At 70.2% G+C, this 50129-nt stretch carries 45 protein-coding genes and 2 pseudogenes (1 of these 47 cut by a window edge); 24 read left to right on the top strand and 23 right to left on the bottom strand.

All coding sequences use genetic code 11. The annotated features are described in order from the left end of the window. The 3 genes and pseudogenes from SSMG_RS21020 to SSMG_RS21010 form a co-directional block, all read left to right on the top strand. A pseudogene (locus SSMG_RS21020) lies at window positions 1–1082 on the top strand (hypothetical protein); the annotation flags it as partial. Window positions 1083–1089: 7 nt separating this feature from the next. Continuing rightward, window positions 1090–1575, top strand: a complete 486-nt coding sequence (locus tag SSMG_RS43640) for a type VII secretion target (RefSeq protein ID WP_009079233.1) — start codon at window positions 1090–1092, stop codon at window positions 1573–1575. A 125-nt stretch (window positions 1576–1700) separates the two neighbouring features. Beyond that, entirely contained in the window at window positions 1701–2273 is a 573-nt protein-coding gene (locus SSMG_RS21010) for a YbaB/EbfC family nucleoid-associated protein (RefSeq protein WP_009079232.1), read from the top strand. Window positions 2274–2515: 242 nt separating this feature from the next. Here SSMG_RS21010 and SSMG_RS21005 read toward each other — a convergent pair whose 3' ends face one another. After that, window positions 2516–2857, bottom strand: a complete 342-nt coding sequence (locus SSMG_RS21005) for an MmcQ/YjbR family DNA-binding protein (protein WP_009079230.1) — start codon at window positions 2855–2857, stop codon at window positions 2516–2518. 89 nt (window positions 2858–2946) lie between these two features. Between SSMG_RS21005 and ligD the strand changes: the two genes are divergently transcribed. Beyond that, on the top strand, window positions 2947–3936 hold the full coding sequence (gene ligD / locus SSMG_RS21000) for a non-homologous end-joining DNA ligase (RefSeq protein WP_009079228.1): 990 nt from the start codon (window positions 2947–2949) through the stop codon (window positions 3934–3936). Between the two features lie 12 nt (window positions 3937–3948). Here the strand turns inward: ligD and SSMG_RS20995 are convergent, their stop codons facing one another. After that, on the bottom strand, window positions 3949–4524 hold the full coding sequence (locus SSMG_RS20995; RefSeq protein ID WP_037714365.1) for a TetR/AcrR family transcriptional regulator: 576 nt from the start codon (window positions 4522–4524) through the stop codon (window positions 3949–3951). Between the two features lie 147 nt (window positions 4525–4671). Between SSMG_RS20995 and SSMG_RS20990 the strand changes: the two genes are divergently transcribed. Continuing rightward, window positions 4672–5574 carry a hypothetical protein gene (locus SSMG_RS20990; protein ID WP_009079225.1) on the top strand — a complete coding sequence of 301 codons (903 nt, stop codon included), beginning with the start codon at window positions 4672–4674 and terminating at the stop codon, window positions 5572–5574. A gap of 14 nt (window positions 5575–5588) precedes the next feature. Beyond that, window positions 5589–6458, top strand: a complete 870-nt coding sequence (locus SSMG_RS20985) for an LLM class flavin-dependent oxidoreductase (RefSeq protein ID WP_037714363.1) — start codon at window positions 5589–5591, stop codon at window positions 6456–6458. 8 nt (window positions 6459–6466) lie between these two features. Here SSMG_RS20985 and SSMG_RS20980 read toward each other — a convergent pair whose 3' ends face one another. Next, window positions 6467–6979 (bottom strand): DinB family protein, encoded by a 513-nt coding sequence (locus tag SSMG_RS20980; RefSeq protein ID WP_037717632.1) that lies wholly within the window; start codon window positions 6977–6979, stop codon window positions 6467–6469. Window positions 6980–7167: 188 nt separating this feature from the next. On the opposite strand from SSMG_RS20980, the gene SSMG_RS20975 reads away from it, so the two are divergent. Further along, window positions 7168–8463, top strand: coding sequence for an MFS transporter (locus SSMG_RS20975; protein WP_286156967.1), 1296 nt, complete (start codon window positions 7168–7170; stop codon window positions 8461–8463). On the opposite strand, the gene SSMG_RS20970 is transcribed toward SSMG_RS20975, so the two are convergent. Further along, window positions 8450–9640, bottom strand: coding sequence for an SGNH/GDSL hydrolase family protein (locus tag SSMG_RS20970; protein ID WP_009079218.1), 1191 nt, complete (start codon window positions 9638–9640; stop codon window positions 8450–8452). The genes SSMG_RS20975 and SSMG_RS20970 overlap by 14 nt on opposite strands. A 138-nt stretch (window positions 9641–9778) precedes the next feature. On the opposite strand from SSMG_RS20970, the gene SSMG_RS20965 reads away from it, so the two are divergent. Further along, entirely contained in the window at window positions 9779–11329 is a 1551-nt protein-coding gene (locus SSMG_RS20965; RefSeq protein ID WP_037714361.1) for a protease pro-enzyme activation domain-containing protein, read from the top strand. A 400-nt stretch (window positions 11330–11729) separates the two neighbouring features. On the opposite strand, the gene SSMG_RS20960 is transcribed toward SSMG_RS20965, so the two are convergent. From SSMG_RS20960 to SSMG_RS20950, 3 genes are all read right to left on the bottom strand, one after another. Continuing rightward, window positions 11730–12143 (bottom strand): VOC family protein, encoded by a 414-nt coding sequence (locus SSMG_RS20960; RefSeq protein ID WP_009079215.1) that lies wholly within the window; start codon window positions 12141–12143, stop codon window positions 11730–11732. Window positions 12144–12243: 100 nt separating this feature from the next. Further along, on the bottom strand, window positions 12244–13029 hold the full coding sequence (locus SSMG_RS20955) for a SigB/SigF/SigG family RNA polymerase sigma factor (RefSeq protein ID WP_037714359.1): 786 nt from the start codon (window positions 13027–13029) through the stop codon (window positions 12244–12246). Then, complete coding sequence (locus tag SSMG_RS20950; protein ID WP_050788238.1) at window positions 13026–13478, bottom strand: ATP-binding protein; 453 nt, start codon at window positions 13476–13478, stop codon at window positions 13026–13028. The genes SSMG_RS20955 and SSMG_RS20950 overlap by 4 nt, the downstream gene beginning before the upstream one ends. Window positions 13479–13664: 186 nt before the next feature. Here SSMG_RS20950 and SSMG_RS20945 point away from each other — a divergent pair, with 186 nt between their 5' ends. Then, window positions 13665–14210 carry a bifunctional nuclease family protein gene (locus tag SSMG_RS20945; RefSeq protein ID WP_009079209.1) on the top strand — a complete coding sequence of 182 codons (546 nt, stop codon included), beginning with the start codon at window positions 13665–13667 and terminating at the stop codon, window positions 14208–14210. A gap of 61 nt (window positions 14211–14271) precedes the next feature. On the opposite strand, the gene SSMG_RS20940 is transcribed toward SSMG_RS20945, so the two are convergent. Together SSMG_RS20940 and SSMG_RS20935 are read right to left on the bottom strand one after the other, a co-directional pair. Further along, on the bottom strand, window positions 14272–14664 hold the full coding sequence (locus SSMG_RS20940) for an STAS domain-containing protein (protein WP_199785947.1): 393 nt from the start codon (window positions 14662–14664) through the stop codon (window positions 14272–14274). 1267 nt (window positions 14665–15931) lie between these two features. Then, window positions 15932–16759: an LLM class flavin-dependent oxidoreductase gene (locus SSMG_RS20935; RefSeq protein WP_037714356.1), complete on the bottom strand. Its 828-nt coding sequence runs from the start codon at window positions 16757–16759 to the stop codon at window positions 15932–15934. A 133-nt stretch (window positions 16760–16892) separates the two neighbouring features. On the opposite strand from SSMG_RS20935, the gene SSMG_RS20930 reads away from it, so the two are divergent. Beyond that, the gene (locus SSMG_RS20930; protein WP_037714354.1) at window positions 16893–17393 is read left to right on the top strand and encodes a PadR family transcriptional regulator; all 501 of its coding nucleotides are present in this window, start codon (window positions 16893–16895) and stop codon (window positions 17391–17393) included. A gap of 19 nt (window positions 17394–17412) precedes the next feature. Continuing rightward, on the top strand, window positions 17413–18603 hold the full coding sequence (locus tag SSMG_RS20925) for a cytochrome P450 (RefSeq protein WP_009079201.1): 1191 nt from the start codon (window positions 17413–17415) through the stop codon (window positions 18601–18603). 2 nt (window positions 18604–18605) lie between these two features. Here the strand turns inward: SSMG_RS20925 and SSMG_RS20920 are convergent, their stop codons facing one another. The 3 genes from SSMG_RS20920 to SSMG_RS20910 form a co-directional block, all read right to left on the bottom strand. Continuing rightward, window positions 18606–21008 carry a glycoside hydrolase family 2 protein gene (locus SSMG_RS20920; RefSeq protein WP_009079199.1) on the bottom strand — a complete coding sequence of 801 codons (2403 nt, stop codon included), beginning with the start codon at window positions 21006–21008 and terminating at the stop codon, window positions 18606–18608. Window positions 21009–21109: 101 nt separating this feature from the next. Beyond that, complete coding sequence (locus SSMG_RS20915) at window positions 21110–21955, bottom strand: LLM class flavin-dependent oxidoreductase (RefSeq protein WP_009079198.1); 846 nt, start codon at window positions 21953–21955, stop codon at window positions 21110–21112. Window positions 21956–22086: 131 nt separating this feature from the next. Then, window positions 22087–22989 (bottom strand): NAD-dependent protein deacetylase, encoded by a 903-nt coding sequence (locus SSMG_RS20910; RefSeq protein ID WP_009079196.1) that lies wholly within the window; start codon window positions 22987–22989, stop codon window positions 22087–22089. Between the two features lie 73 nt (window positions 22990–23062). On the opposite strand from SSMG_RS20910, the gene SSMG_RS20905 reads away from it, so the two are divergent. Beyond that, a complete protein-coding gene (locus SSMG_RS20905; protein WP_037714351.1) occupies window positions 23063–23251 on the top strand; it encodes a hypothetical protein in 189 nt (62 codons plus the stop codon). Between the two features lie 128 nt (window positions 23252–23379). On the opposite strand, the gene SSMG_RS20900 is transcribed toward SSMG_RS20905, so the two are convergent. Continuing rightward, window positions 23380–24810 (bottom strand): hypothetical protein, encoded by a 1431-nt coding sequence (locus tag SSMG_RS20900; protein ID WP_009079193.1) that lies wholly within the window; start codon window positions 24808–24810, stop codon window positions 23380–23382. A 14-nt stretch (window positions 24811–24824) separates the two neighbouring features. Here SSMG_RS20900 and SSMG_RS20895 point away from each other — a divergent pair, with 14 nt between their 5' ends. From SSMG_RS20895 to SSMG_RS20880, 4 genes are all read left to right on the top strand, one after another. After that, a complete protein-coding gene (locus tag SSMG_RS20895) occupies window positions 24825–25583 on the top strand; it encodes a nucleotidyltransferase domain-containing protein (protein WP_037714349.1) in 759 nt (252 codons plus the stop codon). A 153-nt stretch (window positions 25584–25736) separates the two neighbouring features. Next, window positions 25737–26978, top strand: coding sequence for an acetyl-CoA carboxylase biotin carboxylase subunit family protein (locus SSMG_RS20890; RefSeq protein ID WP_009079190.1), 1242 nt, complete (start codon window positions 25737–25739; stop codon window positions 26976–26978). Window positions 26979–27015: 37 nt separating this feature from the next. Further along, complete coding sequence (locus SSMG_RS20885) at window positions 27016–29040, top strand: hypothetical protein (protein WP_009079189.1); 2025 nt, start codon at window positions 27016–27018, stop codon at window positions 29038–29040. 433 nt (window positions 29041–29473) lie between these two features. After that, complete coding sequence (locus SSMG_RS20880; RefSeq protein WP_009079184.1) at window positions 29474–29704, top strand: DUF6461 domain-containing protein; 231 nt, start codon at window positions 29474–29476, stop codon at window positions 29702–29704. Between the two features lie 406 nt (window positions 29705–30110). Here the strand turns inward: SSMG_RS20880 and pqqB are convergent, their stop codons facing one another. The 5 genes from pqqB to pqqA all read right to left on the bottom strand — a co-directional run bounded on the left by pqqB (window position 30111) and on the right by pqqA (window position 33195). Continuing rightward, window positions 30111–30980, bottom strand: a complete 870-nt coding sequence (pqqB, locus tag SSMG_RS20875; protein WP_009079182.1) for a pyrroloquinoline quinone biosynthesis protein PqqB — start codon at window positions 30978–30980, stop codon at window positions 30111–30113. Further along, window positions 30977–32050: a pyrroloquinoline quinone biosynthesis protein PqqE gene (gene pqqE / locus SSMG_RS20870; RefSeq protein WP_009079180.1), complete on the bottom strand. Its 1074-nt coding sequence runs from the start codon at window positions 32048–32050 to the stop codon at window positions 30977–30979. Before pqqE ends, pqqB begins: the two co-directional genes overlap by 4 nt. Further along, the gene (pqqD, locus tag SSMG_RS20865; RefSeq protein ID WP_009079179.1) at window positions 32041–32313 is read right to left on the bottom strand and encodes a pyrroloquinoline quinone biosynthesis peptide chaperone PqqD; all 273 of its coding nucleotides are present in this window, start codon (window positions 32311–32313) and stop codon (window positions 32041–32043) included. The genes pqqE and pqqD overlap by 10 nt, the downstream gene beginning before the upstream one ends. A 4-nt stretch (window positions 32314–32317) precedes the next feature. Next, on the bottom strand, window positions 32318–33016 hold the full coding sequence (gene pqqC, locus SSMG_RS20860; protein WP_037714346.1) for a pyrroloquinoline-quinone synthase PqqC: 699 nt from the start codon (window positions 33014–33016) through the stop codon (window positions 32318–32320). An 83-nt stretch (window positions 33017–33099) separates the two neighbouring features. Further along, complete coding sequence (pqqA, locus tag SSMG_RS20855) at window positions 33100–33195, bottom strand: pyrroloquinoline quinone precursor peptide PqqA (RefSeq protein ID WP_037358081.1); 96 nt, start codon at window positions 33193–33195, stop codon at window positions 33100–33102. 296 nt (window positions 33196–33491) lie between these two features. Between pqqA and SSMG_RS20850 the strand changes: the two genes are divergently transcribed. From SSMG_RS20850 to SSMG_RS20825, 8 genes are all read left to right on the top strand, one after another. Continuing rightward, the gene (locus SSMG_RS20850) at window positions 33492–36248 is read left to right on the top strand and encodes a sugar-binding domain-containing protein (protein WP_009079175.1); all 2757 of its coding nucleotides are present in this window, start codon (window positions 33492–33494) and stop codon (window positions 36246–36248) included. A 1606-nt stretch (window positions 36249–37854) separates the two neighbouring features. Then, the gene (locus SSMG_RS20845; protein WP_009079173.1) at window positions 37855–38064 is read left to right on the top strand and encodes a hypothetical protein; all 210 of its coding nucleotides are present in this window, start codon (window positions 37855–37857) and stop codon (window positions 38062–38064) included. 52 nt (window positions 38065–38116) lie between these two features. Next, complete coding sequence (locus tag SSMG_RS45465; RefSeq protein ID WP_158688057.1) at window positions 38117–38284, top strand: hypothetical protein; 168 nt, start codon at window positions 38117–38119, stop codon at window positions 38282–38284. Between the two features lie 632 nt (window positions 38285–38916). After that, window positions 38917–39042 (top strand): hypothetical protein, encoded by a 126-nt coding sequence (locus tag SSMG_RS47055; RefSeq protein ID WP_255409761.1) that lies wholly within the window; start codon window positions 38917–38919, stop codon window positions 39040–39042. Next, window positions 39039–39908, top strand: coding sequence for an IclR family transcriptional regulator (locus SSMG_RS46265; RefSeq protein WP_286156966.1), 870 nt, complete (start codon window positions 39039–39041; stop codon window positions 39906–39908). Before SSMG_RS47055 ends, SSMG_RS46265 begins: the two co-directional genes overlap by 4 nt. Before the next feature lie 95 nt (window positions 39909–40003). After that, the gene (locus tag SSMG_RS20835; protein WP_009079169.1) at window positions 40004–41620 is read left to right on the top strand and encodes a thiamine pyrophosphate-dependent enzyme; all 1617 of its coding nucleotides are present in this window, start codon (window positions 40004–40006) and stop codon (window positions 41618–41620) included. Continuing rightward, on the top strand, window positions 41617–43077 hold the full coding sequence (locus tag SSMG_RS20830; protein ID WP_009079167.1) for an aldehyde dehydrogenase family protein: 1461 nt from the start codon (window positions 41617–41619) through the stop codon (window positions 43075–43077). The genes SSMG_RS20835 and SSMG_RS20830 overlap by 4 nt, the downstream gene beginning before the upstream one ends. 61 nt (window positions 43078–43138) lie before the next feature. Continuing rightward, the gene (locus SSMG_RS20825; RefSeq protein ID WP_009079165.1) at window positions 43139–44395 is read left to right on the top strand and encodes an aromatic acid/H+ symport family MFS transporter; all 1257 of its coding nucleotides are present in this window, start codon (window positions 43139–43141) and stop codon (window positions 44393–44395) included. Window position 44396: 1 nt separating this feature from the next. Here SSMG_RS20825 and SSMG_RS20820 read toward each other — a convergent pair whose 3' ends face one another. The 5 genes and pseudogenes from SSMG_RS20820 to mgtA form a co-directional block, all read right to left on the bottom strand. After that, window positions 44397–45557, bottom strand: a complete 1161-nt coding sequence (locus tag SSMG_RS20820) for a nitrate/sulfonate/bicarbonate ABC transporter ATP-binding protein (protein WP_286157059.1) — start codon at window positions 45555–45557, stop codon at window positions 44397–44399. Window positions 45558–45689: 132 nt separating this feature from the next. Then, window positions 45690–47423, bottom strand: coding sequence for an ABC transporter permease subunit (locus tag SSMG_RS20815; RefSeq protein WP_009079160.1), 1734 nt, complete (start codon window positions 47421–47423; stop codon window positions 45690–45692). 3 nt (window positions 47424–47426) lie between these two features. Further along, on the bottom strand, window positions 47427–48146 hold the full coding sequence (locus SSMG_RS20810; protein WP_009079158.1) for an MgtC/SapB family protein: 720 nt from the start codon (window positions 48144–48146) through the stop codon (window positions 47427–47429). Between the two features lie 66 nt (window positions 48147–48212). Beyond that, the gene (locus SSMG_RS47695) at window positions 48213–48728 is read right to left on the bottom strand and encodes a cation transporting ATPase C-terminal domain-containing protein (protein ID WP_353611800.1); all 516 of its coding nucleotides are present in this window, start codon (window positions 48726–48728) and stop codon (window positions 48213–48215) included. Between the two features lie 13 nt (window positions 48729–48741). Next, a pseudogene (gene mgtA / locus SSMG_RS20805) lies at window positions 48742–50129 on the bottom strand (magnesium-translocating P-type ATPase); its annotated part runs 652 nt beyond the window's last position; the annotation flags it as partial.

Raw genomic sequence — 50129 nt, 5'->3', positions numbered from 1 at the left:
GCAAGCCGATCGGGCCGCCCGGGACCACGGTCGGCCCGAACGGCCAGCTCGTCGGGCCGGACGGGCGTCCGCTCGGCCCCGACGGCAAGCCGATCGGCCCGCCGGGGACGACCGTGGGCCCGGACGGGCAGCCGATCGGTCCCGACGGACGGCCGATCGGACCGGACGGAAAGCCCTACGGACCGGGCGGCAGCGGCGGACCGGGCAGCGTCCCCGGCGGTCCCGGCGGGCAGCACCCCGACCGCAAGTTCGACCCGGCGTCGCTGAAGATCCCGGAGGGCGGCCCCGGCGGCGGTCCGGGCGGCGGCGGTCCCGGCGGTTCGTTCCCGACCGTTCCGGGGCCGAACGACCCGGGCTCGACGAGGGCACAGGGCTTCACCCCGCCGAACCTCCCGCCCATTCCGGGCGGCGGCAATCCCGGCGGCACGAACTTCACCCCGCCGAACATCCCGCCGATCCCCGGCGGCGGCAATCCCGGCGGCGGCGGTCCGAACTTCACCCCGCCGCCCATCCCGAACATCCCCACCGGCAGGGACGGCGACCCGTACAAGCCGAACCCGTACAAGCCGCAGCCGTTCAAGCCCTCGATCCCCGAGGGCCCCGGCGGGATCAAGCCGTTCGAGCCGAAACCGTTCACCCCCGGCAAGATCGGCCCGGACGGCAAGCCGCTGTTCCCGGGCGGCGGCACCGGGCCGAGCGGGGAGAAGCTCGGCGGCATCGGCAAGCTCGGCGGCGTCAACGGCGAGAGCATCAGCAGCAGGCTCGGCGGCGGCGGTGCGGGCGGCCTCGGCGGCGCCAAGGGCGGCCCGGGCTCCGGCGGCGCGTTCAGCGGCGCGGGCGGCTCCGGCCCGGCCGAGGAAGGCGTGGCCGGACGCGGCGGGTCGGGCGCGGGCGGCGCGAAGGGGGCCGCGGGCGCTCCCGGCATGGGAGCCATGGGCGGCGGCAAGGGCGGCAAGGGCCCGGAGGACAAGGAACACAAGGTCGCGAGCTTCGTCGAGGCGGACGATCCGTCGTTCTTCGCGCCGGACGAGGTCGTCGCCCCGCCGGTGATCGGCGACTGGAAGAACAAGGACTGGAAGTGAGGCGGCGATGAGCGGAAGCGCGCAGGGGTTCCGCGTAGAACCCGACGACCTCGTGGCGCACGCGAGCCACCTGGACGGCCTGGTGGACCGCCTGAACACCGCGGTGCAGGCGGCCGACTACGCCATGTCCGACGACGCGTACGGGCTGCTGTGCGCGTTCCTCCCGCCGATCATCAACCCGACCGGGGAGAAAGCGAAGGAAGCGATCGGCGGGGCGATCGAGGGCGTCCAGGCGACCGCGGACAACGTGCGGACCGCCGCGAAGTCCTACCAGGAGGGCGACGAGGGCCAGTCGAAGCCGTTCAGGAAGGTGGCGACCGAAGGTCCGCTCAGCGCGGAAAGCGGCGCGGAACTGAAGGACCGGTTCCGGGTCGGCGGCGTGCGGACTCCGGCCGGGCAGAACCTGCCGTCCGGCCGGGACGCCGTGCCCGCGGAAGCCCGGTACGACAGCGCGGAGCCCTTGCGCCCGAAGGAACGGGCCGACGAGACGTAGCGAGGAGCCGCCCTCGCGGCGCGGCGGCGGGCGGGTACCGTCGGAGGAACGACGGTGCCGGTCGCGGCGAGGACTGGACCCGCCCGCAGCGGCGCGGGCGACGGGATTCGAGGAGAACGAAAAGCATGACCAGCGCGGGTGGGCTGGGCGACCTGATCAGGGACCCCGACGACGCAATCCGGCGAATGGACGAATGGGCGGCCGGGTTCGCCCGCAAGGCGGAGCGCTACGCGGCGGCCCAGCAGGAAACCGAGCGGCTGCGGCTGACCGCGACGAGCCCGGACGGGACCGTCAAGGTCACCGTCGGGGCCGACGGGGTCGTGTCCGACCTGGTGTTCAGTTCCCGCACGCGCACCGTCCCGCCGGAGGAGCTCTCCCGGATGGTGCTCGAGACGATGCGCAAGGCGCAGTCGGGCATCACCGCCCGCGTGGCCGAGGTGATGGGCCGCAGCCTCGGCGACGAGGACCCGGACACCCGCGCCGTCATGCTCGATTCGCTCCGCACCCGCTTCCCGGACCCCGACCCGGACCCGGCCGAACAGCAGGACAGCGCGGAAGAAACGCCGGAGCCGCCCGCGTCGCCGCCCCCGGCGAGCGGTGCGCCTCGTCCGCCCGCGCCCGGCGGACCCGCTTCGCCGCCGCAGGGCCGCCGTCCGGGCGGGATCGATCCGGACGAGCAGGACAACAACCCCTGGTGACTCTTGTGGTGCGCCCCGGCCTTCCCGGCCGGGGCGCACTGTCGTTTGTGGACTGTCCAGCGTGGACTCATGCGCGCGGGCTCGGTCCGATGTGGACTCCGTTCAGGAACGTTCCCACCGCCAGCACCCCGAACGCCGCCAGCACCTGCCCCGATCGCCGCGACCCCGGGGACCCCCTTCTCCGGAACCCGAAGAAGAAGATCGCCGGAACCGGCCGGGTCGTGACCCGATATGCCGGATTGTCAGAGCTGGGGGAGCGGAACCTCGGCCGCCAGGTCCTCCGGGGCCGACAGCCGCCACGCCTCGTAGACGAGTTCGGCCAGTTCGTCGGCCTCGATGCCGCTCAGCCGCACCACCACCCAGCCGAATCCGCCGGAGGTGAACTGTTCCTCGAAGACGTCCGGCCGTTCCGCGACGAGTGCCTGCTGCTCCGCGATGGTCTGCTTGAGCCCGACCGTGTCCGTGCGCGGCCAGTGGTAGCCGAAGCGCTTGCCGTGCACGCTGAACGACGTGTAGTCGCGGCCGCTGCCGCGTTCGACGTCGCGCAGCTTGCGGATGATCCGTTCGAAATCCTTGCTCGGCACCGGTCCTGGCCCCCTCCGTCGTGGACCCGGCCATCTTACGGCGGCGGATCCGGCGGGTTCGGCTTACGGTGGTGCGCGGAGGTGCCCGAATGTCCGAAGTGGCCGGCGGCATGCCGCCCGCGATCGAGCCGATGCTGGCCTCGCCCGACGGCGGCAGGCTGCGCGACGACCCGGCGTACGCGTATGAGTTCAAATGGGACGGTTACCGGGCGACCATGCGCGTCGCGCCGGACGGGAGCACGCTGCTGACCAGCCGCAACGACAACGACTTCACCGCCAGATTCCCGCAGCTGGCCGGCGCGCTCGGCGACGCGCTCGGGGGCCGCCCGGCGGTGCTGGACGGCGAGATCGTCGCCCTCGACGAGCACGGCCGTCCCGACTTCGGGCTCCTGCAGAACCGCACCTGGAAAGCGGTCGCGTACTTCGCCTTCGACCTCCTCAGCCTGGGCGGCGTGAGCCTGCTCGACGCGCCGTACGAGGAACGCCGCGGGCTGCTCGCCGAGATCGAGCCGCCGGACCGGCAGCTGGTCGCGATCACGCCCTGGTACCGGCACAGCGACCTCGCCGAAGACGGCATGACCCCGGCCGGGCTGCTCGACGTCGCGCGGACGATGATGCTCGAAGGCTTGATGGTGAAGGCCCGTACGTCGCGGTACCACCCGGGACGGCGCAGTCCGGAATGGCTCAAACACCCGCTCGTGCAGACGACCGAGGTCGTGCTCGGCGGCTGGCGGGCCGGCCAGGGCCGCCGCGAGGGCACGATCGGCGCGCTGCTGCTCGGCGCGCACGACCCGGAGTCGGGGGAGCTGCGGTATCTGGGCGACGTCGGCACCGGCTTCACCGACGCGATGCTCAAGGACCTTCAGGCACAGCTGGTTCCCTTGGAGCGCAAGACAAGCCCGTTCGCCGACCAGGTCCCGCGAGACCGGGCGCGCGGCGCGCACTGGCTGAACCCGGAGGTGGTCGGCGAGGTCGTGTACCGCCGCCTCACACCGGGTGACGGCCGCCTGCGGCACACGGCTTGGCGCGGGCTGCGCCCGGAACGGCGTCCGGACGAAGTCACCGTTCCGGCGCGGTAAAACGCTCCCGGATCAGTCGGCCACCCGGAGCCCGGTGATCAGCAGCCGGGCCAGGCGGCGCGCGTCGTAGCTGTCGTCGGCTTCCGCGCCGATGCACAGGTTCCCGACGCCGCGCATCAGGTGGATGGCCTCCAGGTCGACGTGGATTTCCCCGGCCTCGGCGGCGGCGTTGAGCAGCTGGGCGCACACCGGGACCAGCCGCTCGAGGAAGTACGCGTGCAGCGCCTCGAAGCCGCTGTGGTCGGACTGCATGATCCCGGCCAAGCCGTGCTTCGTGACCAGGAAGTCGACGAACAGGTCGATCCACTGCGCGAGCGCGGCGTGCGGGGAAGCGTTGTCCGCCAGCAGCTTCGGGCCCGCGTCGGCGCACGCTTCGACCTGGTGCCGGTACACCGCGATGATCAGGTCCGCGCGGGTGGGGAAGTGCCGGTAGATCGTGCCCACGCCGACGCCCGCCCTGGTCGCGATGTCGCGCACCGGCGCGTCCACCCCGGACGCGACGAACACCGCCGCCGCCGCGTCGAGCAGGGTCTTCTCGTTGCGCCGGGCGTCCGCCCGCTTGGTGCGGGACCCCGCGTTTTCACCCACGTGCCACTCCCTCCGCGTGCCGCCGGTAGACAAGCGGAACAACGTTCCGTATAGTTACCGGAGCAACGTTCCGTTTGCTCATGATGCCAGACCGGGCCGTCGGCCACCACACCCTCGCGCGCCCGGACGGCGAAAGAAGGTACTCCCATGTCTGCAGTACAGCCCGCGGCTGCGGTCGTCTCGGTCCAGCCGGTGCGGCTCGACGCGCCGGGCCGCGGCGAGGACCTGCCGGTCCGCGTGTCCGCCCCGGCGACCGGCCGGGACCTGCCGGTGATCGTGTTCTCCCACGGGTTCAGCCAGTCCCTCGACGGGTACCGCCCGCTCGCCGACTACTGGGCCGCGCACGGATTCGTTGTCGTGCAACCGACTCATCTCGATGCGCGGACCCGCGCGCTGCCCGCGGAAGACCCGCGCACGCCGGACATCTGGCGGTTGCGGGTCGAGGATCTGCGGCACGTCATCGACCGGCTCGACGCTGTCGAAGCGGCTTTGCCCGGGCTGAGCGGCCGAGTCGACCACAACCGGCTCGCCGTCTCGGGGCACTCCTGGGGCGCGCAGTCGGCGAGCATGCTGCTCGGCGCGCGCGTCGTCGAGGCGGACGGAAGCGTCGGCGAGGATCTCTCCGATCCGCGGGTGTCCGCCGGGGTGCTGTTCGCGATTCCCGGCATCGGCGGCGCGGACCTGTCGCCGTTCGCTGCCGAGAATTTCCCGTTCATGAGCCCGAATTTCGATGAGTTGAAGGCGCCCGCGCTGTTCGTCGCGGGGGACCAGGACAATTCGATGCTGTCCGTGCGCGGCCCGGACTGGTTCACCGACGCGTACCGGCTCAGCCCGGGGGAGAAGAGCCTGCTGACGCTCTTCGGCGCGGAACATTCGCTCGGCGGGCTCACCGGATACGACGCCAAGGAAACCACCGACGAAAGCCCGGAACGCGTCGCGCTGCAGCAGCGGCTCACCACGGCGTATCTCCGCAGTGCGCTCATTCCCGGCGACGACAGCTGGGCGGGCATCGAGGACAGCCCGCTCGGCCGCGTCGAATCGCACGGGTGAAAGGACTTCCCGCGATGACCACGCAACCGCGATTCGGCATCATGACCGCGCCGATGCAGACCAGCTACGCGGCGCTGCACCAAGTCTGGCGCGAGGCGGACGCGATCCCGGAGATCGAGCACGCCTGGCTGTTCGACCATCTCCTGCCGATCGCCGGAGAACCGGACGGGCCGATTTTCGAAGGCTGGACGCTGCTTTCCGCTCTCGCCGCGCAAACCGAACGGCTCCGGCTCGGGCTTTTGGTGACCAGCAACCGTTTCCGTCCGCCGGCGATGCTGGCGAAGATCGCCGCGACCGTCGACGTCGTCTCCGGCGGACGGCTCGATTTCGGGCTCGGCGTCGGCTCCCGGCCGAGTCACCCGCTGGCTCGCCGGGAGTACGAAGCGCACGGCCTGCCGTACCTGGAAACCGCCGACGCGGTGGACCGGTTCGCCGAAGCGTGCACTGTGATCCGGAAGCTGTGGACGGAGGACAAGCCGTTCGATTTCGCGGGGAAGCACGTCCGGCTCGCCGGCGCGTTCGGCAATCCGAAGCCGGTGCAGCGCCCGCATCCGCCGTTCGTCCTCGGCGGCCGGTCCCGCGCGACGCTGCGGGTGGTCGCCGAGCACGCCGACGTCTGGAACATTCCCGGCGGGGACCTCGCGGACGTCGTCGAGCGCGGCGCGATGCTGGACGAGTACTGCGCGGACCTCGGCCGCGACCCGGCGGAGATCGCGCGGTCGATCCACCTGCCGGTGTCCTACGACCAGCCCGCGCTCACGCGGACGGCGATCGGGGAGGCGCTGGAAGCCGGGTTCGGCCATGTGGTGCTGGGGCTTCCCGCGCCGTATCCGGCCGGGGTCGCGCGGTGGGTCGCGGACGAGCTGATCGCCAAGGCCGGGTAAGGGTTTCGTCAGCGGGCGGCGCGCTGGAGGCGGAGCTGCCCGATCTCCGCGACGTTCTTCATCAGCTCCGCGTTCGCCCACGCGAGCAAGTGCCCGATCGGCTGCCGGGGATCGTCTTCCGGCAGAACCGGGACGGCGGAAGCCAAGTCCGCGTCGGTGAGCCGGTCGAGCGCGGCAAGCCATTCCGCGCGCAAGCCGCGGAGCCAGGCGACAGCCGGTTCGCCGGGACCCGGCCACGCGGGGTTCCGCGGTTCCCGCCCGCGGAGCTGGTCGATCGCGCCGCTCCACCACCAGCCGAGGTGCCAGCTCAGCCAGCCGATCGTCGGTGCCGGAACCGGATCGGGCTCGCGGTCGGCCCAGTCCGGCGTCCAGGTTCCGTCTTCGGCGCGGTGCATCGTCCAGCACCGCGCGGCGGGCGCCCAGCCGAAATCGCCGGGTTCGAGACGCTCCAGGTGGTACTCGAACAGCGACCAGGCGAGGTCGAACTGCCAGCGCAGCAGAGACAGGGAGGAATCGGGCACCGGCCGACCTTCGCACACCGGACCGGCCCGGGGAACCGAGTTTCCGCGCGGCCGCCCGCCGTCGGTGCCGCCCGCGGTCGCGGACTCGACGCCGCCGGACGGGCGAAGCCCCCGCCTTCCGGTGGTCGACCGGGAGGGAGCCGTCGTGCCAAGATGACGCGCCTGAACGAGAAGGGGGCTCGGCAGTGGTGCTTGAGCAGGAAGCGAACCCGGCGGGGCGGATCCGGCGGGTGGCGCTCGCCAGCGCGATCGGGACGACGATCGAGTGGTACGACTACTTCGCCTACAGCACGGCGACCGCGCTGGTCTTCAACAAGTTGTTCTTCCCGTCGCTGTCCCCGGCGTCCGGCACGCTCGCCGCGTTCGCGACGCTCGGCGTCGGGTTCGTCGCGCGCCCGCTGGGCGGGATCGTCTGGGGCCACTTCGGCGACCGCGTGGGCCGCAAGGCGATGCTGGTCGCCTCGCTGGTGCTGATGGGGCTCGCGACCGCGGGCGTCGGGATGCTGCCGACGTACCACCAGGCCGGCGTCATCGCGCCGGTGCTGCTCGTCGTTCTCCGGGTGCTGCAAGGGATTTCGGCGGGCGGCGAATGGGGCGGGGCGGCGTTGATGGCCGTCGAGCACGCGCCGGCGGGCAAACGCGGCCGGTACGGCTCCTTCTCGCAGATCGGCGTCCCGGCCGGACTGATCCTGGCGCAGCTGGTGTTCTTCCTGGTGAACAGCTCGCTGTCGCCGGACGATTTCCGGTCGTGGGGCTGGCGGATCCCGTTCCTGGTCAGCCTCGTGCTGGTGGGGGTCGGGCTGGTGATCCGGTTGCGCGTGGAGGAAAGCCCGGTCTTCGCGAAGCTGCGCAGCACCGGCGCGCGCAGCAAGCTGCCGATCGTGGAGGTGCTGCGCGCGCGGCCGAAGCAGGTGCTCGCGGCGGCGGTCAGCTTCATCGCGAACACCGCGCTCGGCTACATCTTCTTCGCTTACCTGCTGTCGTACGGCACCGCGGTGCTCAAGCTGTCCAGCACGACGATGCTGGTCGTGGTGATCGTCGGCAGCGCCGTGTGGCTGGTCAGCATCGTCGCGGCGGCGATCTGGTCGGACTCGGTCGGGCGGAAACCGGTCTATCTCGCCGGTTCCGTGCTGCTGGTCGTGTGGTCGATCCCGTTCTTCCTGCTCGTGGACACCGCGCGGCCGTGGCTGCTGATCGTCGCGGTGGTGGTGCTCAACATCGGTCTCGGCGCGACGTACGGCCCGCAGTCGGCGCTGTTCTCGGAACTGTTCGAATCCCGGTACCGCTACAGCGGATCGTCCTTCGCCTACGCCGTGGGCGCGGTGCTGGGCGGCGGGTTCGCCCCGCTGATCGCGGCCTCGCTGCAGAAATCGACCGGGACGTCGTTGTCGGTCTCGCTCTACATGGTGGGCGTCGGCGTGCTCAGCCTGCTGGCCGTGCTGGCGTTCCCGCGCAAGCCGCTCGTGCCGGTCACAGCAGAGTGAGCGGCACCGCGTCGGCCATTCGCTGGTACCCGGCGTCGTTCGGGTGCAGGTGGTCGCCGGAGTCGTAGGCGGGGAGCATCGCGAGCGGATCGGCGGGATCGCGGACGGCGGCGTCGAAGTCGACCACTCCGTCGTAGATCCCGCTGGTCCGGATGAAAGCGTTCACCGCCTGGCGGGTCTGCTCGAGCGTCGGGTCGTAAACCTTCCAGCCCTTGAACGGCGTCAACGTGCCGCCGATGACGCGGATGCCCCGCGCCTTGGCCTGCGCGACGATCTGCCGCAGCGCGGAGACGAGCATCGCCGGATCGGTCTGGTGCGGGTTCTGCTGGATGTCGTTGATGCCCTCGAGCACGATCAGCGTGCGGACGTCGCCGCTGGTCAGCACGTCGTCGGCGAGCCGGGCGAGCGCGTTGCGCCCCGCGGTGCCGCCGTCGAGCAGCAGCCGGTTGCCGCTGATGCCGGCGTTGAGCACGCCGAGCTGCCCGTGCAGCCGGTCGCTCAGCTTGTCCGGCCAACGCCGGTTCGCGCCGGGCGTGGAGGCCGCGCCGTCGGTGATCGAATCGCCGAGCGTCACCACGGTTCCGCGTGCCGGTCCGCGGACGTCGACTTCGCTGACGTAGTGCCACACCGCGGTTTTTTCGGTGAACGACGCGCCGGATTCCTCGTTCGCGAAATCGCCGGCGCGGGTGAAGAACGACGTCTGCTGCGCGAGCGGATGGTAGGTGACCGGGCCGGACGGCGTCGGCACGTACGTGGTCACGAGGAGGTCCGCGTCGGCTGGAACGCGCAGCCACGCCGGGTCGCTCAGCACCTCGGCCCCGGGCGGAACGACCACAGTGGACTGTCCGCCGAAGGTCAGCGTGCGCATCGTGCCGCTCGCCGCGCGCGGACCGTCGGCGGCGACGGCGAGCGTGACGTGGCCGAAGGTGAGCGGTGCGGTGCCGAAGGCGTTGGAAAGCCTTACCCTGGCCTGATTTCCGCCCGCGCTGGTGTGCACGACGTTGCGGATCGAGTAGTTCGGATACCCCTGCGGCGTGTTCGCCACCGCGGCCGCGGGCGCCGCCGCCCACGTGCCGGCCCAGCCGTGCGCGGCCAGGTCGCCCTCGGCACTGCCCGACGCGGCGAGCGCACCGAGCGTGAGCACGGCAGCCGTGCCCAGAGTCAGGATCCGTTTCATGAAGACACTGTGCTCGCGCCCGCGCGGCACGGCATCCGCGGTCCCAGCCAGCGGGTCGACAGAAAACCGGACAGATTTTGCCTCCGGACGGGGGATGCGGCGGTGGTGGACCCGCCGGAAGGGGTTCACCATAGCGTGATGACTGATTCACAATGGGTATCGCTGTCCGGAAGCACCCGTTCCGCGCTGACCGACGCCGAGGTGCTCGGCCCGCTCGACGCGGACGCCACCGTCACCGCGACCGTCGTGCTGCGGCGGCGCGCCGAACTGGACGTGGCCGCGCTGAGCGAGCCGCTCGCCCCGGAGGATTTCGCCGACCGCTACGGGGCCGCCGCCGACGATCTCGATCTGGTGCGCACGGTCCTCACCGACGCCGGGCTCACCGTCACCGGCACGCACGCCGGATCGCGCCGCGTCGCGGTCCGGGGCTCGGCCAGGGCGATGACGGCCGTGTTCAAGACCGAACTGAACCTGGTCCGCCGCGGCGACTCCGGCGAATTCGCCGCGCGCAGCGGGGAACTGGAAGTGCCCGCCTCGCTCGCGGACGTCGTGGTCGCCGTGCTCGGCCTCGACGAACGGCCGCAGGCGCGGGCGATGTTCCGGCTGCACAAGAAAGCCGCCGGAAAGGGCTATTCGCCGGATCAGGTCGGGCAGCTGTACGGGTTCCCGGCCGACGCCGACGGCACCGGGCAGACCGTCGCGGTGATCGAACTCGGCGGCGGGTACAAACCGGAGGACCTCAAGAAGTACTTCGCCGGCTTGAAGATCGCCGAACCGAAGGTGACCGCGACCGGGGTCGACGGCGGCAAGAACGCGCCGACCGGCGACCCGAATTCGGCCGATGGCGAAGTGGCGCTGGACATCGAGGTGATCGGAGCGCTCGCGCCGGGAGCCGCGCAGGTCGTCTACTTCGCGCCGAACACCGACCAGGGCTTCCTGGACGCGGTGAGCACCGCGGTGCACGCGACGCCGACCCCGGTCGCGGTCAGCATCAGCTGGGGCCAGTCCGAGGACCAGTGGACGCCGCAGGCCCGCACCGCGATGGACCAGGCGTTCGCTGACGCGGCCGCTCTCGGGGTGACGGTGTGCTGCGCCTCCGGCGACAACGGCAGCGCCGACGGGCAGACCGACGGCGCGCAGCACGTCGATTTCCCCGCGTCGAGCCCGCACGCGCTCGCCTGCGGCGGCACAAAGCTTGACGGAACCCCACCGTCCACAGTGAACTCCGAAACGGTGTGGAACACCTCCGGCGGCGGAGCGACCGGCGGCGGCGTGAGCGACGCGTTCCCGGTGCCGGACTACCAGCAGGCCGCCGGTGTGCCCACCCGGTCCGGGGACGGCAAACCCGGCCGCGGCGTCCCGGACGTCGCGGGCAACGCGGACCCGGCGACCGGATACCAGGTCCTGGTCGACGGAAAGCAGATCGTCGTCGGCGGCACGAGCGCGGTTTCGCCGCTGTGGTCGGCGTTGCTGGCCAGGCTGGCGCAATCGGCCGGACGCGGATTCGGGCCGGTGCACAGCAAGCTGTACGCCGGGGTCGGCGCGGGCAAGGCGCAGCCGGGATTCCGCGACATCACCGAGGGGAGCAACGGCGCGTACTCAGCCGCGGCGGGCTGGGACGCGTGCACCGGGCTCGGTGCGCCCGACGGGGCGGCGCTGCGGAAGCTTCTCGGGGGTAAAGCGTCCTGAATGGACAGTCAGGAGGCGGTGTCGAACTCCTGCCGGATCCGCGCGCAGGCAGAGGCAACGGATTCAAAACCCGTCCGGCACGAGTTCGCTTCCAGCCGCCGGCAGTATTGGTTGTTGACACGTCCGCGCTCGCAACCTTTCGCCCCGCTCGTTCGCAGAGAACGGCGGAGCGAAAGGCGGGAGCGGACGGACGCGCGGAAAGATCGTGCCGGGCGGCGTGGAAGGACCGCGACCACCGCAGCGACCAGTACGGCAACGAGATGCCGAACTCGGTGTTCTTCGCCCCGGGCGGCATCGCGTTCCACACCGGGCCGCTCGACCGTCCGGCGCACGGCTGCCTCCACCTTCGACCGGCTACCGGTGGGGGCCGAGGTCGAGGTGGACAGCTGACAGGAACAGCTCAGCCCGGCTGGCCGATGTTGACCATCCAGGAGATGCCGAACCGGTCGGTGCACGCCCCGAATTCGTCGCCCCACATCTGCTTTTCGAGCGGAACCGCGACTGTTCCGCCGTCGGACAGCTTTTCCCAGCAGCGGCGCAGCAGGTCGCCGTCGTCGCCGCTGAGGCTGATCGAGATGTTCGTGCCCGGGTTGTGCTCCATCCCGGGCGGGACGTCCGACGCCATGAGCGTGAAGCCGTTGTCGCCTTCCAGCATCGCGTGCATGACGTGGTCCGCGTTGCCGGCCTCCGCGGGTGCGCCGGCCTCCCCGTAGGTGTTCAGCGCGAGGTTCCCGCCGAACAGTTCGTGGTAGTACTCCATCGCCTCGCGAGCGTTGCCCGCGAAGCTGATGTACGGGTTGAGTCTCGAAGCCATCGGACCCTCCTCAGTGCTGGACGGACTCGCATCGTCGCAGCTCTGAAGGGGTACGACAACGGGAGCGCGCCCGGTCGGGCGACCCCCGTCGCGGGTTTGCTCAGGGATCGCCGGTGAGCTTGTCGCGCAGCTGTTCGAGAGTCTGCGACAGCAGCCGGGACACGTGCATCTGCGAGATCCCGACCTGCTCGGCGATCTGGGTCTGCGTGAGGCCGCCGAAGAACCGCATCACGAGGATCGCGCGCTCCCGTTTGGGCAGTTCGCGCAGCAGCGGCTGCAGGGCCTCGTGGTTCTCGATGTGCTCGATCTCCGGGTCGTCGCTGCCGAGCGTGTCCGCCAGGAGCAGCGGTTCGGCGTCGTCGTGGACCGGCTTGTCCACCGACAGCGTCTGGTACGCGTGGCCCGCGACCAGGCCCTCGTGGACCTCGGAGAGTTCGAGGCCGAGGTGCTCGGCGAGCTCGGTGGGCGTCGGCGCGCGGCCGAGCGTCTGCGACAGGGTGGCCGAACCGCGGCTGAGCGACAGGTGCAGTTCCTTGAGCCGCCGCGGCACGCGGACCGACCAGCCGGTGTCGCGGAAGTACCGGCGGATCTCGCCCATGATCGTCGGCACGGCGAAGGACAGGAAGTCCGGGCCGCGGTCCGGGGTGAACCGGTCGATCGCGTTGATCAGGCCGATCCGGGCGACCTGGACGAGATCCTCGCGGGGTTCGCCGCGCCCGGTGAACCGGGTGGCGATGTGCTCGGCGACCGGGAGGAATTCGGTGACGAGCCGCTCGCGCAGCCGGGGCCGCCGGGGGTCGTCGGCGGGCAGGGCGGCGAGCTCCTCGAACAGCGGCGCGGTGTGCGCGTATTCGTCGCGGTGGCGGGTGACGGGCTGCTGGTTCACCCGCTCCCCTCCCGGTGCAGGTCGAGGTCGAGGGTCAGCGCGTAGCCGTCTTCGGCGGGATCCGGCACGGAGCGCGCCGACACGTTCGAGGCCAGGGTGGTCAGGACGTGCCAGCCGAAACTTCGCTCGCTCGGCGGCTCCGGCTGCTGGGTGCGGGTCTTGACGGTGAACCGGATCCCGTCGGGCGAAACGGTGAACTGGCAGGTCATCGCCGCCCCCGGGGCGGCCGTCGAGACAACCTGGGCGCACGCCTCGTCGACCGCCATCTTGGCGTCGGCGATCGCGTCGAGCCCGTAATCGGCCCGCGCGGCGACTGCCTGCGCGAGCATGCGGACAAGCGGGATCTGGTAAGTCTCCGCCGGAAGCCGCAGCTCGATCACCTCGTCGAGCAAACGGTCCACGGCTGGCATGCCGCCGCTGGCGCGGCCGCCGGGTCCCTCGTCGTTCATGGCTCCCGCATACCCAGGCGAGGCCCGATCGACACGTCCGGACGCGATTCTCGAGTGTGCGCCGCGGCACGTTCGCGGCGCCGCCCCGGTGAATCCCGCGTGAGGCGGACGGCGGTTTCGCGTGACAAACCGCCGGACGTTGGGTAGTCAGCAGGGAGAACCTTTCGGGAAGCGGGGTGACCCCTCATGGTGCAGGTGCGGGTGCAGGGGCTGGCTGTGGTGGCGCAGGAGTCGGCGCCGGTCGTGCTGCTGCGCGAGGAATCCGGCTCGCGCCGGTGGCTCGCCATCACCATCGGCGCGCCGGAAGCGCAGGAACTGGCCGCCGCGCAGGAACACGTCGTGTCCGCGAGGCCCGGGACGGTCGAGCTGATCATCGAGGTGCTGGCGGCGCTGGGCCAGCGCGTCGAACGGGTCGAGATCACCCAGCTGCTGGACAGCATCTTCCACGCGGACCTCGTCCTGTCCGGCGGCGTGCGCGTCTCGGCCCGCCCGAGCGACGCGATCGCGATCGGGCTGCGGACTCATGCCCCGCTGGAAGTCGCGGAAGCCGTGCTGGACGAGGCCGCCGTCGACGTGACGGTGGCCGCGGGCGACGAGACCGCCCTCGGGTCGGCGCTCGAGGCGGCCGGCGACCTGGAGGAACCGGCCGAGGCGGCCGAGGACGAGATCCGTCGTTTCCGGGACCTGCTGGACGACGTGAGCCCGGAGGATTTCCGCGACCCGGACGCCTGAGGGTCCCTTTCGTGGGGCTGGGTCCCCGGGTCCGAGCGTCGTTAGTGTCCCGAGTGGACGATCAGGGCTGCTCGGCGGGCCGGGGGAGCGGGATCTCGGTGAGCCCCTCGGCGGCGCCGGGCCGCACGCAGTCCAGCGGGAACAGCGCGAACAGCCGCCGGACCGTGGGCGCGGAACCCGGGTCGACGTAGAAGTCCTTGCCGGCTCCGGCGGCCAGCAGTTTCGACCGGATCAGGACGCGCAGTCCCGCGACGCCGAGGAAGGTCGTCTTGCGCAGGTCGACGATCACCAGGCCGACGGTGCTGCGCATCCGCGCCTCGACCACCTCGGCCAGCCGGGGCGCGGTCGCCAGGTCGACCTCCCCGGAAACCTCGACGACGGCGGTCCCCGGAGCGGGATGGCCGACGCGCAGCCGGAGCATCCCCGTCAGGTCCGGCGACGGGAGAACGGGCATTCGGGCACTGTGCGCGGAGGTCATCACGGCACTCTCTCTGAGCCGCGCGCAGGGCTGCGGCGGAATGCCGGACCGGCCGAACACCGGGCATCCCGGCGCGCGGGACGGATCACGGTGGCTGGAGGCTCAACCACACTCCACGGTAGCTCTCCCGAGCAGCCCAGGGAAGCCGCCGAAGGGGGACGGGTGAGATCCGGCCCTCTCGCGACGCTGAACGCGGATGGTTGTTGAACGATCAGGCAACCGCGGGGAGGAGGTTGTGGGTGCTGGGGAAACGTTGGCGGGAAAGAACAATCCGGCCGCGGCGGGGATTTCTTCGCTCTCGGATGGGGGAGATTCTCGCGCGCACGACCGTTGTGGAACTGGGTGAGGCGCTGATCGGATTTCGTCGCCGCGAATGACGACTTTCCCGCCCAGCGTGACTCGTGCGGAGCCTCGGCGGGGTGGAGATTGCCGCGGCGAATGAGGGCTTTCCCGCCCAGCGTGACTCGTGCGGAGGCGCGCCAGGGTGAAGACTGCCGCCGCAAACGAGGACTTTCCTGTCCAGCGCGTCCCGTGCGGAGCCCGCCAGCGTGGGACTGCTGCCGCGAGCAACCCGCACCGGGCTCGGCTAGTCCGGTTCCGGTCTCCGCACAGCCGTCCCGGACCGCACCAATCCTGCTGCTGCACGCAGACCGGCAACCGGCTCGGCCAGCACTTCTCGCACGTGGAGCATGCGTTGGCGCTGGCAGGCTGAGGCTGATGCGGCAGGCAACTCCACTGGCTCGGCTGGCTCTCCGGTGCGGCGGGGCAGCTGTCCTTCGGCAGCGTGGAGACCGGTGCCGCACGCGACTCCGCCAGTTCAGCGGGGCAGTTGTCCTTCGGCAGCGTGAAGGCTGCACGCGACTCCGCCGAGCTGGTTGGCTTGTCGACCCGTGAGGCACCCGTTCTCCAGCAGCGTGGACGCCGCGAACGACCAGCTCGGCTAGCCGTCGATGCATCGTGACCGCGCAGCTGCGCCGGGCAGCGGGGGTTCTCCTCCCGCACGCCATCCCGCATCGGCCCGCTATGCCTGATCCCGCATCGGTGCAGCCCGGCAGCGCGGAAGCCTGCTGCAAGCAGGCAACCTCAACTAGGCCAGCTGTCCCTTCCTCCCACCGCCACGCGGCCTGTTCTCCTCCACCAGCACGGAGCCCCCTCCGCACGCAAACCTGCAGCTCGTCCTATCCCTCCCTCCGAGGCGATCCGCCGCAGCACGGATTCGCCAGCAAACAAAGCCCTGCCCCGGCTAACCCCCGATCCGAGGCGGCCCAGCGTCCACGACCGTCAACGACAGCTCCAGCGGATCGAAGTGGATCAGCGATTCCATCCACCACGTCATCCCCGCCTCGGCGAGCGCCGCGAGATCCACCGTGCCCGGGTCTTCCCATGCCGGGCTCGCGTTCCCCGACACCGCGACCTCGTACGGGCGATCCGACGGCCGCACTCGAGCGACCAAGTCGGCCAACGCCGCGGGTGCCAACGGCTCTGGGCCAGGATTGGGGAAAATCCCATCGCTCCCCGCAGCACGGCGCAGAACCCGCGCATGCTGAGTCGTACTGGCTGTCCACACCGGAATCGGATACGGCTCCGGAGCCGCGGCCTCCAGGCTCACCCGATAGTGCGGCCCCTCGTGCCGCACCGCCTCCCCGGCCCACATCGCGCGCATGATCTGCAGCGCCTCGTCGGTCCGCGCCGACAGCTCAGCGGGCGAGGACGGATCCCCGAACCGGCTGAAGTCGCCCGATTCGTCGGAGCCGATGCCGGTTCCCAGGATCAACCGGCCGCGGGACAGGCGCGAAAGAGTCGCGGCTTGGCGGGCCAGAATCCACGGCCGGCGGCGGCTCGGCGGCGTGACCATCGGGCCCAGCAGCACCGTGCTGGTCGCCTGGGCGACGGCGGCCAGCGTGGTCCAGGTGTCGGCGATCGGCGGCATCGCGGGCGCCACGTGGTCCCACAGGAACACGCCGTCCCAGCCGGCGGCTTCGGCTCGGACCGCCAGGTCGACCAGGACGGCCGGATCGCCGAACGGGCCGAAAGGCGGCAGGTAAAGGCCGTAGCGAACGTGGTCGGTCATGCGGGATCCCCCTCCGGATCGGTCGAACAGCACCGTAGCGGGACGCACCGACGAAAACGGGCCGGAGATCTTCTCCCGGCATCGGCCGTTCGGACGTTGCCGGGTCACTGGACTCTAGGTTACGGTGACCTATATGTGGACCGACGTGCTCCTGCTCGCGAAGCTCGCCGAGCGGCCGTGGCACGGGTACGAACTGCGCAAGCAGATCGAGGAATCCAGCGGTCGCACGCTGTCGAACAACTCGCTCTACCCGGCACTCCGCCGGTTCGCCGAGGCAGGCGCGGTGACCCGTACCGCCGAGCCGCAGGAGGGGCGGCCGCCGCGGCACGTGTACACGATCACCGACGTCGGGCGCGAACTGCTGCACGACCTGCTCGCCGACCTGCCGCCGGAGCTGGCCGGGGACCCGGCCGAATTCCTGGCGCGGCTGGCCGGATTCGGCAGGCTCGCCCCGGAGGAACGGCTGCGCGTGCTGGACGCCCGCGAAGCCGCCGTCGCGGCGCAGCGGGACCGGCTGGCCAAGCTCGGCACCGGGCAGCCCGACCCGTGGAGCCGGCTCGTGCTGGCCGAGGTGCTGCGCCGCGCCGAGAACGAACTGGACTGGCTCGCGTCGTTGCGCACGCGGGCGGGCTGACCCCGAGGAAGGACCCCGCATGTCTACCACCGCCCAGCTGCCGTTCGCGAGGCCGAACGTCCTGGACATCGCGCCGCTGTACGAAGTGCTGCGCCGCGAAGGCCCGATCGTCCCGGTGACCACCCCGGCGGGCGACCCGGCCTGGCTCGTCACCGCGTACGACCAAGCGCGGGAAGTGTTCGCGGACCACCGGTTCGGCCGGTCCCACCCGCATCCCGAGGACGCCTCGACGGTCTCCGACGCCGCGGTGCTGAACGGCCCGCAGGGCGATTTCGAGACCGAGCAGCGGGAACACGCCCGGCTGCGCCGCCTGCTGGTCCCGGCGTTCTCGGCGAACCGGATGCGCCGCCTCGGCGGCCGGGTCCAGGAACTCGCCGACCGGTGCCTCGACGGGATGGAAGCCGCGGGCTCGCCGGCGAATCTGCACGAGCACCTGTCGTTTCCGTTGCCCGTGCTGGTGATCTGCGAACTGCTCGGCGTCCCGTACGAGGACCGCGAGAAGTTCCGCGCCCTGTCCGACCGCATCGGCGTGCTCGACAGCGGCGGCGACGCCGAGGCGGCGATGACCGAGTTCACCGCCTACATGTCCGGCCTCGCCGACGCGAAGCGCGCGAACCCGGGCCAGGACGTCGTGTCGGACCTGGTCGCCGCGCAGGCCGAGGACCCGACGTTCACCGACGACGACCTCGGCCGGCTCGCCGCCGGGCTGCTGTTCGCCGGCCACGAGACCACGTCCAACCGGATCGACCTCGGCGTCCTGTTCCTGCTCACCGACCTCGCCCGCCGCGACGCGCTGGCCGCCGACCCCGAAGGGCGCGTGCACGGCACCGTCGAGGAGATCCTGCGGATGTCCGCGCCGGGCGGGCTCGGGCTGCTCCGGTACGCGCACGAGGACGTGGAGATCGGCGGAGTCCGGATCTCGCGCGGCGACGCGGTGATGATCTCGACCGCTTCGGCCAACCGGGACCCGTCGGTGTTCGCGGACGCGGAGGAGTTCGACGCGGAGCGCAAACCCAACTCTCACATCGCTTTCGGGTACGGCGGGTATTTCTGCATTGGCGCGAGCCTGGCGCGTACGGAGTTGCGGGTGGTGTTCTCGACGTTGTTCCGGCGGTTCCCGAATCTCCGCCTGGCGGTGCCCGCGGACGAACTGGAGGTGCGGGCGAACCGGCTGACCGGCGGGGTTTCGCGGGTCCCAGTCGTCTGGTGATCTCAGACTGACTCGATGGTGGCGGTTCCGGTGTTCACGAACGGATGCGTGGCACTCACGGTGATCGTGCCTGGAGTGCCGCGCATCGACCGGATCCACACCGCCGCCGCGCCGCCGAGGGCGCCGAAATCCAGGTACGGATCGCCGATCAGCACGCCGGGGCCCTTGACCGAGACGGCCAGGACCCCGCGGGCGTGCGGACGCGGCGCGCCGTAACGGTCAAGCGACCGCAGTGCGACCCGGGTGGTGTCCGCGCCGTCGGCGATGATCTGGTCGTCGTCGGCGGTCACCGCGATCGTGTCGTACGCCGGGTCCGCGCTGAATCGTCTGCGCAGCACGGTTTGCCCGCCGATCTGGCCCTCGATGGTCAGCTCGGGGCGGGTTCGGCCGTCCACTCGCAAATCCACCGAGAACGGCGGGTACGCCAGATGCGGGAACCGTGCGCGATCGGGCCGTACCGTGACCGGGCGCTTGCCCGCGACAGTCACCACCAGCACTTCGCAGTTCGACCAGACGATCGCGTCGCGGCCCGGCCCGCCCGGCGGTGAGCCGGGGCCGAAATCCCAGTAGAAGGCCGGTTCGATCACCGCCCCGCGGGACGGATCGCGCTGCGCCCGGTAGAACGCCGCGCCCAGCTTGGGGATGCGGAAGAAGTCCATCACGCCGGGGTATTTCACGCCGCGATAGTGGTGATACCAGCCGGAGGGATAGTCGAAACCGCACCACCCGAGCAGGCCGCTGTAGTGCGGATCGGACGCGGCGTGGTCGTGCACCCAGGCGTGCAGCAGGCTCTGTTCCCGTTGCACGGCAAGGGAATCCGTCCGCCGGAAGTAGGCAGAGCCGACGAGCGTGCCGATCGCTTCGCTGACCAGGTAAGGAACTCCGCGTCGCGGCGGGCGCAGCGGAGGGGGCGAACCCGGGGGACGGGGGCGGCTGTAGTCGTTGAACGAGAACACTCCGCCGGCCGCTTTCACCGGATACAGCGGGGAAACGTAGCCGCGTTCGCCGGCGACGGCGCCCGTGCACGGCCGCATCGGGTCGAGTTCCGCGGCGAGCTGGTCGGTTCTTCCGTACAGCGTGTATTGGCCGAGCGTCTCGTTCACCCGGGTGCCCCACACGATGATCGACGGATGGTTGCGGTCGCGCACGATCATGTCGTGCACGTCGCGCACCGCCAGCTCCTGCCACGCCGTGTCGCCGACGTGGTCCCAGCCGGGCAGTTCCTCCCACACCAGGATGCCGAGTTCGTCGCACGCGTCGAGGAACGCCGTCGCCTGCGGGTAATGCGAGCAGCGCACCATCGTGCAGTTCAATTCTTCTTTCAGCAGCTGAGCGTCACGGCGCTGCACCCGATCCGGCATCGCGCCGCCGACGAACGGGTACCACTGGTGCCGGTTGAGCCCGAACAGCTTGAGCGGCTTCCCGTTCAGCCGGAAACCGTCCACCGTGAACTGAGCGTCCCGCAGGCCGGTGCGCACCGGGTAGGTGTGGACTTTCCGACCGTCGACCGTCAGCGTGACGAGGATGTCGCACAGCGCCGGGTCGTCCAGATCCCACAGCTGCACCGCTTCGAGGCCTTGCAGGGAGATCGTGACCTGGGTATTTCCCTTCGGCAGGCCGGTGAGATCGGTGTAGGAGGATGCGATCTCCGCACCGTGCTGGCTGAGCGCGGCAGTGAGCCGGACCGGGCCCTTCACCGGCTTCGCCGAGTCCACCGTGCAATGCAGCAGCACCTCGCGGTTCGGCGTCAGCACGGCGATCTGCTGCGCGTACACATCGGACAGATAGGTCTGGGGCACGCCAGTCAGCCGGACTTCGCGGTACAGCCCGGCCGGCTGATAGAAGTCGATGGCCGTCGGATGCGGAAATTCCGGCAGGTCGGGCGGGGTGTTCTGCTGCCAGCGGCCGTCGACGACCACCGCGAGCACGTTGTCCTTGTCGGTCAGCAGGCCGGTGACCTCGCAGCGCAGCGGCAGGTAGCCCCCGCTGCGCGCGGCGACGAAACGGCCGTTGAGATACACCGTCGCGGCGCTGAGCACCCCGTCGAACTGCAGGAACACGCGGTTCCGCCGCAGCTGCGCCGGCGCGAGGAAATGCTGCCGGTACACCCAGACCTGCTGCCAGTCCGTGGGATCCCAGTCCTGCCAGGACAGCGGGACGACGCAGTGCGGGACCGAAACCAGCGCCATCCCGCTGTCGTCGAAGTCCGGCTCGGTGCAGCCCGGGACGAACGGCCCGAAAAGCCAGTCCGCGCCGAACCCGTCCCGCGCCGCCGGGGGCGCGGGACGGGAAAGCGCGGCCGCGAGCGCGCCCGAACCGGCGAGCGCCGCGCCGGCCCCGAGCAGGAAAGCTCGCCGGGGCTGCGCGGCGAGCCAGGGGACCCGCCCGGAAGGCTCGCCCGTCATCCCCGCCGGCGGGCGGTTCCGGGACCGGGCGCGGAAGATCCGCCGGAAAGCGTCGACGCCTGCATGGGCGCGAGCTTACTTCTCGCGTTGTTCAGGAGAGGTCAGCAGAGGTCGGCGAGCCGGTCGACCTGCTCGGGATCGCTGCCCCAGCAGTAGAGCATCACCTCGTCCGCGCCGAGATCGCGGTACGCGCGGATCGCCGCCCGGATGTCGTCGGCGGAGGTGAGCATGCCGCTCGCCATCTGCTCCGCCATTCCGGTGAACGCGTAGTACGCGCGCATCGCCGTTTTCGCCTCGTCCGCGACGGAATCCGGGCCGAGCGCGACGTTCGCCTGCGCGACCAGCCGAGGCTCGCCCGTTCGGCCGTGCTCCTGCCAATCGCGGCGCACCGTGTCGAACAGGCCGCCGACCCAGGACGGGGGAGCGGCGGCGAGCAGCCCGTCGCCCCAGCGGGCGACGCGAGCCAGCGCTCGGGGTTTGAACGCGCCGATCAGCAGCTCCGGGCCGCCCTCGCGAGCCGGGGAGGGGCCGATCGGACCGGCTTCGGCGCTGAACGGCTCGCCGGACCACAGCCGGCGCAGGTCGGCGAGCTGCCGGTCGAGGCGGCGGCCGCGCTCGCGCAGCGGGGTGCCGGCGGCGTGGTGGTCGTCCTCGCGGCCGCCGACGCCGACGCCGAGCACGAACCGGCCGCCGCTCATCCGGTCGAGCGTGGCGGCCTGCTTGGCGAGCAGCGCGGTCTCGCGCAGCGGGGCGAGCAGGACCTCGGTCTGCAGCCGGACGCGGGTGGTCGCGCCGGCCAGCACGGCGAGCGCGGTGAGCGGTTCGGGATTGTCGTAGACGAGACGGTCGAGCAGACCGAGCGTGCGGAACGGGCCGGCGTCCGCGCGCCGTGCCCAGTCGAGCAGGGCGGCGGGGTCGCTGACGGGCAGGCCAATGCCGATGGACATCGGGGAACCTCCGGGAAAACGGGTCGACAACTACGGGGTGGCCGCCCGCTCCTGGGCCTGGATGTCTTTCAGGCCGGCCGGTCCGCTCTGCGGCGTGCTTCCGGGGACCGTTCCGTCGGAGTGCGCGCAGCCTATCCGGCGGCTGCCGGGCGGGGCAACGCGTTTTCCAGCACTGCCAGCAGTTCGGTGAGCGCGGGGCCGAGCGGCAGGTCGGCGCGGACGGCCGCGTGCTCGTCGCCGCGGGTCTGGCCGCGGTTGACGATCGCCACGGGCTTGCCGGATTTCGCGGCGCGCCGGACAAAGCGCAGGCCGGACATGACCGTGAGCGAAGATCCCAGCACCAGCACCGCGGATGCCTCGTCGACCATCCGGTAGCAGCGTTCCACGCGGGCGCGCGGCACGTTCTCGCCGAAGAACACCACGTCCGGCTTCAGCACGCCGGAGCAGCTGGTGCAGGGCACGGTGCGGAAGGCGCGGACGACGTCCTCGGCGAGTTCGACGTCGCCGTCCGGGTTGATCCGCGTCGCGGTGCCGCCGAAATCCGGGTTGGCCGCGCGCAGCCGGACGTCGAGGTCCTCGCGCGGGGTGGTGCGGCGGCAGTCGAGGCAGACGACGCGGTCGAGGTTTCCGTGCAGTTCGACCACGCCCGGGGTGCCGGCCGCGCGGTGCAGGCCGTCGACGTTCTGCGTGATGACCCCGGAAACCCAGCCGCCCGCCCGCAACGCGGAAACGGCGCGGTGCCCGTCGTTCGGCGCGGCCCGCGCGATGGTGCGCCACCCGAGGTGGCTGCGCGCCCAGTAACGCTGGCGGCCCGCCTCGCTGGAGACGAATTCGCCGTACGTCATCGGCGTGTGTTTGCGGAGACTGCCGCTTTCGCCGCGGTAGTCGGGTATGCCGGATTCGGTGGAGAGGCCCGCGCCGCTGAGCACGAGCACGTCCCGCCCGGCGACGATCTCCGCGACGTCCGCGACCGTGCCCGTGCGCGGAAGCGGTTCGCCGGGTCCGGCCCAGGTCAGCGTCGGTCGCGTGCGCACGCCGCCAGTCTAGCCGCCCCCCGTCCGGAAACCGGGCGATTGGTTTTCCGCGCGGTTGGGTACCAAAGGCCACATGTGGTTCGCGCTGGCTACCCCCGTGGTCGTGATGGTCGCTGCCGTGCTCATGGAATCCGTCGAGCGACATTGCGTGCGGACTCCGAGCGGGGCGGTCCGCCGTCCGGTCGAACGGGCGGCGCTGCGGGAAGCGTCGATGCCGGTCGCAGCCGTCGGGGCGGCTCGGCTCAGGCAGCGGACCGCCTGAACGCCCACGGGCCGGAGGGGCCGGTGTTCTTGGGAGGAACACCGACCCTCCAGCCTGCGGGCGAGGCCCGCGCTCTCCCCGTCGGGGTGGGAGAGCGCGGGCCCCATTTCGTTTAGCGGGCAGCGTGTTCACCGGGCAGCGTCTTTGGTCAGCTGCCGGTACCAGTCGTCGTACGGATGGTTGGTCGCCGGGTAGTTGACCAGCGGATCGGTGGCCAGGCCCGCGCTGTCGAAGTCCCAGCCGCGGACCACGTGCCCGCTCTTGCGCGCGGCGACGAGGAACGCCGATTCCTTCGCCGGGGCCCCGTAGAACAGCCCGTCCTGGAGTTCGGCCGGATCGCCCTGCTGGTATTCGTCGAACGCGACCTGCTGGTACTGCACGCGTCCGCCGGCGACGAGATCCGTGGAGTAGCGCAGGGTTTGCGCGGGCGTGGACCCGTCGGCACCGGTGAAGACAGAGATTCGTCCCGCGTTTGCCTTGTCGTAACGCGGATCGGACGTTTTCGCGTTGCCGGTCCAGGCGACTGTCTCGCCGGAGAGCGTGCCGCGCCATTGCCAGTTCTGGTCGCTCGACTGGCTGCGGTGGATTTCGCGGAGCCCGGTGCTGGTGAACGCGACCGTCGGCAGCACGCCGTTGTCGTACTGGTGGCTCGCCGACCAGCTGATTTCGCCGTCCGCGCCGAGCTTTCCGGTGTGGTACCAGAGCGTGGTGGCGCTCTGCGACTGGTGCACCTCGACAATCTGCCCGGAATCGTCGAGCGCGACCGCGGGCGTCTGGCCGCTGTCGTAACGGCCGTGCCGCTGCCAGGCGACGCGTCCGTCGGCGCCGAGCTGCCCAGTCCAGTACCACAGCGCGCCGCCGCCCAGGTCGTGCACCTCCACGACCTGGCCGCGGCTGTTGATCGCGACCGCCGGGTGGTATCCGACGTCCCGGCGATACGCGGCGCGCGTGCCGCCGTCGCCGGAGAGCAGCGGGAGCACCTTGCCGCGCAAGGAATCCGTGGTCGCGCCGGTGCGGTAGGCGGCGGGGGAGAGCAGCCGCGGCCCGAACGCGGCACTCAGCTCGGCGTTGACCGCGGCCAGGTTCCCTGCGGCGAACGAGTCGTTGTCGGTCAGGTCGTCTTTCACATCGAGCATGACGACGATCGGCGCCGCGTCCGGATGCGCGGCGGACCAGGTGTTCACGACGGCGAGCCAGTCGCGGAGGCTGTCGGACGCCGGGTTGCCCGCGTGGTCGACCAGGTCGCCGGGGGAGCTGTGGCCGATGTCGTAGTCGTGGCGGGCGGCGTAACCGTTGTCGTGGATGTCGAATTCGATGAACCGGACCCCGTGGTCGAGCTGGTAGGCGATGGCTCCCTTCGCGCCGTCGACGTTGCCGGAGTAGCTGTTGTGCGTCGCGGCGAAGAGGGTGTCGGAGAACGGCTGGGCGGCGTTCGCGGGTGCGACGCCGAGCATCGTGACTGCGGCGGTGACGAGCGCGATCGTGCGGAATCGGTGCATGCAGACCCCCAGGTCGGCCGGACTGTCGGCGAAATACTGGCGATCTTGGCAGAGATTCATGGCATCTTCTGGGGATGCGGGAAAACGACGAGGAAACCTTCGGCGAGCACGTCGCCGATCTGCTGTCCGGTTTGCCCGGAGTGGAAGCGGTGGCCCTGGGCGGCTCGCGGGCGCGCGGCACTCATCGGCCGGACAGCGACTGGGACTGCGCGGTGTACTACCGGGGCGCGTTCGATCCGGACGACCTGCGCGCGCTCGGCCTGCCCGGCGAGGTGTCCGGCCTGGGCGAATGGGGCGGCGGAGTCTTCAACGGCGGCGCGTGGCTGACCGTGCAGGGCCGGCCGGTGGACGTGCACTACCGGGACTTGGACGTGGTCGAGCACGAGCTGGCCGAGGCGGAGAAGGGCCGGTTCCATTGGGAGCCGCTGGCGTTCCACCTGGCCGGGATCCCGAGTTATCTGGTGGTGGCGGAGCTGGCGCTGAACCGGGTGCTGCGGGGCGAGCTGCCGCGGCCGGAGTATCCGGAATTGCTGCGCGAGAGCGCTCCCAAGTTCTGGCGCGCTTCGGCCGCGCGGACGCTGGACTACGCGAAGGCCGCGTACGTGCGGCACGGGCGGGTCGCGGAGACGGCGGCGTCGGTCGGGGTGGCGGCGATGCAGGCCGGGCACGCGGTGCTGGCCGCTCGGGGGGAGTGGGTGACGAACGAGAAAACCTTGCTGGAGCGGGCGGGGTTGCGCGGGCTGGACGACGTGGTGGCCGGGATGGGGCACGATCTGGCGGGGGCGTTCGCCACCGCGTGCGCGCTGGTCGGCCAGGCAGCCGGGGGCGAGTAGCCGGAAACCGTTGTGCCGCACCAGTTTTTCCGCGCGAGGCAGGGACGGCAAGGAGAGAACCGTTTCATTCGGCCGAATTCGGGTATCCCCTTTCAGCGCGATCGCGGCCGTCGCGCCGTGGCGGGCCGCGCGTGCTGAACGGAGGAACGCCCTATGCCACAGTCCGAGCCGATCGCGAAGGACCCGGACAAGGGATACGTAGCACTGCTCGGCTGGTCGCTCAACGCGGTCGAGGCGCTCGACCGGTTCGACCGGCGCTACGTCGTGGTCGCCCCGGATTGGGCGGAGAAGTACTGCGTCGAGCACGACATCCCGTACGTGTCGTGGAATTTCGAGCGGCTGAACGACCGTTCGATGGAGATCGCCGAAATCCTGCAGGAGGAAGGCGTCGACGTCGCGATCCCGCTGTTCGAGGAGACCGTCGAATGGGCCGGGGCGATCAACTCGGTGCTGATGGACAACCCGCGCCTGTTCGGCCAGGCGATGCTGCTGCGGGACAAGGCGCTGATGAAGCGGCGCGCGCAGCTCGGCGGCATCCGGGTGGGGATCTTCGAGGAGGCGCACGACCGCGAGGACGTCGTCCGGTTCCTCAAGCGGGTCAACCAGACGCTGCTCAAGCTCGACGGCGACCCGAACGACCCCATCCACCTCAAGGCGTTCGACAAGGCGGGCTGCCTCGGGCACCGCGTCATCCGCACCCCGGACGAGATCGACTCGATCCCCGACGAGGAGTTCCCGGTCCTGATGGAATCGCACCTCGACGGATGGGAATTCGCCGTCGAGGCATGGATCCACGGCGGCAAGGTCAAATTCCTGAACATCTCCGAGTACGTCACGCTCGGGTACTCGGTGTTCGTCCCGGCGACCCCGGAGCTGGAGCGGTACCGGCCGCAGATCACCGCGCAGATCGAGAAGCTGGTCAAGACCTTCGACATCGAATTCGGCTTCGTGCACCCGGAGTACTTCGTCACCAGCGACGGCGAGATGTACTTCGGCGAGGTCGCCTACCGGCCGCCGGGCTTCAAGGTCTTCGAACTGCTCGAACGGGCCTACGGCTTCAACGCCTACCAGGCGCTGGTCCTGTCCTTCGACCCGAAGACGACCGAGGAGGAGATCGACGCCTTCTTCCCGAGGGAGGTCGTCGACGCGACCGGGGTGGCCGGCTGCTTCGGCGTGTACCCGCGCCGCCGGGTGGTCAGCGAACTGCGGATCCCGCAGCAGACCGAGGACGACGACTACTACGAGTCGCACGACCTGTCGGCTCCGCTGGAGGAGACGGTCACCAAGAGGACCGCGTTCGGCACGCACTGGGGTCTGCTGTACTTCTTCGGGGACGACGCCTACCGGATGCGCGACCTGCTGAAGGAACAGGAAGAACTGGACTTCTACGTCTGAGCACGGACGAGTCCGCCACCCCGACCGAAGGACGCACTTGGAGCCGAACGCCGACGTCACCGGCACGACTGCGACGCTGGCCAAACGCGTGGCATCGCTCGACGACGCTGTCTCGGCGATGGCCGGGACCCGCGACTTCGGGAAGCACACAAAGCTGCGGCGGGTGCTGGAAGCGCTGCGGCGCGTGCTGCTCCAGCCGGACGGCGCGGCCGCCGTCCGGGCCAGGGCGCAGGCGCTGGAGGAAGCCGGGGTTTTCCAGGGGACCGACTGGGACACCCCGGAGATCCTCATCCCCGCGCTGGTCGGCCCCGGCCTGCACAGCGACAACTCCGACACCGTCGTCATCGAGGCGACCAGCGAACTGCGGATGCTCGCCGTCGCGTGCGGCGACTACGAGCATCCGACGCTGCCCGCCGAGGACGCCCGCGTCTTCCTGTCGCAGGTGCTCGGGGCGAACCTGGAGCTGCTGTTCACCCCGCCCAGCGAGGCGGAGCGGACGAGGCAGGGCCGCACCGCGCAGCTGATCCGGGACCTGCTGCGCTACCTCGCCGACCAGATCGGCTACGACAGCATCCTGGACAAGGTGGTCGAGGAGATCTGGCGGATCCTGCGCCAGCGCCCGATCCAGGTCGACCAGGTCAAATCGCTGATCACGCGGATCTCGATCTACCGCGGCGACCCGGACGTCGACCTGGGCGGCTCCTCGGTGCAGGGGCTCGACCGGCTCATCACCAGCCTGTTCGGGACCACCGAGGCCTGCCGGGAGGACCCAGGGGTCGACGTCTTCCGGTCCCGGCTCGAGGCGATGGACGCGGCGAGCCTGCAGTACGAGGCGGCCGGGTTCGCCCGCGCCATGCACGACACCGGCCTGGTGTCGCCGTACCACGCCGAACTGCTGCGGTACCTCGCGCACGAGAGCGACTACCTCCTCGGCGAGGCGCTCGGGCTGTCCGACGTGGGCCGGAACTGCCTGATGCGCTACCACGACCTGGTCCACCGGCTGATCGAAGAGGCCGTGCACCCGCAGACCGCGCAGTGCGTTTACGGGCTCGCGCTGCTGCTCGACCGCGGCATCCTCTACGAGCCGCCGGTCGTGCCCGCGCTGTGGCGGCAGCTGGCGCTGGAGCTGTCGACCGCCTCCCGGGAACGGCTGACGCTCGTGTTCGGCGACCAGCCGCGGCCCGAGGCGCGGTTGCTCTCGGGGGTGCTGTCGATGCTGGGCCAGCCGCTCGGCGTCGGACAGGGCGACAACCCGACCTGCCAGTCGGCGCGGGCGCTGTCGATGTGGGCCTACAACGACCCGGACTACCTGCTGCAGGTCGTGGTGTGGGCGGCGCGCGACGACGAGGTCGTCATGCACTTCGAAGGACAGCCGGTGTCGTCCAAGGAAAGCGGGCAGGGGCTCTCCGCGTCGCTGCCCGTCGACCTGGACCCGGTGTCGTCGCTCGTCGTGCCCCATCTCGACCGGATCTACGCGGAGATGGGCCGCCGCTGCGCCGACCGGCCGGGCGACCCGCACCGCTGGGTCAACCCCGAGTTCCACGGCTGGTGGGCGTCGCGCGGGTTCCGGATCAACGTCGACGTCGCCACCGGCAAACTGATCGACGTCGACGATTTCCTGCGGCAGTTCTACGCCAGCTACCACCCGACCTACAACGGCGAGCAGCCGCTGATCCACCCGCAGCCGGCCGGGATCGCGGTCACCGACAGCGCGGCCCGCTACGTGGGCTGGCACGCGATCACGATCCTGCGCACCGCCCCGGATCCCGAGGACGTCATGCGGGTGTACTTCTACAACCCGAACAACGACAGCGGGCAGGACTGGGGCGACGGCGTGGTGGTCTCGACGGCGGGCAACGGCGAGCGGTTCGGGGAGGCGTCGCTGCCGTTCGAGCAGTTCGCGTCGCGGTTGTACATCTTCCACGTGGATCCCCGGGAGCACGGGGAGCCGGAGAAGGTGCCTGCCGAGGATGTCGCGCGGATCGTCGGGTATCTCGAGCGGAGCTGGGGCGCGGACCGGCTGCCCGGGGGGACGTTGCAGGCGGCTCCGCCTCGGGGGTGAGCTTCTCGGTCCACAATGGACTTTTGGGCTGGCATCTCCGGTTTTTGTCGGTGGCGCCTGTCATCATGGCTGCAGTCGATCTTGGAGGCATGATGACGGAGTTGGCTTGGCTGGACAACGGTGGATCGCTGCGGAACATTTTCGGTGTTTCGTTCGGGCGCGGGCTCGATCCTCCTGAGGCTGTGCTGCGGTGCGACGCCGTCGGGGTGAGCAGGGGACGTTCGCGGAGTTGAACGGTCTGGTCGCCGAGTACGTCGGGCAGGCCCAAAGGCGGGAGCGGCGGCGAGTGCGTCGGCGTGGTGTAGTCCGGCGGGCGGAGCGTGGCCGTCGAACCGTGGGGGTGGCGCGGGAATTTGTCGGGAGTCGTTGCTGGGCTGTCGAAATCGAGTGAAGTCGTGGCGGTCAACCGGCTCGGTTACGCCGAGGCCCCTTCGTGCATGCGGTAGACGGCACGGTCGTCGCCGGTTTCACTCCGCATGTTCCGCGTCGGCGGTACGGGAGTGAGCCGGAGCGGTTGGCGTCGTCGCTGTGGGAGGCCGGGTTGGATCCGGACCGCGCGGAGCCGTCGCCGAACCCGATCGCGGTGGAGGCTGGGATGACTGGTGTGGTGTTGACGCGAGAGGTGCTGGAGCGGCCGTTGCTGGTGCGGGACGTCCGGACGTAAGACGGAGCGTTGCGTTCGCCTTGCCGTGCTTCGAGCTGGGTGTTGTCGTGTGCGGGAGAGGATCGCTGGACAGCCGGGTTCGCGGTGACTGCTGGGCTGGTACTTGTGGGACTTGGTCGAGGAGCTTGGCTTAGCCGTGCGGATTACCGCGTGAACTCGGTGCTGTCCGGTTTCGCCGGTGGGCGTGTTCTGCGCTGGTTGGTCGGCGGGCGCTGTGGTTTTGCTGTGTCGGCGGGACGATGGTGGCGAGGTGGGTGTTTGGTTGAGAGGGTGATGCGTTGCTGTCTGGCGGCGGTTTGGTTCCAGGAGCGGGAATTCGGAGGCGTTCCGGGCCGCTCGGGATCAGCGGGCGGGGTTTGCCGTGTCGGAGGACCGGAGTTGGCAAGGTCGGGTGCTGTGGTCTGGCTCAGAGGGTGAACTCCGTCCCGTCAAACGGCAGTTCCGCTCCAGCGCCCACCACCGCGGCATGCTCCGCACTGGCCGGGTCGACGACAGGATTCGTGTTGTTCAGATGCGTATAGGCCCACCGCGTCGTGGCGGGGCGGGTGGAGAGCATCGGCAGTGTCGCGGTGATCGGTACGTGGCCCATCGCCCGCTGAGCCGCCGGGTTGGCGGTGGAGGTGGCGGTCGTGAATTCGCTGCCGCTGTAGAAGGTGCCGTCCAACAACACGAGGCTGGCACCGTCGGTGAAGGCGTCGAAGCCGGGCGGCCAGGTGCGCAGGCACGGCGCGTATACGAGCGTGCCGCCGGTCGTCGGGTCGTGGATGCGGTAGGCGACGACCCACGGGCCGGGGTGGGTGGACGAGCGGGCGTATTTCGGTTGTTTGTCGCTGATAGGGAAGGAAGTGATGATTAAGCCGTCGAGGGTGGTTTCGGTGGACGCGAGCCAGGTCCAGTCGTGGTAGTCGCCGATGATGGCGCGGGCCGGGAAGTGGTCCGTCAGTGCATGCAATGCCGCGGGTGGGGCGTGGACGGTGAGAGTCGGTGCCTCGCGGAGCATGAGCAGGCCGAGGGTGTGGTCCAGTTCGGCGTCGGTCAGCAGGACGGTGCGCAGCGGCGTCTCGCGCGGGCCTGGCCCGGCACGCAGGGCTGGGGTCGCCAGGATTTGGGCGCGGATGTCGGGCGAGGCGTTCAGGAGGTGCCAGGTGCGGTCGTCCGCGCTGAAGGCGACGCTGTCTTGCGTGCGGGGCGGAGAGCCGGAGGCGCAGCGAGCGCAAGCGCAGTTCCATTGCGGAAAGCCGCCGCCGGCCGCGGTGCCCAGGAGGATGACCTTCATTGGGCCGGGCCGCGCATGACCAGGTCCGGAGTGGACGGTGCGGAGAGGAGCAGGTCGACGGTGCCGCGATGCGGGGAGCGGGAGCAGACGGGGTCGGGGTTGGCCGCGTCGCCGGTGAGCTGGAACGCTTGGCAGCGGCAGCCGCCGAAGTCGGTGGTGCGGCGGTCGCAGGTGCGGCACGGGTCGCGCATCCACTCGTCGCCGCGGTAGGCGTTGAAGGACTCCGAGCGGTACCAGATGTCGGCCAAGGCGGTGTCGCGGACGTTGTCGAGCGGGAGCGTGGTGATCGCGCTGGCGGCGGGGCAGGGCAGGACGGTGCCGTCCGGGGCGATGGTGAGTTGCCGCGCGCCCCAGCCGTGCATGCACGGTTTGGGGAACGGCTCGTAGTAGTCGGCGACGATGTAGATGATCTCCATCGTGCCGCGGAGGCGTTCGACGGCCGCACGGACCACGGGTTCGGCGGCGGCGAGCTGCGCGCGGGTGGGCATGAGGGCGGCGCGGTTGCGCAGGGCCCAGCCGTAGTACTGGGTGTTGGCCAGTTCGAGCCGGTCGGCGCCCATGTCCTCGGCCAGCGCGATGAGGTCGGCGAGCTGGTCGTGGTTGTGCCGGTGCAGCACCACGTTGACCGTGAGCGGCAGGCCCGAAGCTTTGACGAGTTCGGCGGCGGCCCGTTTCCGGTCGAAGGCTTTCGCTCCGGCGAGCGGGTTCGCGCGGTCCGGCGTGGCGGCTTGGACGGAGAGCTGGACGTGGGCCAGGCCGCGTTCGACGAGGTCGCTCAGCCGGGGCTCGGTCAGGCCCAGGCCGGAGGTGACGAGGTTGACGTAACAGCCGAGTCCGCTCGCGTGCGTGACCAGCTGCGGCAGATCCAGGCGCGCCAGCGGTTCTCCGCCGGAGAGGTGGACCTGGAGCACGCCAAGCTCGCGGGCTTGGGAGAGCGCATCGGTCCATTCCACAGTGGACATTTCGGCGGCCCGGCTGACCAGTTCCAGCGGATTGGAGCAGTACGGGCAGTGCAGGGGACACCGGTGCGTCAATTCCGCGAGCAGTCCGAGCGGCGCGGTTACGTCCATTCGATCACCCGCCGTTGTCCGAACCTGGCCAGCACGGCGAGGACGTCACTCTCTTGGACGCCTTGATATCGGCTGCGCAAGCAGGTGAGGATGCCGGAGACCGGGGTCGCGCCGTCGCAGAGTTCCAGGACCGCGGTGGCGGTGGAGTTCGGCACCACCACGCCTTCCGGAAACAACAGCACGTGCACGCCGCGGACGTGGTCGTAGGTCAGGCGCACGCCGACGCGCAGTTTCGGCACCGACGTGTTGGTGATGGTGTCCATCGCTTCACTCCCCGGCCGCGGCGCGTTCGATGGCGTCGAGCATCGACCACAGGACGTCGCATTTGAACGACAGCGCGGACACCGCCTTCTCCTGCTGCTCGCGGGTGACGCAGTGCTGCACGACAATGTCCAAAGTGTCCTTGCCCTCGCCGGAAACCTTGTCGATGCGGTTGGTGAAGTACGCCAGGTCGGCGCGGGAGATCCACGCATAATTCGCCAGGACGTCGGCCACCCGCTGCTGCATCAGGTGCCCGGCGAACATTTCGGTCAGGCCGGAGGCGACGGCTTCGACCCAGGGTTTGGTGCGCGCGAAGGTGACGTAGGCGTCGACGGCGAACCGGACGCCTGGGGCCACGTGCCGTTCGTCAAGAACCTCGGCGCGGTCCAAGCCGACGGCGGCGCACAGGCGCAGCCAGCGCTCGGCTCCGCCTTCGCCGGCAGCGGTGCCGTCGTGGTACACGATGCGGTCCAGCCAGATCCGGCGGATTTCCGGGAGGGGGCAATTGCTGACGATAGCCGCGTCTTTTTGCGGCAGCAGGCATTGGTAGTACCAGCGATTGGCCGCCCAGAGTTTCAGTTCGCGTTCGCTCAGTTCGCCGGCGTGCATTCGCCGGTGGAACGGGTGGCTTCCCCAATACCGGCGGCCGAGGCCGCGCAGGGCTCCGGTGAACTCCGCCGGACTCATCGGGTGCACAGTGGACATTCGGCTGCTCCGGGATTCTCGCTGAGCGGTAAGGTTTTCCGGGAAGCGGACGGGACCGCGGCGGACCGGTCCCGTCCGGCGGGTCATTCCTCCCGGCGGGCCGCGTAGGCGGTGACCTCCATCGGCGTTTCGTATTCGACGAAGTCGGGCGCGGTCCACATCTCGACGGGTTCGGGCACGGGAAACTCGCTTTCCTTCGGTGGTGCACCGGTGAGCGGGGCACGCGCCCCGCCGCGAACGCCGTCACCCTAAAAGCGCACGGCGGGCGGTCGCCAGGGGCGCGGGCGGATTTCCCGCCGACTTTATAAAGGTTCCTTCCTATGGCGCAGCGGGCGGTCACGCTGGGGTGTCCGCCCGACAGAAACCTTGCGGGGCGGGGGAAACCTCCCGATGCCGCTTGACATCGGGACCGTGGGCGGCCGAATAATAGGGTTCAGGTGCGGTTGACAACGATGTCAGAGGCTTTGGGAGCGACGTGACCCAGGTGAATCGCAGGCGGTTTCTGTCCGGCGGGATTGCTGTCGCGGGCGGGGGTGTGCTCGGGGCTCTCGGGATAGCGGACCCGGCCGAGGCGGATGCCCGGCCGGTGCCGGTGGGCGGCGGGGAGATCGGCAGCGGCTGGACCTTTGCCGCGGCGGACGGCATGGCCGCGGACGGGAGTGCGCTGGCCAGTGCGGGGAACGTCGCCGGGATGAAGCCCGCCGTCGTTCCGGGGACGCCGCTGACGAGCATGATCGCCAACGGCGAGTATCCCGATCCGTTGTACGGCCACATCGTGACCGACACCGTTCCGGACACCCTCAAGGACACCGGCTACTGGTACCGGGTCGCGTTCCGGGTGCCGCGGCTGGTTCCGGGGCAGCGGTTCTGGCTGCAGTTCGACGGGATCAACTATCTCGGGACGGTATGGCTGAACGGAGTCCGGGTCGGCACGGTCGAAGGCGCGTTCAAGCGGGCGGTCTTCGACGTCACGGACATCGTGGCCAAGGCGGACGGCGTGGCGTGGCTGGCGGTGCTGGTCGGGAAGCTGGACTACACCGATCCGCCCGCGTTGCCCAGTTACGCCAGCGGGGTGACGCGGGGCGGGCGCAACGGCGGGCCGACCGGGAGCACGTTGAAGAACGGGCCGACGTTCTTCTGCACCGCTGGGTGGGATTGGCTGCCGACTATTCCGGATCGGGATCTCGGGATCTGGCAGCCGGTCACCTGGCGTACCACCGGGCCGGTCCGGATGGCTGACGTGCACGTCACCTCGACGTTGTCGCCGGATTTGCGCACGGCGGACGTCGCGGTCGAGCTTGCGCTGGACAGCGCGGCCGGAAAGTCCGTGGTGGTGAAGGGGTCGCTCGACGGGCGCGACTTCCGGCGGACGGTCAGCGTTCCGGCTGGAGCGTCGTCAGTGGTTCTGACGTCGAAGGAAGTGTCTTGCCTGCGACTGGACCGGCCGAAGTTGTGGTGGCCCAACGGGTATGGCGATCCGTATCGCTACCGGTTGGCGATCAGCGTGGAGTCCGGCGGCCAAGTGCACGACGAGCGGACGGTGGACTTCGGGATCCGCCGGATCGAATACACAACGCCGATGCGGTCGCCGTCCGGGGCGACGAGCCAGTGTTTGGCGATCACGGTCAACAATCAGCCGATTCTCGTGATGGGCGGCAACTGGGGGCTGGACGAGGCGCTGAAGCGGATTCCCCGGGAGCGGCTGCGGGCGCAGGTCCGGCTGCATCGCGACGCCAATCTCAACCTGATCCGGAACTGGAACGGGCAGAGCAGCACCGAGGACTTCTTCGCTGCTTGCGACGAGTACGGGATCTTGGTGTGGCAGGATTTCTTCTGTTCGACTGAGGGGCCGCCTGCGGAGAACATTGCCCGCGATCTGGCCAATATTCGGGATTGCATTGTGCGGTTTCGCAATCATCCGTCGATCCTGCTGTGGTGCGGCGGCAATGAAGGGCCGCCGCCGCAGCCGTTGATCGACGGGCTGGACGCACTGGTCGCCGAGCTGGATCCGCAGCGGGCTGTGTTGACTAGTTCGGCTGGGGACACTGGCGTGAATCCGATCGACGGGTATCGGTCCGGCGGGCCGTACCACTGGGTGCCGCCTGCCCGGCATTTCGAGCTGAACGACGGGACGCAGTGGCCGCCGTTCCACAACGAGGTGGGGTCTTATTCGATTCCGACGCTGGAGTTCATGCGGAAGATGCTGCCGGAGGGATCGTGGGAGCATCCCGATGATTTCTGGGCTGATCGGGATGTGAACGGGAATGGCGGGAACGGGGGCGGTGCGGGGTATCTTCGGCTTACCGCGGAGCGGTATGGAGAGGTGCGGAATCTCGCGGATTTCGCGCGGAAGTCGCAGATGATGAACTACGAGTGCATCAAGGCTATTTACGAGGCTCCGGTGGCTTATATGCGGAGTGCTGGGCCTTATCCTCGTACTGGGGTCATCATGTGGATGACCAATCCTGCACAGCCTTCTTTCGTTTGGCAGATGTATAGTCATGATTTGGAGGCGCATTCGTCGTTCTACGCGGTTCAGCATGCTTGCCGGCGGGTCAATGTGGTGCTGGATGCGCGGACGTTTGAGGTGGTGATGGCGAATCATTCCCGGGCGGTGGTGCGGGGGAGGGTTGCGGTTTCCTTGTATGGGCTGGATGGGGGCGAGGTTGGGCGGGTCTCGTTGCCTGTCGGTGGAGTGCGGGGTTCTGATCGGGCTGTGGTCGGGAATGTTGCTTCGCTGGTGAGGGCGGTTTCGTCGGAGGTGGTTTTTGTTCGGTTGGTGTTTGAGGGGGCGGGTTTGGTGGTTCGGAATTTCTACTGGGTGGAGAATCCGGGGCGGGCTGTCGGGTTTGGTGGGCTTGACGGGATGTCTCCGGCTGCTGTTTCGGTGATCGCCGGGGTTTCGCGGGACGGGGTTGAGGTGGATGTGCGAAATGTTGGCGAGTCTGTGGCGTTGATGGTGCATTTGCAGGTGTATGACACTCGGACTGGGGAGAGGGTGCTTCCGGCTGTGTTCAGTGATAATTATCTGAATTTGGTTGGTGGGGAGATGGCCAGTGTTCGGGTTCGGCTGGGGGCGGAGCAGGTGGCGCGCCATCCGGAGGTGGGGGTTCGGGTGGATGGGTGGAAGGTTGATCAGCGGGCTTCTCGGTTGCGGGGGCGGGGGGTTGAGGTGACTTTCAATCGGGAGGCGTTGGATGTTTCTCCTGCGGTGCCTACGTTTGGGCAGTGAGTTCGAGGGCGTCTAGTTACTTGCGCGGGGCGACCCGCAGCCCGATCGGTTTCACGGGCGGGGTGCTCGTAAAAGCGGCAAGCCGAAGGCTGTGCGCGGCACATCGAGGCTGAGGCTGTCCGGCCTGAGCGCTGGACGGAGTCGACGGCACCGGACGAGCCGGGCCGAAGTGTCTTCGGCGGGCCAATCCGCGCAGCGAGCTGGATCCGAACAAGGCAGCAGCTTGGGCGGACGCCTGTTGCCGCAACGGAACGTTCGGATCGAGCTGGGTGGCATGCCGCGGAGGCAACGGCAGATGTGTGCCGCCACGGATGGCGGCGGACTGGGCTGCGACCTGGCGGGCAGTACGATGTGCTTCGCTCCGCCGGACGCGCTGGGGAACTTCTGGGAGCGCTCAATCCGGTCAAAGGCGAGGTTCGTCTCGGCTTCCAGGCGAACCGGTCCGGAGCGCGCCGCCACTCCGGTCCCGCGGTGCCGGAGCCATCATCGCCATGCACGACCACCTCGACAGCAGGCGGGCTAGCGGGTCCACGGCGAGGGCATCTCTCTCCGCCTCGGATCTGGCCTGGATCGAACGGACGATCCGGCGGCCGGGTTTCGTTCACTTGCAAGGCGGGTCTGCGAGCCGAGCCGAGGCGGGCAGGTCAGGGGCAGCCGTGGCCGGTCGTCGAGACCGAGCTGTTGTGCGAAGTTTCAGTGCTGCGTCGGCAGTATGCGCCGGCCTCCGGCTTCTCGCCACGCTCCGACACTGGCGCGTGGGCGACATCTCGTCACCTCGAAGTTTCTCGCCCTGCCCACCGGTCGGAAGCGAAAAGTTTGGCTGAACCAAACGGCCGGCTCGGCCCAGGTACGCGACCGCACCGTCCTGTGCGTAGCCGTGGCGCAGATGAGCAGCGTGCCGAAAGATCTCGGGTGGACGCACTTCGCCACGCGAATCATCTCCGCACTGCTTTCAGTGAAAGGTGCGTCGAGTCGTCCGGGTATCGGAAAGGTGCTGAGAACGGGATTCTGCGCATCCGGCGCGACCGCGCGGACAGCAGCATTCGCGCCAGTAGTTTTCCGTCGCCAGGGCGTTGGGCAGTCAGCTTCGGGGTCGCAACGCTGTCGACTGGTGCAGTGGCTTTGAGATGCCGTGTCGCTGAATTTGGTGTGGCGAGGTCGAACACGGCACCGGCGTCCCGCGAGCGCACTTGCCCGCAGCGTCTGTGAACAGCGAACCAAGGTCACGTGAGATATTCATCTTCTGCGGGAAGGCTGGTTCCCGATCACGGGAGGGCGGCTGGTGTCCGCTCGCTCTCAATCCGATAAAACGAGCAGCTTATAGTCCGTTTTCCGAGTTCGTCGCCGCGATTGCGACGATACCCCGTCCTTGTGGCGGCCCGGTTGAGCGTTGTTGACGTCTGCCGGGAAGGTTCGCAATGCTGACGCTCGACGGAAGCGGTCGGTTAGCGGAGAATCAGAGGCGGATTCCATGACGAGAGTTTCGCAAAGGGTTAGCGCGGTAATCGCTGGTATCGTCGCTGTCGCCGCCGCGCCGGCTGTCACAGGTCTGTCTGGAACGGCCAGCGCTGGGGACAGTCCGGGGGACCTGGCGAACATTCCGTGCATGCAGGAGTATTTCGACGCCGACCGCTGCGTCGACTGGGCGGCGAACAAACCCCTGACCGACGAGGTCATCGGGTGTCTGAAAGCCGCCGACATCGCTATCGGCACGGCAGTGGCAGGCGGTCTTATCGCCGGTTCGACGCTGAGGGCGATCCTCGGAGGGGCCAGTTCGGGCGCCGCGGGCGCTTGCCTTTCGAAGCTGACCAGCTGAGACCGAGGTAGGGTGCACCGGAAGTGCGGGGTTGCCGAGAGGAGGCGGAAAAGTGCGATTTGCCGTAGTGCTGATAGTGGTAGCGCTGGCAACCTATCTTGCCGGTTATCTCATCGATGGCTTCTGGTCTTATCTCGCGATGGCGCTCGTCGTGCTCATCGGCGTCGTCGCTCTGGGGCGAATGAAGTCCAGCCGTGCGAGCAACACACGTCATCGGTGAGCTTGTTCAGCCGCTGTTCGAGGGAATTGACGGCACGTCGTGCCCGGCGCTTCGCGCTGTCGACGTCGGTGGTGGACGCGCGGCTCGCGGGAGAGGTCGATGCTTCCTCGGGTCGGACGGCTGACGTCGGCGTGAATGCGAAGCGAGGGCGGGATCGCAGAGCGTGAACGGCCGGAAGGCGCCGAACGCGGCGGGCCTCTCTCGGCCAGGATCGCCACGAGGCTGCCCCGGGCGGAGTCGGCGTGCGAACGGATGACGAGCGGCGATGCCTGTCGCGGTCCCCGAAAGATCGCCTCGCGGTTGTCGCTGAGCCAGCAGTTGCGGGCGGAGCCGCTCCGGGCCTGACGGCCGCCGGCTTCCGGGATTCTTCGGGCTCGGTTCGAAGCCGAACACCTGGGCCAGGCACTTGAGGATCTGTCGATGACGTTACCGGCGACGGCGATGCGCGAGCGGCTGGGGTGCTGGTCAATCCGCTGATTGCCGCGTTGCTCGCGGTGGGGGCGGTGGTGCTGGCCCCTCGTCCTTGCTGATGGCGTACTCCTCGGCAGTGGTGGGGCCGGGGTTGCTTCTGGGGAACCGGCTCGTGGGCCGGGCGGCCGATCGGTCCGCGTCGTTGCGGGCGATCGTGGTCAATGGGGAAGATCGTGCTGGTGCTGGCGAGCGGCGGAGCAGGGTGGCTCGGGCCTGCGGCGGCGGTGCTCGGGGTCGCCGCGGGGACCGCGCCCGAGAGGCGGGCGGTGAAGCTGGCGACGGGGTGAGCGTCCAGTGTGGACGGTCCGGGGGAGGGCGGGTTGCCGTGTCGCCGGGACTGGCGGATGATGGGCGGCCAAGTCCCCGTCCCGTTCCACCGCAGCCCCGGAGGCACGCGATCGCCGGCAACGCCGCCGAACCCGGGCGCACGGTCCTGAGCCGCGCGTTCGCGGTGCTGGATTCCTTCCTGTCCGGCCGACCCGAGCAGACTCACGGCGAGATCACCCGGGCGACCGGGCTCGCGCCTGCCACGGTGCACCGGCTGCTCGCCGAACTGACCGGCTGGGGCGCGCTCGAGCGCACCGGCCGCGGCCGGTACCGCATCGGGCTCCGGCTGTGGCAGCTCGGGGCGCAGGCGCCGGGCGGGCGCGAGCTGCGGGACGTCGCGCTGCCGTTCCTGCAGGACCTGCTCCAGGTGACGCACGAGGTCGTCCACCTGGTCGTGCTCGACGGGGACCGCGCGCTGTACCTGGAAAAGCTCGAGGCGCACCCGGATGTCGTGGTGACGTCGCGGGTCGGGCTGCGGCTTCCGCTGCACGCGGCGGGGCCGGGCAAGGTGCTGCTCGCGCACGCGCCGCCGGACTGCCTCGAGAAGATCCTGGCCGGCGGGCTCGAGCGGCGCGCCAGCGGGACGATCACCGACCCGGCGCGGCTGCGGCAGGTGCTGGCGGAGGTCCGGCTGCAGGGATTCTGCATCTCCCGCGACGAGATGACCGAGGGCGCGTCGTCGGTCGCCGCCCCGGTGCGCGGGCCGGGCGACCAGGTCGTGGCCGCGATTTCCGTGGTCGTGCCCAGCAGCACGCCGAATCTTTCGCCGCTCGTGCCGGTGGTCCGGATGGCCGCGCTGGGGGTCACGCGCGCATTGCAAGGTTGAGGAACTTTTCCGCTGAGTGGAAGCGGGGCTGGGCGGCCCGGGACCGGGCCGGGAGACTCCGGACCGCCCGCTGCCGCACTGCCGAGGAGAAGTCCGTGAGCCCTGCCCCGACCGTTCGCGACGCCGCGTTCGACGTGCTGCGCCGGTTCGGCGCCACGACGGTGTTCGCCAATCCCGGGTCGACCGAGATCGCGCTGCTCACCGACCTCCCCGACGACCTCGAGTTCGTGCTGGCGCTGCACGAGGGTTCGGTGGTCGGCATGGCGACCGGCTGGGCGCTCGCCAACGACCGGCCCGCGGTCGCGATCCTGCACACCACCGCCGGGCTCGGGAACGCCGTCGGCGCGCTCGCGACCGCCCGGGTCAACCGCGCGCCGCTGGTCGTGCTCGTCGGGCAGCAGGACCGCCGGCACCTCGCGCTGGAGCCGTTCCTCACCGGCCACCGCCTCGACGACCTCGCCCGGCCGACGCCGGTGTGGATCGCGGAACCGCCGCGCCCGCAGGACGTTCCGGGTGCGCTGGCCCGTGCCTGGCACGAGGCGCGCGAGCACCGCGGCCCGGCGCTGGTGATCGTGCCGATGGACGACTGGTCCGAACCGGCGGACGTGGACGAGCCGCTGCCCGCCCCGGCCAAGCTGGTCCGCGCGCACGCCGCCGAGCCCGCGGTGCTGGCCGAACTGGCGGAATTCCTCGGTACCGCAAGCAATCCGGTGCTCGTGGCGGGCGCCGGGGCCGACGACGCCGAGTCGTGGCGGGGGCTGACTGCGCTAGCGGAGAAGCTCGCGTGCCCGGTGTGGCAGGAGGCGTTCGGCGCCCGCGCCGGATTCCCGCAGGACCACCCGCAGTTCGCCGGACACCTGCCGCCGGGCCGAGAAGGACTGCGGAAAGCGTTGTCCGGGCACGACGCGGTGCTCTCGGTCGGCGCGCCGGTTTTTCGCCAGTACCCGCGGGAACCGGGGCAGCTGACCGAACCCGGCACCCGCGTCGCCGTGGTCACCGACGACCCGAACGAAGCGCACCGCAGCCCGGTCGACCTCGCGGTGCTGGCGCGGCCCTCCGCGGTGTGCGGGCCGTTGGCGGAGCTGCTCCCGGCCCGGGAAGCACCCGCGGAAAAGATCGGCCGGACGGTCGAGCTGCCGGGCGCGCCGGCCGAAGGGGCGCCGCTGGGACCGGACCACGTGTTCGGTCTGCTCGCCCGCCAGCTGCCCAAGGACACGGTGCTGGTCGAGGAATCCCCGTCGAGCCGCCCGTTGCTGCACGCGTACGTCCCGGCGCGCGAGCCGCTCGGCTTCCTCAGCGCGGCCATGGGCGGGCTGGGCTTCGGCATCCCGGCGGCGATCGGGCTGCGGATGGGCGGACTGAAACGCCCGGTGGTAGCGGTGATCGGGGACGGCTCGTCGCTGTACTCGATCCAGTCGTTGTGGAGCGCCGCGCACTACGGCGCCGGCGTTCTGGTGCTCGTGCTGTCCAACGGCGGCTACGCGATCATGGACAAACTCGCCGTGCGGCACGGCGAACGCACGGCCGGGGGCGGAAAAGCGCCGTGGCCCGGGTTCGGCGAGGTCAGCGTGAGCGGGCTCGCGAAATCGCTCGGCTGCCCAGCACGGCGCGTCGAAACCTACGAGGAACTGGAGTCGGTGTTGAACGAGGTGCTGCCGTCGTTGGCCGCCCGCACGGAGCCGCTGGTGCTGGAAGTGGCGGTGACGGCATGACGTTGCTCGGAACCGGATGGCAGGGCCGGATCTACTCCGGCGGCTGGATCCCCGGCGCGGGCGGGGAATACGACGCGGTCGAACCAGCAACTGGAGCCACACTCGCCCAGGTGGGCGCGGCGGCTCCGGAGAATGTCGCCAAGGCGGCCGCGGCGGCCCAGGAAGCGCAGCGCGAGTGGGCCGCGCAGCCGTACGACGCGCGGGCGCGGGTATTGCGTCGCGCAGCGCGGCTTTTCGAGGACCACGGCGACGAGATCGACGAATGGCTCATCCGGGAATCCGGTGCTACGCGGGGATTCGCGCAATTCCAGACCCGTGCGGTCGCGGCCGAGGAATGCCACGAAGCGGCCGCGCTCGCGGCGCATCCGTACGGGGAACTGTTGCGTTCCAGCCAGCCTCGGCTGTCGATGGCGCGCCGGGTCCCGGCCGGGGTGGTCGGCGTGATCTCGCCGTTCAACGCGCCGGTGATCCTGTCCATCCGCGCGATCGCGCCCGCTTTGGCACTCGGCAACGCGGTGCTGGCGAAGCCCGACCCGCGCACGGCAGTGTGCGGCGGCGTCGTGCTGGCCCGGATCTTCGAGGAAGCCGGACTGCCGGAAGGGCTGTTCCACCTGCTGCCCGGCGGCGCGGACGTCGGCGCGGCGCTGGTCGAGGACCCGCTGGTGCGCGTCATCGCGTTCACCGGCTCGACGAACGCGGGCCGGAAAATCGCCGCGGCGGCGGGGGAACGGCTCAAGCGCGTGCACCTCGAACTCGGCGGCAACTCGGCGCTCGTCGTGCTGGCGGACGCGGACGTCGAACAGGCCGCGTCGGTCGGCGCGTTCGGGTCGTTCAACCACTCCGGGCAGATCTGCATGGCGACCGGACGGCACTTGGTCGCCGCTGAAATCGCCGACGATTACGCGGCCGCGCTCGCCGAGCACGCGGCCAAGCTGACCGTCGGCAACCCGGCGACCGGCGACGTCGCGCTCGGCCCGCTGATCGACGCGGGACAGCGCGACCGCGTGCACTCGGTCGTCACCGGCAGCGCCGAGGCCGGCGCGAAGATCGCCACCGGCGGCACCTACGAGGACCTGTTCTACCGCCCGACCGTCCTCACCGACGTCCCGCTCGCCGCGCCCGCGTACGCCCAGGAGGTGTTCGGCCCGGTCGCTCCGGTCGTGCCGTTCTCCACAGTGGACGAAGCAGTGCGCCTGGCCGGCGGTACCGAATACGGGCTCTCGCTGGGCATCCTGACCCGGGACGCCGCGCGGGGGCTGGCGCTGGCCGAGCGGATCCCGTCCGGTCTGGTGCACGTCAACGACCAGACGATCAACGACGAAGCCCTCGCCCCGTTCGGCGGGGTGGGGGATTCGGGCACCGGCTCCCGGCACGGCGGCGCGCAGGCCAACCTGGAGGCGTTCACCGAAACCCAGTGGGTCACCGTGCGCGGCGACCTTCCGCAGCACCCCTTCTGACCGCGGTATCCGGTTAACCGCAGTATCCGACCAGGTCCCCTCCGACGACGCAGGTGATGACATGACGGTCTCGACAGATCCCCGGGCGCGCCCCGCCCGCTGGGTGGCCCCGCTGTGCTGGACGGCGGTGGCGCTCGAAGGGTTCGACCTGGTGGTGCTGGGCGTCGTGCTGCCCGCGCTGCTCAAGGACAAAGCGTGGGGGCTCGACCCCAACACGGCGTCGCTGATTTCCGCGGTCGGGCTGCTCGGCGTGGCGGTCGGCGCGTTCGCGATCGGCCCGCTCAGCGACCTGCTCGGCCGCCGCGGCATGATGCTGCTGACCGTGACCAGCTTCTCGGTCTGCACGCTGCTCTGCGCGTTCGCCAACGGGCCGTGGCTGTTCGGCGTGCTGCGGTTCCTGGCCGGGCTCGGGCTCGGCGGCGTGCTGCCGACCGCGCTGGCGCTGATCACCGAGTACGCGAAGATCGGCCGCAGCGGCAGCGCGACCACCGTGCTGATGACCGGCTACCACGTCGGCGCGGTGCTCACCGCGCTGCTGGGAATCCTGGTGCTGCAACGGTTCGGCTGGCAGTGGATGTTCGTCATCGGGGCCGCGCCCGCGCTGGTCCTGGTGCCGCTCATGCTGAAATTCCTGCCCGAGTCGAAGGCGCTGGAACGGGCGAAGGAGGCCCGGCGGACCCGCAATCCGCTCGGCGTCCTGTTCCGGCACGGCTACGGCCGCGCCACGATCGCGTTCTGGGTGACGTCGTTCATGGGGCTGCTGCTGGTGTACGGCCTGAACACCTGGCTGCCGCAGATCATGCGCGCGGCGGGCTACGAACTCGGCGCGGCGCTGGCGCTGCTGCTGGTGCTGAACGTCGGCGCGGTCCTCGGTCTGCTGGTCGGCGGCCGGGTCGCGGACAAGATCGGCTACCGGCGTTCGAGCATCGGGTGGTTCGCGGCGGCCGCGGTGTTTTTGGCGTTGCTGAGCATCAAGCTGCCCGGGGCGAGTGTGTACGTCGGGGTGTTGCTGGCGGGGGTTTTCACGTTCAGTTCGCAGGTGCTGGTCTACGTGTACATCGCCCGCGTGTACCCCGCCGAGGCGCGCGGCGCCGGACTCGGCGCGGCGAGCGGGATCGGCCGGTTCGGCGCGATGTCCGGGCCGCTCGTGACCGGGCTGCTGCTGTCGGCGGGACTGGCGTATCCGTGGGGCTTCTACCTCTTCGCGGCGGTGGCGGTGATCGGGGCGCTCGCGATCGCGGTGGTGAACCGGGACCCGACGCCGGACGCCCCGGCGGACAGCCCGGCGCCGGACGCGGTTCCGGCGCCGGAAGGCTGACCTAGTCGGCGGTCGTCTGGGCGATCCGGTCGCTGTCGGTGTCGTAGTCGAAGAGTTCCGCGTACCGGCCCCAGTCGATCGCCGTGTCCAGCTGCTGCCGGGCGTCGGCGGCGGAGAAGCCCCGGCGCAGCAGGTCGAGGAAGAACTCCGCGCGCAGCGTGCCGTCCGAACTGGCGGTGAGCGCGTTGACGATGGTGCGCACCAGCGGCGCCCGGTCGCGGACCTGACCGGCGAAGATCTTCTTGCTGGTCTGGATGTCCGCGGTGGTGAAGGCGGTGCCGACCGGCGTCAGGTGCAGGTCGCCGCCCGCCACGAAGAGAAGGTCGAGCAGGGCGGCGGCGTCGACGAGCGGCAGCAGGTCGTCGACCTCGAAGCTCAGTTCGGCGGCGAGATCCGGCAGGTCCGCGTGGCCGCCGCGAGCGTGCACCAGCTCTACGAGACCGGCCAGCCCGCCGACCGACGCGTGCGGCAGCGGCCGGGCGGTGGGCGTGGCCTGCGCGGGTTCGACGGCCGCCGGGTCGCGTCCGGTCAGCAGGTCGTAGAGCCGCTCGACCAGCGCGGCGAACGCGGGGGATTTGCGGTCGCGCGGCCGGGCGAGGTCGACCTCCACTTCCGCGCGCAGGGTGCCGGGGTTGGCGCCGAGGACCAGCACCCGGTCCGCGAGCAGCACGGCCTCCTCGATGTTGTGCGTGACGATGCAGACCGCTTTAGTGGGGAAATCGGCGCGCTGCCACAGGCTCATCAGCTCGGTGCGCAGGTTCTCCGCGGTCAGCACGTCGAGCGCGGAGAAGGGCTCGTCCATCAGCAGCACGTCCGGTTCGAGCACGAGCGCGCGGGCGAAGCCGACCCGCTGCCGCATCCCGCCGGAAAGCTCCTTGGGATAAGCGGATTCGAACCCGTCGAGCCCGATCAGGTCGATCGCCTGCAGCGCACGCTCGCGGCGGGCTTTCGGCGGGATCCCGCGGGCGGCGAGGCCGAGTTCGACGTTGTCCTGCACCGTCAGCCACGGCATCAGCGCGAAGGTCTGGAACACCATGGCGGTGCCCGGATTGGCGCCGTCGAGTTCTTCGCCGCGGTAGCGCACGGTGCCGCGGGTCGGGCCGATCAGCCCGGCGATCGTGCGCAGCAGCGTCGATTTCCCGCTGCCGGACCGGCCGAGCAGCGCGACGATCTCGCCCGCGCGCAGGTCGAGGGTGATGTCGTCTTAGGACGCGCAGTTCGTCGCCAGCCGAACCGGGGAAGCTTTTGCTGACGTGGTCGACGGACACGAGGACTTCGGACATGAGGGCACCTTTCAGGACAGGGAGAACCGGCGTTCGGCGAGGCGGTACAGCCGCCGCCAGAAGAGCCGGTTGAGGCCGACGACGTACAGGCTCATCACCGCGACGCCGAGCAGGATCCGCCCGGAATCGCCGGTGCTGGTCGCGTCGGCGATGTACGCGCCGAGACCCGTCGCGGTGAGCGTGACCCCGTGGTAGGACACGATTTCCGCGACGATGGAGGCGTTCCACGCGCCGCCCGCAGCGGTGATGCCGCCGGTGACGTAGCTCGGGAAAACGGCGGGCAGCACGAGCCGCCGCCACCACAGCGCACGCGGCAGCCGCAGGTTCGCCGACGCCTCGCGCAGGTCGTGCGGGATGGCCGAGGCGCCCGCGATGACGTTGAAGAGGATGTACCACTGCGCGCCGAGGCTCATCAGCAGGATGCCGCCCCAGTCCAGCGAAATCCCGGTCGCCAGGAGCACCGCGGTGATCAGCGGGAACAGGAAGTTCGCCGGGAACGACGCGAGCACCTGCACGACCGGCTGGGCGAGCCGCGACACCCGCGGGTTCATCCCGATCCACACGCCGACCGGCACCCACACGAGCGTCCCGACGACGACCAGCGCGACGACTCGGGCGAACGTGATCAGGCCGAGCAGCAGCACGTGGCCGATCTCGCCGTACCCGGTGGTCTCGCCGATGAACAGCACCATGCGCACCGTGCCGTAGAGGATCAGCCCGAAGACCACGACGCTGAACACGATGTCCGCGGCCCGGCGGCGGGCGGGGGAGAAGCGCAGCGGGTACTCGGCGAGCCCGAAGACCGCCAGCGCGCGGTCGAGCGGGAAGACCAGTTTGCCGAGCACCCGGCCGAGCAGCGTCGGGATCCGCGAACGGCGCAGCAGGTCGAGCACCAGGCTGCGGGGTGCTTCGGCGGCTTCGGAGTTCTCGATGCGGAACCGCTCCGACCACGCCGTGAGCGGACGCCAGAACAGCACGTTCACGCCGACGACCAGGACCACCATCACGCCGACGGCCAGCAGCACCTTGCCGAGGTCGCCCTCTTCGGAGGCGGTCGCGACGTACGCGCCGATGCCGGGCAGCGCGAATTTCTGGTTGTTGACGCTGAGCGCTTCGGAGGCGGTGAGGAAGAACCAGCCGCCGCCGAAGCTCATCATGCCGTTCCAGACCAGCGGGATCATGCCGCTCGGCACGTCGACGCGCCAGAATCGCTGCCAGCGCGACAGCCGCAGCAGCCGGGACGCTTCGTCGAGGTCGCGCGGTTGCGAAACCAGCGAGTGGTGGAACGCGAACGTCATGTTCCACGCCTGGGAGGTGAAGATCGCGAAGATCGACGCGCATTCCAGGCCCAGCTGGGAACCGGGGAACAGCGCGATGAACCCGGTGATCGTCACCGACAGGAAGCCGAGCACCGGCACCGACTGGAGGATGTCGAGCGCGGGCAGCAGGATCTTCTCGGTGCGCCGCAGCCGGGCCGCCGCGGTCGCGTAGCAGAAGGTGAATCCGACCGACAGGACGAGCGCGACGAACATCCGCAGCAGCGAGCGTCCCGCGTAATAAGGAAGTTCGGCCGGGTCAGTGGACACTGTGGACGGTGCGGTCGCCGGGGTCCACGCCGTGGCGGCCCCGTGCGCGAGCCGCACGATCAGCCACAGCGCCGCGGCGGCGCCGAGGAACACCGCCACGTCGGCGATCGTGCGGCGGGGCCGGACGAGCGCGCCGCGGGTGGGGAAGGTGCGCAGCATGGTCTAGTTCTCGCTGTCCTGCTCGGAGTAGGTGAGTTCGGCCTGCCAGCGCACGCTGGTCACCGACGGTTCCATCGACAGCCGGCTCACCGCCGACTCCATCTGCTTGTCGTCGCGCTGGTCGGCGGACAGTTCGGCGCGCACCTGCACCTGCCCGTCGGTGTCGGTGTTGGTGCTGGTGACCGATTGGAGGGAGAAATCGGTGCGCGCCAAGGCTTGTACGAGCAGCGCGCGTACGTGTGCTTCGGAATCGTCCTTCGTCACCGCCAGGAAGGTGTACGACGTCGGGGTTTCGCGACCGGTCGCCGGACGCCGGTCGACGACCCGGCCGAGCGGACGCAGCGCGATGTTCACCGCCATGACGACGGCGGTGCCCGCGCCCGCGGCGGTGTACAGCCCGGCCCCGGCCAGCGCACCCACCGCCGCGGAACACCACAATGTCGCGGCGGTGTTGAGCCCGCGCACGGTCAGCCCTTCGCGCAGAATCACGCCCGCGCCGAGAAAACCGATTCCGGAAACAATTTGCGCGGCGACCCGGGTGGGGTCGGCGCTCGCTCCGCTGAAACCGTGCGCGGACAGCAGCACGAACAGCGTCGACCCGGCCGCGACCAGGGCATTCGTCCGCAGCCCCGCCATCCGGGCGCGGTATTGGCGTTCAAATCCGATCACCGTGCCGAGGCCCACTCCGGCGCCAAGGCGCAGCAACATCTCCGCAGTCGTCATCTGCGCTCCCACTGGTTGTCGCGAAAAGTTCAGAAATAGTTGGGAAAAAGGCTCAATAAAGGACGGTTACCACCACGTACGGTGGCGTGCCCAGCCGCGTTTCGCTACTTGGGCCGCCAGCGCGTAGCCGGCCAGCACGACCACCAGCCACAGCAGGTAGGTCGCGGGCAGGGCCTGCATCCGCAACGGTCCGGCGAGCGGCGACAGCGGCACGAGCAGACCGGCGAGCGCGGCGGCCGCGGCGGCCAGGACGACCGGGCGGCTGGCGCGCATGGGAGTGCCGCGGCCGCGCAGGACGAGCACGACCAGCAGCTGCGAGAGCAGCCCCTCGACGAACCAGCCGGTCTGGAACAGCAACGGGTCCGCTCCCGCCCCGAAGACGTGCCACAGCACGGCGAACGTCGCGAGGTCGAACAGCGACGACAGCGGGCCGAACACGAGCATGAAACCGGTCAGCCCGCGCGCGTCCCAGCGGCGCGGCTTGCCGAGGTACTCGTCGTCCACCCGGTCCCAGGCCAGCGCGAGCTGAGCCAGGTCGTAGAGCAGGTTCGACACCACGAGCTGGATCGGCAGGATGGGCATTTAACGGCAGGAACGCGCTGGCCGCGAGCACCGACAGCACGTTGCCGAAGTTGGACGCGGCGGTGATGTTGACGTACTTCAGCGTGTTGCCGAGCGTCCGCCGTCCTTCGGCCACGCCGCGGGCGAGCACGCCGAGGTCGCGTTCGAGCAGCACCAGGTCCGCCGCGTCCTTTGCCGCGTCGGTGGCGGTGTCCGGCGCGATCCCGACGTCGGCGGTGCGCAGCGCGGTGACGTCGTTGACGCCGTCGCCGACAAAGCCGACCGCGCGGCCGTTCTCGCGCAACGCCGTGACGACGCGGGCCTTGTGCGCTGGCGTGAGCTTCGCGAAGACGGTGGTGTCCTTGACGATTTCCCGCAATTCGGCGTCGCTGGCCGCTTCGACCTGACGGCCGAGCACGACTTCGCCGACCGGGATGCCCGCCGAATCCGCGACGCGCGCGGCGACGTGCCGGTTGTCCCCAGTGAGCACTTTCAGCGCGACGCCTTGCTCGCCAAGGGTTTTCACCGCGTTCACGACGCCGTCGCGGACCGGGTCGACGAATCCCACGAAACCGACGAGGATCATCTGGTTCTCGTCAGTTTCGTCAAATCCGTCGAGCCGGTTCTCGACTTCGCGGGCGGCCACGGCGAGCACTCGCATGCCGTGTTCGGCGTACGCGCGCACCAGTTCTTCCGCGCCGATCCGGGCCGCGTCGTCGAATTCGGTCACGACGCCGTCGCGGCGCGCGTGGCTGCAGCGCGGCAGAATCTCGTCCGGGTCGCCCTTGCTGATCAGCAGGTACTCGCTGCCGCGGCGGACCACGACGCTGGCCCGGCGGCGCGCGTGGTCGAAGCCGATCTCGGCGACGCCGGTGAACAGCGCGTCGGTGACCAGGTCGTCTTCGCCGTCGAAGAGGGTCTCGATGGCCTCGTCCAGCCGGTCGTGCCGGTCGGTCTGGAAACGCACGGCGAGGCCCGCGTACTCGGCTGCTTCGCCGTCCGGGCTGCCGGAGTAGTCGACGCTGTGCGCGTAGGCGATCCGGTCCTCGGTGAGCGTGCCGGTCTTGTCGACGCACAGCACGTCCATCGCGGCGAGGTCCTGAATGGCGTTGAGCCGCTTGACGATCACCTGCCGCCGGGACAGCGCGGCCGCGCCCCGGGCGAGGTTCGTGGTGACGATGACCGGCAGCATCTCCGGCGTGAGACCGACCGCGACGGCGACCGCGAACATCCCGGCTTGCGCCCAGTCGCCGGTGACCGTGCCGTTGACGACGAGCACGATCGGCACCATCACGAGCATGAACCGCACGAGCGTCCAGCCGACGCGGCGCACTCCGGCGTCGAAGCTGGATTCCGCGCGCGGCTCGGCGGATTGCTTGGCCAGCACGCCGAAGTAGGTGTCGCTGCCGGTCGCGGCGACGA

The sequence above is a fragment of the Streptomyces sp. AA4 genome (assembly GCF_000158875.1).
Classification (GTDB): Bacteria; Actinomycetota; Actinomycetes; order Mycobacteriales; family Pseudonocardiaceae; genus Amycolatopsis.
The sequence above is the reverse complement of the archived record's forward strand: the minus strand, read 5'-3'. Positions and strand labels throughout refer to the sequence as shown.

Excerpts from the sequence above, each read along its gene's own strand:
- SSMG_RS20900 (WP_009079193.1), bottom strand. The coding sequence starts at position 24,810 with ATGAATCTCTGCCAAGATCGCCAGTATTTCGCCGACAGTCCGGCCGAC.
- SSMG_RS47695 (WP_353611800.1), bottom strand. The coding sequence starts at position 48,728 with ATGCCCATCCTGCCGATCCAGCTCGTGGTGTCGAACCTGCTCTACGAC.
- pqqB (WP_009079182.1), bottom strand. The coding sequence starts at position 30,980 with ATGAAGGTCATCCTCCTGGGCACCGCGGCCGGCGGCGGCTTTCCGCAA.
- SSMG_RS20930 (WP_037714354.1), top strand. The coding sequence starts at position 16,893 with ATGTGGACCGACGTGCTCCTGCTCGCGAAGCTCGCCGAGCGGCCGTGG.
- SSMG_RS20890 (WP_009079190.1), top strand. The coding sequence starts at position 25,737 with ATGCCACAGTCCGAGCCGATCGCGAAGGACCCGGACAAGGGATACGTA.
- SSMG_RS20945 (WP_009079209.1), top strand. The coding sequence starts at position 13,665 with ATGGTGCAGGTGCGGGTGCAGGGGCTGGCTGTGGTGGCGCAGGAGTCG.
- SSMG_RS20825 (WP_009079165.1), top strand. The coding sequence starts at position 43,139 with ATGACGGTCTCGACAGATCCCCGGGCGCGCCCCGCCCGCTGGGTGGCC.
- SSMG_RS20940 (WP_199785947.1), bottom strand. The coding sequence starts at position 14,664 with ATGCCCGTTCTCCCGTCGCCGGACCTGACGGGGATGCTCCGGCTGCGC.
- pqqD (WP_009079179.1), bottom strand. The coding sequence starts at position 32,313 with ATGGACACCATCACCAACACGTCGGTGCCGAAACTGCGCGTCGGCGTG.
- SSMG_RS20815 (WP_009079160.1), bottom strand. The coding sequence starts at position 47,423 with ATGCTGCGCACCTTCCCCACCCGCGGCGCGCTCGTCCGGCCCCGCCGC.
- pqqC (WP_037714346.1), bottom strand. The coding sequence starts at position 33,016 with ATGTCCACTGTGCACCCGATGAGTCCGGCGGAGTTCACCGGAGCCCTG.
- SSMG_RS20965 (WP_037714361.1), top strand. The coding sequence starts at position 9,779 with ATGACTGATTCACAATGGGTATCGCTGTCCGGAAGCACCCGTTCCGCG.
- SSMG_RS20990 (WP_009079225.1), top strand. The coding sequence starts at position 4,672 with ATGTCTGCAGTACAGCCCGCGGCTGCGGTCGTCTCGGTCCAGCCGGTG.
- SSMG_RS20845 (WP_009079173.1), top strand. The coding sequence starts at position 37,855 with ATGCAGGAGTATTTCGACGCCGACCGCTGCGTCGACTGGGCGGCGAAC.
- SSMG_RS20905 (WP_037714351.1), top strand. The coding sequence starts at position 23,063 with ATGTGGTTCGCGCTGGCTACCCCCGTGGTCGTGATGGTCGCTGCCGTG.
- pqqE (WP_009079180.1), bottom strand. The coding sequence starts at position 32,050 with ATGGACGTAACCGCGCCGCTCGGACTGCTCGCGGAATTGACGCACCGG.
- SSMG_RS20935 (WP_037714356.1), bottom strand. The coding sequence starts at position 16,759 with ATGACCGACCACGTTCGCTACGGCCTTTACCTGCCGCCTTTCGGCCCG.
- SSMG_RS43640 (WP_009079233.1), top strand. The coding sequence starts at position 1,090 with ATGAGCGGAAGCGCGCAGGGGTTCCGCGTAGAACCCGACGACCTCGTG.
- SSMG_RS20960 (WP_009079215.1), bottom strand. The coding sequence starts at position 12,143 with ATGGCTTCGAGACTCAACCCGTACATCAGCTTCGCGGGCAACGCTCGC.
- ligD (WP_009079228.1), top strand. The coding sequence starts at position 2,947 with ATGTCCGAAGTGGCCGGCGGCATGCCGCCCGCGATCGAGCCGATGCTG.
- SSMG_RS20915 (WP_009079198.1), bottom strand. The coding sequence starts at position 21,955 with ATGTCCATCGGCATTGGCCTGCCCGTCAGCGACCCCGCCGCCCTGCTC.
- SSMG_RS47055 (WP_255409761.1), top strand. The coding sequence starts at position 38,917 with ATGGGGAAGATCGTGCTGGTGCTGGCGAGCGGCGGAGCAGGGTGGCTC.
- SSMG_RS20920 (WP_009079199.1), bottom strand. The coding sequence starts at position 21,008 with ATGACGGGCGAGCCTTCCGGGCGGGTCCCCTGGCTCGCCGCGCAGCCC.
- SSMG_RS20985 (WP_037714363.1), top strand. The coding sequence starts at position 5,589 with ATGACCACGCAACCGCGATTCGGCATCATGACCGCGCCGATGCAGACC.
- SSMG_RS21010 (WP_009079232.1), top strand. The coding sequence starts at position 1,701 with ATGACCAGCGCGGGTGGGCTGGGCGACCTGATCAGGGACCCCGACGAC.
- SSMG_RS20925 (WP_009079201.1), top strand. The coding sequence starts at position 17,413 with ATGTCTACCACCGCCCAGCTGCCGTTCGCGAGGCCGAACGTCCTGGAC.
- SSMG_RS20970 (WP_009079218.1), bottom strand. The coding sequence starts at position 9,640 with ATGAAACGGATCCTGACTCTGGGCACGGCTGCCGTGCTCACGCTCGGT.
- SSMG_RS20810 (WP_009079158.1), bottom strand. The coding sequence starts at position 48,146 with ATGACGACTGCGGAGATGTTGCTGCGCCTTGGCGCCGGAGTGGGCCTC.
- SSMG_RS20950 (WP_050788238.1), bottom strand. The coding sequence starts at position 13,478 with ATGAACGACGAGGGACCCGGCGGCCGCGCCAGCGGCGGCATGCCAGCC.
- SSMG_RS20830 (WP_009079167.1), top strand. The coding sequence starts at position 41,617 with ATGACGTTGCTCGGAACCGGATGGCAGGGCCGGATCTACTCCGGCGGC.
- SSMG_RS20895 (WP_037714349.1), top strand. The coding sequence starts at position 24,825 with ATGCGGGAAAACGACGAGGAAACCTTCGGCGAGCACGTCGCCGATCTG.